The organism is Pseudacidovorax intermedius (assembly GCF_003350475.1).
GTDB classification, from domain to species: domain Bacteria; phylum Pseudomonadota; class Gammaproteobacteria; order Burkholderiales; family Burkholderiaceae_C; genus Xenophilus; species Xenophilus intermedius.
This window is the reverse complement of record NZ_QQAV01000010.1, coordinates 111,494-164,668: the sequence shown is the minus strand read 5'-3', so window position 1 is coordinate 164,668 and position 53,175 is coordinate 111,494. Positions and strand designations below refer to the sequence as shown.

At 67.9% G+C, this 53,175-nt stretch carries 65 protein-coding genes (2 of these 65 only partly in view); 46 read left to right on the top strand and 19 right to left on the bottom strand.

Annotated features, from left to right (window positions below; translation table 11 throughout):
- The 7 genes from kdpB to DFR41_RS21790 all read left to right on the top strand — a co-directional run.
- On the top strand, positions 1-375 hold the end of the coding sequence (gene kdpB / locus DFR41_RS21820) for a potassium-transporting ATPase subunit KdpB (RefSeq protein ID WP_114804267.1). It extends 1,797 nt beyond the left edge of the window; only the last 375 of its 2,172 coding nucleotides appear in the window; its start codon lies off the left edge, out of view; it ends in the stop codon at positions 373-375.
- A gap of 19 nt (positions 376-394) precedes the next feature.
- Positions 395-979, top strand: a complete 585-nt coding sequence (kdpC, locus tag DFR41_RS21815; protein ID WP_114804283.1) for a potassium-transporting ATPase subunit KdpC — start codon at positions 395-397, stop codon at positions 977-979.
- A gap of 183 nt (positions 980-1,162) precedes the next feature.
- A complete protein-coding gene (locus tag DFR41_RS21810; protein WP_114804266.1) occupies positions 1,163-2,014 on the top strand; it encodes a TorF family putative porin in 852 nt (283 codons plus the stop codon).
- A gap of 34 nt (positions 2,015-2,048) precedes the next feature.
- Positions 2,049-4,817, top strand: a complete 2,769-nt coding sequence (locus tag DFR41_RS21805; protein WP_114804265.1) for a DUF4118 domain-containing protein — start codon at positions 2,049-2,051, stop codon at positions 4,815-4,817.
- 10 nt (positions 4,818-4,827) lie between these two features.
- Positions 4,828-5,565 carry a two-component system response regulator KdpE gene (gene kdpE, locus DFR41_RS21800; RefSeq protein WP_114804264.1) on the top strand — a complete coding sequence of 246 codons (738 nt, stop codon included), beginning with the start codon at positions 4,828-4,830 and terminating at the stop codon, positions 5,563-5,565.
- Between the two features lie 178 nt (positions 5,566-5,743).
- On the top strand, positions 5,744-7,153 hold the full coding sequence (nhaA, locus tag DFR41_RS21795) for a Na+/H+ antiporter NhaA (protein ID WP_114804263.1): 1,410 nt from the start codon (positions 5,744-5,746) through the stop codon (positions 7,151-7,153).
- Positions 7,150-7,767: a DNA-3-methyladenine glycosylase I gene (locus DFR41_RS21790; RefSeq protein ID WP_114804262.1), complete on the top strand. Its 618-nt coding sequence runs from the start codon at positions 7,150-7,152 to the stop codon at positions 7,765-7,767. Before nhaA ends, DFR41_RS21790 begins: the two co-directional genes overlap by 4 nt.
- 75 nt (positions 7,768-7,842) lie before the next feature.
- On the opposite strand, the gene DFR41_RS21785 is transcribed toward DFR41_RS21790, so the two are convergent.
- Positions 7,843-9,192, bottom strand: a complete 1,350-nt coding sequence (locus tag DFR41_RS21785; RefSeq protein ID WP_114804261.1) for a sigma-54 interaction domain-containing protein — start codon at positions 9,190-9,192, stop codon at positions 7,843-7,845.
- A gap of 206 nt (positions 9,193-9,398) precedes the next feature.
- Here DFR41_RS21785 and DFR41_RS21780 point away from each other — a divergent pair, with 206 nt between their 5' ends.
- The 5 genes from DFR41_RS21780 (at position 9,399) to DFR41_RS21760 (ending at position 14,285) form a co-directional block, all read left to right on the top strand.
- Entirely contained in the window at positions 9,399-10,295 is an 897-nt protein-coding gene (locus DFR41_RS21780) for an MBL fold metallo-hydrolase (RefSeq protein WP_114804260.1), read from the top strand.
- Between the two features lie 37 nt (positions 10,296-10,332).
- A complete protein-coding gene (locus tag DFR41_RS21775) occupies positions 10,333-12,000 on the top strand; it encodes a bifunctional protein tyrosine phosphatase family protein/NAD(P)/FAD-dependent oxidoreductase (RefSeq protein ID WP_114804259.1) in 1,668 nt (555 codons plus the stop codon).
- A 10-nt stretch (positions 12,001-12,010) separates the two neighbouring features.
- Entirely contained in the window at positions 12,011-12,832 is an 822-nt protein-coding gene (locus DFR41_RS21770) for a sulfite exporter TauE/SafE family protein (RefSeq protein WP_114804258.1), read from the top strand.
- A 174-nt stretch (positions 12,833-13,006) separates the two neighbouring features.
- Complete coding sequence (locus DFR41_RS21765) at positions 13,007-13,465, top strand: DUF4124 domain-containing protein (protein WP_147284413.1); 459 nt, start codon at positions 13,007-13,009, stop codon at positions 13,463-13,465.
- Positions 13,466-13,865: 400 nt separating this feature from the next.
- Positions 13,866-14,285, top strand: coding sequence for an SRPBCC family protein (locus tag DFR41_RS21760; protein ID WP_017758068.1), 420 nt, complete (start codon positions 13,866-13,868; stop codon positions 14,283-14,285).
- 331 nt (positions 14,286-14,616) lie between these two features.
- Here the strand turns inward: DFR41_RS21760 and DFR41_RS27505 are convergent, their stop codons facing one another.
- From DFR41_RS27505 to DFR41_RS21750, 3 genes are all read right to left on the bottom strand, one after another.
- A complete protein-coding gene (locus DFR41_RS27505) occupies positions 14,617-15,951 on the bottom strand; it encodes a hypothetical protein (RefSeq protein ID WP_147284412.1) in 1,335 nt (444 codons plus the stop codon).
- A 442-nt stretch (positions 15,952-16,393) separates the two neighbouring features.
- A complete protein-coding gene (locus DFR41_RS21755) occupies positions 16,394-17,473 on the bottom strand; it encodes a phage portal protein (RefSeq protein WP_114804256.1) in 1,080 nt (359 codons plus the stop codon).
- Complete coding sequence (locus DFR41_RS21750) at positions 17,470-19,350, bottom strand: terminase large subunit domain-containing protein (protein WP_114804255.1); 1,881 nt, start codon at positions 19,348-19,350, stop codon at positions 17,470-17,472. The genes DFR41_RS21755 and DFR41_RS21750 overlap by 4 nt, the downstream gene beginning before the upstream one ends.
- Before the next feature lie 147 nt (positions 19,351-19,497).
- Between DFR41_RS21750 and DFR41_RS21745 the strand changes: the two genes are divergently transcribed.
- The 10 genes from DFR41_RS21745 (at position 19,498) to DFR41_RS21700 (ending at position 25,829) form a co-directional block, all read left to right on the top strand.
- The gene (locus DFR41_RS21745; protein WP_114804254.1) at positions 19,498-20,328 is read left to right on the top strand and encodes a GPO family capsid scaffolding protein; all 831 of its coding nucleotides are present in this window, start codon (positions 19,498-19,500) and stop codon (positions 20,326-20,328) included.
- A gap of 43 nt (positions 20,329-20,371) precedes the next feature.
- On the top strand, positions 20,372-21,391 hold the full coding sequence (locus DFR41_RS21740; protein ID WP_114804253.1) for a phage major capsid protein, P2 family: 1,020 nt from the start codon (positions 20,372-20,374) through the stop codon (positions 21,389-21,391).
- 11 nt (positions 21,392-21,402) lie between these two features.
- On the top strand, positions 21,403-22,353 hold the full coding sequence (gene gpM, locus DFR41_RS21735; protein WP_114804252.1) for a phage terminase small subunit: 951 nt from the start codon (positions 21,403-21,405) through the stop codon (positions 22,351-22,353).
- Positions 22,354-22,450: 97 nt separating this feature from the next.
- Entirely contained in the window at positions 22,451-22,951 is a 501-nt protein-coding gene (locus tag DFR41_RS21730; RefSeq protein WP_114804251.1) for a head completion/stabilization protein, read from the top strand.
- 2 nt (positions 22,952-22,953) lie between these two features.
- Positions 22,954-23,169, top strand: coding sequence for a tail protein X (locus tag DFR41_RS21725; RefSeq protein WP_114804250.1), 216 nt, complete (start codon positions 22,954-22,956; stop codon positions 23,167-23,169).
- Positions 23,170-23,180: 11 nt separating this feature from the next.
- A complete protein-coding gene (locus DFR41_RS21720) occupies positions 23,181-23,660 on the top strand; it encodes a hypothetical protein (RefSeq protein WP_211322638.1) in 480 nt (159 codons plus the stop codon).
- The gene (locus DFR41_RS21715) at positions 23,657-24,316 is read left to right on the top strand and encodes a glycoside hydrolase family 19 protein (protein ID WP_114804249.1); all 660 of its coding nucleotides are present in this window, start codon (positions 23,657-23,659) and stop codon (positions 24,314-24,316) included. The genes DFR41_RS21720 and DFR41_RS21715 overlap by 4 nt, the downstream gene beginning before the upstream one ends.
- A gap of 6 nt (positions 24,317-24,322) precedes the next feature.
- Positions 24,323-24,868, top strand: a complete 546-nt coding sequence (locus tag DFR41_RS21710) for a lysis system i-spanin subunit Rz (protein ID WP_114804248.1) — start codon at positions 24,323-24,325, stop codon at positions 24,866-24,868.
- Positions 24,865-25,365, top strand: a complete 501-nt coding sequence (locus DFR41_RS21705) for a phage tail protein (RefSeq protein WP_114804247.1) — start codon at positions 24,865-24,867, stop codon at positions 25,363-25,365. The genes DFR41_RS21710 and DFR41_RS21705 overlap by 4 nt, the downstream gene beginning before the upstream one ends.
- Entirely contained in the window at positions 25,365-25,829 is a 465-nt protein-coding gene (locus tag DFR41_RS21700; RefSeq protein ID WP_114804246.1) for a phage virion morphogenesis protein, read from the top strand. The genes DFR41_RS21705 and DFR41_RS21700 overlap by 1 nt, the downstream gene beginning before the upstream one ends.
- A gap of 109 nt (positions 25,830-25,938) precedes the next feature.
- On the opposite strand, the gene DFR41_RS21695 is transcribed toward DFR41_RS21700, so the two are convergent.
- From DFR41_RS21695 to DFR41_RS21685, 3 genes are read right to left on the bottom strand one after another with little or no spacing between them, the layout of a single operon-like run.
- Entirely contained in the window at positions 25,939-26,340 is a 402-nt protein-coding gene (locus DFR41_RS21695; RefSeq protein ID WP_114804245.1) for a hypothetical protein, read from the bottom strand.
- 55 nt (positions 26,341-26,395) lie between these two features.
- The gene (locus DFR41_RS21690; RefSeq protein ID WP_114804244.1) at positions 26,396-26,635 is read right to left on the bottom strand and encodes a hypothetical protein; all 240 of its coding nucleotides are present in this window, start codon (positions 26,633-26,635) and stop codon (positions 26,396-26,398) included.
- Positions 26,625-26,819, bottom strand: coding sequence for a hypothetical protein (locus DFR41_RS21685; RefSeq protein ID WP_114804243.1), 195 nt, complete (start codon positions 26,817-26,819; stop codon positions 26,625-26,627). Before DFR41_RS21685 ends, DFR41_RS21690 begins: the two co-directional genes overlap by 11 nt.
- Before the next feature lie 74 nt (positions 26,820-26,893).
- Here DFR41_RS21685 and DFR41_RS21680 point away from each other — a divergent pair, with 74 nt between their 5' ends.
- From DFR41_RS21680 to DFR41_RS21670, 3 genes are all read left to right on the top strand, one after another.
- The gene (locus tag DFR41_RS21680; RefSeq protein ID WP_114804242.1) at positions 26,894-27,109 is read left to right on the top strand and encodes a hypothetical protein; all 216 of its coding nucleotides are present in this window, start codon (positions 26,894-26,896) and stop codon (positions 27,107-27,109) included.
- Positions 27,110-27,254: 145 nt separating this feature from the next.
- Entirely contained in the window at positions 27,255-27,698 is a 444-nt protein-coding gene (locus tag DFR41_RS21675) for a tetratricopeptide repeat protein (RefSeq protein ID WP_114804241.1), read from the top strand.
- Positions 27,699-27,805: 107 nt separating this feature from the next.
- A complete protein-coding gene (locus tag DFR41_RS21670) occupies positions 27,806-28,183 on the top strand; it encodes a hypothetical protein (RefSeq protein WP_147284411.1) in 378 nt (125 codons plus the stop codon).
- Positions 28,184-28,279: 96 nt separating this feature from the next.
- Here DFR41_RS21670 and DFR41_RS27500 read toward each other — a convergent pair whose 3' ends face one another.
- The 3 genes from DFR41_RS27500 to DFR41_RS21660 form a co-directional block, all read right to left on the bottom strand.
- The gene (locus tag DFR41_RS27500; protein WP_147284410.1) at positions 28,280-28,507 is read right to left on the bottom strand and encodes a hypothetical protein; all 228 of its coding nucleotides are present in this window, start codon (positions 28,505-28,507) and stop codon (positions 28,280-28,282) included.
- Between the two features lie 65 nt (positions 28,508-28,572).
- Entirely contained in the window at positions 28,573-28,965 is a 393-nt protein-coding gene (locus tag DFR41_RS21665; RefSeq protein ID WP_244917833.1) for a GNAT family N-acetyltransferase, read from the bottom strand.
- 111 nt (positions 28,966-29,076) lie between these two features.
- Complete coding sequence (locus DFR41_RS21660) at positions 29,077-29,307, bottom strand: DUF7661 family protein (RefSeq protein WP_114804239.1); 231 nt, start codon at positions 29,305-29,307, stop codon at positions 29,077-29,079.
- Positions 29,308-29,551: 244 nt separating this feature from the next.
- Here DFR41_RS21660 and DFR41_RS21655 point away from each other — a divergent pair, with 244 nt between their 5' ends.
- The 14 genes from DFR41_RS21655 to DFR41_RS27495 are packed head-to-tail and all read left to right on the top strand — an operon-like array spanning position 29,552 to position 41,271.
- Positions 29,552-30,307, top strand: a complete 756-nt coding sequence (locus DFR41_RS21655) for a phage baseplate assembly protein V (RefSeq protein WP_114804238.1) — start codon at positions 29,552-29,554, stop codon at positions 30,305-30,307.
- Positions 30,304-30,645, top strand: coding sequence for a GPW/gp25 family protein (locus DFR41_RS21650; RefSeq protein ID WP_425326718.1), 342 nt, complete (start codon positions 30,304-30,306; stop codon positions 30,643-30,645). Before DFR41_RS21655 ends, DFR41_RS21650 begins: the two co-directional genes overlap by 4 nt.
- Positions 30,642-31,544, top strand: coding sequence for a baseplate assembly protein (locus DFR41_RS21645; protein ID WP_114804237.1), 903 nt, complete (start codon positions 30,642-30,644; stop codon positions 31,542-31,544). The genes DFR41_RS21650 and DFR41_RS21645 overlap by 4 nt, the downstream gene beginning before the upstream one ends.
- Entirely contained in the window at positions 31,537-32,085 is a 549-nt protein-coding gene (locus DFR41_RS21640; protein ID WP_114804236.1) for a phage tail protein I, read from the top strand. The genes DFR41_RS21645 and DFR41_RS21640 overlap by 8 nt, the downstream gene beginning before the upstream one ends.
- 3 nt (positions 32,086-32,088) lie before the next feature.
- The gene (locus DFR41_RS21635) at positions 32,089-33,690 is read left to right on the top strand and encodes a gp53-like domain-containing protein (protein ID WP_114804235.1); all 1,602 of its coding nucleotides are present in this window, start codon (positions 32,089-32,091) and stop codon (positions 33,688-33,690) included.
- Positions 33,691-33,739: 49 nt separating this feature from the next.
- Positions 33,740-33,955, top strand: a complete 216-nt coding sequence (locus DFR41_RS21630) for a hypothetical protein (RefSeq protein ID WP_114804234.1) — start codon at positions 33,740-33,742, stop codon at positions 33,953-33,955.
- A 39-nt stretch (positions 33,956-33,994) separates the two neighbouring features.
- Entirely contained in the window at positions 33,995-35,191 is a 1,197-nt protein-coding gene (locus DFR41_RS21625; RefSeq protein WP_114804233.1) for a phage tail sheath subtilisin-like domain-containing protein, read from the top strand.
- A 29-nt stretch (positions 35,192-35,220) separates the two neighbouring features.
- On the top strand, positions 35,221-35,730 hold the full coding sequence (locus DFR41_RS21620) for a phage major tail tube protein (protein WP_114804232.1): 510 nt from the start codon (positions 35,221-35,223) through the stop codon (positions 35,728-35,730).
- 59 nt (positions 35,731-35,789) lie between these two features.
- Positions 35,790-36,107, top strand: coding sequence for a phage tail assembly protein (locus DFR41_RS21615; RefSeq protein WP_114804231.1), 318 nt, complete (start codon positions 35,790-35,792; stop codon positions 36,105-36,107).
- An 8-nt stretch (positions 36,108-36,115) separates the two neighbouring features.
- The gene (locus tag DFR41_RS21610; RefSeq protein ID WP_114804230.1) at positions 36,116-36,238 is read left to right on the top strand and encodes a GpE family phage tail protein; all 123 of its coding nucleotides are present in this window, start codon (positions 36,116-36,118) and stop codon (positions 36,236-36,238) included.
- 33 nt (positions 36,239-36,271) lie between these two features.
- A complete protein-coding gene (locus tag DFR41_RS21605; RefSeq protein WP_114804229.1) occupies positions 36,272-38,824 on the top strand; it encodes a phage tail tape measure protein in 2,553 nt (850 codons plus the stop codon).
- 21 nt (positions 38,825-38,845) lie between these two features.
- Positions 38,846-39,286 (top strand): phage tail protein, encoded by a 441-nt coding sequence (locus DFR41_RS21600; RefSeq protein WP_114804228.1) that lies wholly within the window; start codon positions 38,846-38,848, stop codon positions 39,284-39,286.
- Positions 39,286-40,485, top strand: coding sequence for a contractile injection system protein, VgrG/Pvc8 family (locus DFR41_RS21595; protein WP_114804227.1), 1,200 nt, complete (start codon positions 39,286-39,288; stop codon positions 40,483-40,485). The genes DFR41_RS21600 and DFR41_RS21595 overlap by 1 nt, the downstream gene beginning before the upstream one ends.
- 24 nt (positions 40,486-40,509) lie before the next feature.
- The gene (locus DFR41_RS27495; protein WP_147284409.1) at positions 40,510-41,271 is read left to right on the top strand and encodes a hypothetical protein; all 762 of its coding nucleotides are present in this window, start codon (positions 40,510-40,512) and stop codon (positions 41,269-41,271) included.
- 22 nt (positions 41,272-41,293) lie between these two features.
- Here DFR41_RS27495 and DFR41_RS21590 read toward each other — a convergent pair whose 3' ends face one another.
- From DFR41_RS21590 to DFR41_RS21560, 8 genes are all read right to left on the bottom strand, one after another.
- The gene (locus DFR41_RS21590; protein ID WP_114804226.1) at positions 41,294-42,211 is read right to left on the bottom strand and encodes a XamI family restriction endonuclease; all 918 of its coding nucleotides are present in this window, start codon (positions 42,209-42,211) and stop codon (positions 41,294-41,296) included.
- Positions 42,208-43,794 (bottom strand): Eco57I restriction-modification methylase domain-containing protein, encoded by a 1,587-nt coding sequence (locus tag DFR41_RS21585; RefSeq protein WP_114804225.1) that lies wholly within the window; start codon positions 43,792-43,794, stop codon positions 42,208-42,210. Before DFR41_RS21585 ends, DFR41_RS21590 begins: the two co-directional genes overlap by 4 nt.
- Entirely contained in the window at positions 43,791-43,979 is a 189-nt protein-coding gene (locus DFR41_RS21580) for a plasmid-related protein (protein ID WP_170159439.1), read from the bottom strand. Before DFR41_RS21580 ends, DFR41_RS21585 begins: the two co-directional genes overlap by 4 nt.
- Positions 43,980-44,067: 88 nt before the next feature.
- The gene (locus DFR41_RS27490; RefSeq protein WP_147284408.1) at positions 44,068-44,922 is read right to left on the bottom strand and encodes an HNH endonuclease; all 855 of its coding nucleotides are present in this window, start codon (positions 44,920-44,922) and stop codon (positions 44,068-44,070) included.
- A complete protein-coding gene (locus tag DFR41_RS21575; protein ID WP_211322637.1) occupies positions 44,919-46,397 on the bottom strand; it encodes an AAA family ATPase in 1,479 nt (492 codons plus the stop codon). The genes DFR41_RS27490 and DFR41_RS21575 overlap by 4 nt, the downstream gene beginning before the upstream one ends.
- Before the next feature lie 200 nt (positions 46,398-46,597).
- Positions 46,598-46,966 carry a helix-turn-helix domain-containing protein gene (locus DFR41_RS21570; protein WP_114804222.1) on the bottom strand — a complete coding sequence of 123 codons (369 nt, stop codon included), beginning with the start codon at positions 46,964-46,966 and terminating at the stop codon, positions 46,598-46,600.
- Positions 46,967-47,054: 88 nt separating this feature from the next.
- Complete coding sequence (locus DFR41_RS27785; protein ID WP_170159438.1) at positions 47,055-47,393, bottom strand: helix-turn-helix domain-containing protein; 339 nt, start codon at positions 47,391-47,393, stop codon at positions 47,055-47,057.
- Positions 47,394-47,687: 294 nt separating this feature from the next.
- The gene (locus DFR41_RS21560; RefSeq protein WP_114804221.1) at positions 47,688-47,945 is read right to left on the bottom strand and encodes a hypothetical protein; all 258 of its coding nucleotides are present in this window, start codon (positions 47,943-47,945) and stop codon (positions 47,688-47,690) included.
- 43 nt (positions 47,946-47,988) lie between these two features.
- Here DFR41_RS21560 and DFR41_RS21555 point away from each other — a divergent pair, with 43 nt between their 5' ends.
- Positions 47,989-48,207, top strand: a complete 219-nt coding sequence (locus tag DFR41_RS21555; protein ID WP_114804220.1) for a hypothetical protein — start codon at positions 47,989-47,991, stop codon at positions 48,205-48,207.
- 49 nt (positions 48,208-48,256) lie between these two features.
- Entirely contained in the window at positions 48,257-48,475 is a 219-nt protein-coding gene (locus tag DFR41_RS21550) for a hypothetical protein (protein ID WP_114804219.1), read from the top strand.
- A 158-nt stretch (positions 48,476-48,633) separates the two neighbouring features.
- Here DFR41_RS21550 and DFR41_RS21545 read toward each other — a convergent pair whose 3' ends face one another.
- Entirely contained in the window at positions 48,634-48,918 is a 285-nt protein-coding gene (locus DFR41_RS21545; RefSeq protein ID WP_114804218.1) for a hypothetical protein, read from the bottom strand.
- A gap of 191 nt (positions 48,919-49,109) precedes the next feature.
- Here DFR41_RS21545 and DFR41_RS28225 point away from each other — a divergent pair, with 191 nt between their 5' ends.
- From DFR41_RS28225 to DFR41_RS21520, 5 genes are all read left to right on the top strand, one after another.
- Positions 49,110-49,787, top strand: a complete 678-nt coding sequence (locus tag DFR41_RS28225; RefSeq protein WP_170159437.1) for an ogr/Delta-like zinc finger family protein — start codon at positions 49,110-49,112, stop codon at positions 49,785-49,787.
- Between the two features lie 103 nt (positions 49,788-49,890).
- Complete coding sequence (locus DFR41_RS21535) at positions 49,891-50,412, top strand: hypothetical protein (RefSeq protein ID WP_114804216.1); 522 nt, start codon at positions 49,891-49,893, stop codon at positions 50,410-50,412.
- Positions 50,413-50,466: 54 nt separating this feature from the next.
- A complete protein-coding gene (locus DFR41_RS21530) occupies positions 50,467-50,739 on the top strand; it encodes a hypothetical protein (protein ID WP_114804215.1) in 273 nt (90 codons plus the stop codon).
- A gap of 11 nt (positions 50,740-50,750) precedes the next feature.
- Positions 50,751-53,009: a replication endonuclease gene (locus DFR41_RS21525; RefSeq protein WP_244917827.1), complete on the top strand. Its 2,259-nt coding sequence runs from the start codon at positions 50,751-50,753 to the stop codon at positions 53,007-53,009.
- Positions 53,010-53,045: 36 nt separating this feature from the next.
- Positions 53,046-53,175 carry the beginning of a hypothetical protein gene (locus DFR41_RS21520; RefSeq protein ID WP_114804214.1) on the top strand. 227 nt of this gene lie beyond the right edge of the window, so 130 of the gene's 357 nt are visible here — the first part of the coding sequence; its start codon is at positions 53,046-53,048; its stop codon lies off the right edge, out of view.

Here is a 53,175-nt window from a genome sequence, read left to right as displayed (position 1 = left end):
CTGGAGGTGGTGGAGACCGGCAAGGCCCTGCTGATGACGCGCGGCGCGCTCACCACCTTCAGCATCGCCAACGACGTGGCGAAGTACTTCGCCATCATCCCCGCCATCTTCGTGAGCACCTATCCCCAGCTCGCGGCGCTGAACGTGATGCGGCTGGCCAGCCCCTCCTCGGCCATCCTGAGTGCGGTGATCTTCAACGCGCTGATCATCGTCTTCCTCATCCCGCTGGCGCTCAAGGGCGTGCGCTACCGGCCCATCGGCGCCGCGGCGCTGCTGCGCCGCAACCTGGCCCTCTACGGCCTGGGCGGCCTGCTGGTGCCTTTCATCGGCATCAAGCTCATCGACCTGCTGCTGGCCGCGGTCGGCCTGGTCTGAACCTCTGGAGATGTCCATCATGACGAAGCAGAACCTCCTGCGTCCCTGCCTGGTGCTGTTCACCGCCCTGAGCCTGATCACCGGCGTGGTCTATCCCGTCGCCGTGACCGGCGTGGCCGGCACGCTGTTCCCGAAGCAGGCGGCCGGCAGCCTGGTGGAGCGCGACGGCAAGGCCGTGGGTTCCACCCTCATCGGCCAGAACTTCAGCGACCCCGGCCACTTCTGGGGCCGGCCCTCGGCCACCGCGCCGCAGCCCTACAACGGCAGCGGCTCCTCGGGCTCCAACCTGGGGCCGCTGAACCCGGCGTTGACCGATGCCGTGAAGGCCCGCGTCGAGGCCCTGCGCGCCGCCGACCCTGGCAACACCGCGCCGGTGCCGGCCGACCTGGTGACGGCCTCGGCCAGCGGCCTTGATCCGCACATCAGCCCCGAGGCGGCCCGCTACCAGGCCGCACGGGTGGCGCGGGTGCGAGGCCTCGATGCCGCAAAGGTGGAATCGCTGATCGACGCGCAGGTGCAGCGGCCCGCCCTGCCCTTCCTGGGTGAGCCGGTTGTCAACGTGCTGGCCCTCAACCTGGCGCTGGATGGGCTGGCCCACCGCTGAAAGCGCCCCATGCTCGCCGACCTTCTTGCCGCCGCCACGGCCCTGGTGGCCGTGCTGCTGCCCACCGGCGTGGCCTGGCTGATCGTGCGCGGCTGCGAACGCCATGCACGCCGCCGCCGGCCGCGCTGAGACCGCACCACGCCTCCGCCTCAACCTTCCTCCGCATCGAAGATGCCTTCTTTCATGACCTTCCGCGCTTCCCTGTTCTGCGTCCTTGGCCTCGGCCTGATCGCCCTCAACGCCCATGCCCAATCCGAACCGACGGCAGCCGACGCAGCCCCGCAGCCCTCGCCGCTGACCGCCAACGTTTCGCTGACGAGCAACTACAAGTTCCGCGGCCAGGACCAGGACACCATCGGCAACAACGGCTTCTACAAGACCAACGCCGCCAAGCCTGCCATCCAGGGCGGCTTCGACTACGCCCACGAAAGCGGCTTCTACGTCGGCAACTGGAACTCCAGCGTCAACTGGCAGGCCGGCAACTCCATCGAGAGCGACATCTACGGCGGCTACAAGTTCAAGGCCGGCGTCTTCGACCTCGACTTCGGTGTCCTGAGCTACATCTACCCCGGCAACCGCAACGGCAACACCACCGAGCTGTACGGCGCCGCCACCTGGACCGACGAGACCATCGGCGCCTTCACCGTCAAGTACTCCAGCACCGTCTCGAAGGATTACTTCGGCTTCGCCAGCAACCGCACCACCGGCTGGAAGGGCCGCGGCACCGGCTACCTGAACATCGCGTACAGCAAGGAAATCTTCCCGAAGGTGACGCTGAAGGCCTCGGTGGGCTACACCGCCCTGTCCAGCGACATCCGTCGCTTCACGCCCTACAAGAGCTACGTGGACTACAACGTGGGCGCCACCTACGACTTCGGCGGCGGCCTGAGCCTGACCGGCGCCATCGTCGGCGCCAACAAGAAGGACGCCTACCAGGCCGCCACCGTCCAGGTGGTGCTGCCCACGGGCACGCTGACCTACAGCGAGTCGCCCAACAAGGCCCGCTTCATCGCCACGCTGACCAAGACCTTCTGACGACGGTGCGGCCCGCTGCTAACCTGCCGCCCCGATGACCGAGCGCGAACGCCCCGACCCCGACGCCCTGCTCGCCCAGATGCAGGCGCAGGAGGGGCGAGCCCGCCGGGGCCGGCTGCGTATCTACTTCGGCGCCAACGCCGGCGTGGGCAAGACCTGGTCGATGCTCAGCGCCGCCCAGCGCGAGCGCGCCGCGGGCCGCGACGTGGTGGTGGGCGTGGTCGAGACCCACGGCCGCGCCGAGACCGCCGCCCTGGTCCACGGCCTGGAACAGCTGCCACTGCGCGAGACCCCGCACCGTGGCCATGTGCTGCGCGAGTTCGACCTCGACGCCGCCCTGGCCCGCGGCCCGCAGCTGCTGCTGGTGGACGAGCTGGCCCACAGCAACGCGCCCGGCTCGCGGCACGGCAAGCGCTGGCAGGACGTGCAGGAACTGCTGGAGGCCGGCATCGAGGTCTGGACCGCGCTCAACGTGCAGCACCTGGAAAGCCTCAACGGCACCGTGGGCGCCATCACCGGCATCCGCGTGCACGAGACCGTGCCCGACGGGGTGCTGGACGAGGCCGACGAGGTGGTGCTGGTCGATGCCACGCCCGACGAACTGCTGGCCCGTCTGGCCGCCGGCAAGGTCTACGTGCCGCAGCAGGCGCGGCAGGCGCAGCAGAACTTCTTCCGCAAGGGCAACCTGATCGCGCTGCGCGAGATCGCCCTGCGCCGCACCGCCGAGCATGTCGAAGACGACGTGCGCGGCTGGCGGGTGGAGCAGTCGGGCGCCCGCGCCGACGGCCAGACGCCGCCGGCCTGGAACACCTCGGGCGCGCTGCTTGCGGCCATCGGCCCCGGCGAGGCTGCGGCCCACACGGTGCGCGTGGCGGCGCGCATGGCCGGGCAGCTCAACGTGCGCTGGCATGCGGCCTATGTGGAGACGGCGCGGCTCGCCCGCCTGCCCGCCGCCCCGCGCGACCAGGTGCTGGCCGCCCTGCACCTGGCCGAGGAACTGGGCGCCGAGACCGCCGTGCTCACCGACGAGGACGTGGCCGGCGCGCTGGCGGCGCAGGCGCGGCGCCTCAATTGCGCCACGCTGATCCTCGGCCCCGCAGCCGGCAGCGACGACGCGCCCACCTGGGACCGCTGGCTGGCCCGCATCCGCCGGCCGCTGGCCGAGCGCCTGGGCCGCCGCGCGCCCGACCTGGACCTGGTCTGCGTGGGCCGCACCGACAGCGCACGCCGCCTGGCCCGCTCGCCCGCCGGCCTGCGCACCGGCAACACCGAGGACGAACCCGCCCGCGCGGCGGCGCCCTGGAAAGGCCTGGCCTGCGCCGCCGCCGTCTGCGTGGGCGTGACGCTGCTGGCCACGCCGCTGTCGGGCGTGCTGGAGCTGTCGAACATCGTCATGCTCTACCTGCTGGGCGTGGTGGGCGTGGCCTGGCGCTTCGGCCGCACGCCGGCGGCCTTCGGCGCGCTGCTGAACGTGCTGGCCTTCGACTTCTTCTTCGTGCAGCCCACCTTCTCCTTCGCGGTGAGCGACGTGCAGTACGTGCTGACCTTCGCCGTGATGCTGGGCGTGGGCCTGCTGGTGGGCCAGCTCACGGCGGGGCTGCGCTTCCAGGCCGCCGTGTCGGCCAGCCGGGCGCTGCGCACGCAGTCGCTGTTCGAGCTCACGCGCGACCTGTCGGCCGCGCTGGAACGCACCCAGGTGGCGGACATCGGCGCCGCCGCCGTGCAGCGCCATTTCGGCGGCGAGGCGTTGGTGCTCACCGCCGACGCGCAGGACCGGCTGCAGCCGCCGGCCGCCGCGCCCGCGGGCTTCGACTTCAGCGTGGCCGACTGGGCCTGGCAGCATGGCCAGAGCGCAGGCCTGGGCACCGGCACGCTGTCGGCCCAGCCCTGGCACTACGTGGCCCTGAAGGCCCCGATGCGGGTTCGCGGCGTGCTGGCCCTGCGCCCCGCCGAACCGCGTTGGCTGCTGGTGCCCGAGCAGGCCCAGCAGCTGGAGACGCTGGCCCGCCAGATCGCCATCGCCGTCGAGCGGGTGCACTACGTAGAGGTGGCGCAGCAGGCCGTGGTGGACATCGAATCCGAACGCCTGCGCAACGCGCTGCTGGGCGCCCTTTCGCACGACGTGCGTACGCCGCTGACCGCGCTGATCGCGCTGACCGAATCGCTGCAGCGCCTGCCCGGCGCGGATGCGTCGCCCGCCATCGGCGAGGCCACGCAGGCCATCGTGGCGCAGGCGCGGGCACTGAGCGCGCTGGTCAACAACCTGCTGGACATGGCGCGGCTGGAAAGCGGGGCGGCCGGCGGCGCCGTGAGCCTGCGGCGCGACTGGCAATCGGTGGAGGAAGTGGTGGGCAGCGCCATCCGCGCCACGCGCTCCGTGCTGCCCACGGGCGCCGTTCGCACCGCCCTGCCCGCCGAGCTGCCGCTGGTCGAATTCGACGCCGTGCTGCTGGAGCGCGTGCTGGTCAACCTGCTGGAGAACGCCGCCCGCTACGGCGCGCCGCCGGTGGTGATCTCGGCCCGGGCGCTGCCGCAGACGCTGCAGCTGACGGTGCGCGACCATGGCCCCGGCCTGCCCGCATCGCTGCAGGGCCAGCCGGACCAATTGTTCGAGAAGTTCACCCGCGGCCATGCCGAGTCGGCCACGCCCGGGGTGGGCCTGGGCCTGGCCATCTGCAAGGCCATCGTGCAGGCCCATGGCGGGCAGATCCATGCGGCCGATGCGGTGCCGGACGCGGCGGGCGGCGGCGCAGAATTCACCGTCACGCTTCCCCGGCGCGAGCCGCCGGCCGCGCCTGCCTGAACCTTCCGCCATGCCTGTCGCCGCCCCGCCGCCCTCCGCTTCCAGCCCCACCGCCGTCGTCATCGAGGACGAGCCGCAGATCCGCCGCTTCGTGCGCGGCGCGCTGGAGGCCGAGGGCTGGCAGGTGCACGAGGCCGGCGAGCTGCGTGAGGGCCTGGCCATGGCCGGCACCCGCCAGCCCGACCTGCTGGTGCTGGACCTGGGCCTGCCCGACGGCGACGGTCTCGAGCTGATCCGCGACGTGCGGGGCTGGTCGGGCGTGCCGATCATCGTGCTCTCGGCCCGCAGCGACGAGGCCGACAAGATCGCCGCGCTGGACGCCGGCGCCGACGACTACCTCACCAAGCCCTTCGGCACCGGCGAGCTGCTGGCACGCGTGCGGGCCAACCTACGGCGGCCTCGCGCGGTCGGCGAAGTCCAGGCCGACCCGGTGTTCCGCTTCGGCGAGGGTGAAGGCGCCGTCGAAGTCGACCGCATGAACCGCCAGGTGCGGCGCGGCGGCGATCCCCTGCATCTCACGCCCACCGAGTACCGGCTCCTGTGCACGCTGATCGCCAATGCGGGCCGGGTGCTGACCCATCGCCAACTGCTGCGCGAGGTGTGGGGCCCTTCGCATGCCGAGCAGAGCCACTACCTGCGCGTCTACATGGGCCATCTGCGGCAGAAGCTGGAGCTGGACCCGGCCCAGCCGCGGCACCTGTTGACGGAGACTGGCGTGGGCTACCGGCTGGTGCTGCAGCCGGGCTGAACGGCACCGCAGCCAGCGCGGTCGTGGGACAGGCCGCACACGCGACACCGGCCGGTGCGCCCAGGGTCGCGCCGGCCCGCGGGCTATGATCGTGGGCTTGGGTGCGAGGCGCAGATGGGCGCCACGCAGGAGTCGCGAAGGTCGGGCCGCCTCGCGGATTGCTCCTGGAGATCCGTCCATGCATCGGACAGCCACGCCCCACGCCCTTCCGCGCGCGCAGCGCATCGCCCAACGCGCCTTCGCGGCCTTCGAACGCTTCCTCCACATCGAAGCCGTCAGTGGCATCGTGCTGCTGGCCGCCGCTGCCTTCGCCCTGCTGTGGGCCAACTCGGCATGGCGGGACAGCTACGACGCGCTGTGGCACCTGCCGGTGGGCCTGACCGTCGGCGCCTGGTCCGCGGCGCCCTCGCTGCACTTCTGGATCAACGACGGCCTGATGACGCTGTTCTTCCTGGTCGTCGGCATGGAGATCCGCCGCGAGATCCACGAAGGCGCGCTATCCAACCTGCGACAGGCGCTGCTGCCCATCGGTGCCGCGCTGGGCGGCGTGGCCGTTCCGGCGCTGCTGTACCTGGCGCTCAACCACGACCCCGTGCAGCAATCCGGCTGGGCCGTGCCCACGGCCACCGACATCGCCTTTGCGGTCGGCGTGCTCGCGCTGCTGGGGCGCGGCATCCCGGGCAACGTGCGCGTCTTCCTGCTGGCCCTGGCCATCATCGACGACGTGATCGCGGTGCTGATCATCGCCCTCTTCTACTCCGGCGGACTGGCGCCGGCCGGCTTTGCGGTGGCGGCCCTCGGCGTGCTGATGGTGCTGGGCCTGCAGCGCATCGGTGCCGGCTCGGCCTGGGCCTATGTGCTGCCGGGCGCCGTGCTGTGGGGCGGCATCCTGATGACCGGCGCGCACCCGACCCTGGCCGGCGTGGTGCTGGGCCTGATGACGCCGGTGCGCCCCGGCCGCCTGGGCCTGCCGGCCCAGGAGCTGATCGACGAGGCTGCCACGCACCTGCGCAGCGCGGCACAGGACGCACGCGTGGGCGCTGCACCTGCAGCCCTGCTGCATCCGCGGCGCCAACTGCTGTTGGCCCAGCGCGAGCTGGTGCCGCCGGTCTCGCGTGTGCAGATGGCGCTGCATCCCTGGGTCGCCTTCGGCGTGATGCCGATCTTCGCGCTGGCCAACGCCGGCGTGCACCTGGGCGGTGGCGGCGGCGATGCCGGCGCGGCGGCCTGGGTGATGGCGGGCGTGATGGTGGCGCTGGTGGCAGGCAAGCCGCTGGGCATCGTCGGCGCCAGCTGGCTGATGGTGCGCAGCGGGCTGTGCCGGCTGCCACCGGGCGTGGACTGGGGCGGCATCTGGCTGGTGGGCCTGCTGGCCGGCATCGGCTTCACCATGTCCATCTTCATCGCCATGCTGGCCTTCGCCGATCCAGACCTGCTGGCGGCCGCCAAGTTGGGCGTGCTGGGTGCTTCGGTGGTGGCGGCCGTGCTGGGGTTGGGCTGGGGCGCGGTGTATCGTCGCCGCGCAGCGCGGACGGACGCCGTGCCGCACGACCTTTCCCACCCCTCCCTGGCCGACGACCGCCCATGATGACCACCCTGCCCGGCCCCGACGGCCACGAACGCTGCCGCTGGTGCGCCGCCACGCCGCAGTACGGCGCCTACCACGACGACGAATGGGGCTATCCCGTGGCCGACGACCGGCGCCTCTTCGAAAAGCTGTGCCTGGAAGGCTTCCAGTCCGGCCTGAACTGGCTGACGATCCTGAACAAGCGCGAGAACTTCCGCGCCGCATTCCTCGGCTTCGACATCGCGCGCGTGGCCGCCTTCGGCGAGTCGGATGTCGAGCGGCTGCTGCAGGACGCGGGCATCGTGCGCCACCGCGGCAAGATCGAGGCGGCCATCCACAACGCCCGCTGCGCGCAGGAACTCATCGTCCGCGAAGGCTCGCTGGCCGCCTATGTGTGGCGGCACGAGGTGCCGGCCGACCGCGGCGACGGCATGACGGTGCGCGCCACCTCCCCCGCCTCCATCGCCATGTCCAAGGACCTCAAGAAGCGCGGCTGGAAGTTCGTCGGCCCGACCACGGTGTACGCCTTCATGCAGGCGATGGGCCTGGTCAACGACCATGCGGCGGGCTGCGCCTTCCGCGAGAAGGCGGTGCAGGCACGGGCGCGCTTCCAGCCACCCACGGGCCGCGGCTGAACGGCTGCGGCTGAGCGCCGGCCGCGACGTCGCGTCGCCCTGTCCCGCCCGCAGGCGCGTGGTTCGATGAGGCGCTCAGTCGGCGGGCAGCGCCCCGCCCAGCGCCTTGAGCCGCCGATAGAGCGTGCGTTCGCTCAGGCCCAGTTGCTGCGCCAGGGCCTTGCGGCTGAGGCCACGGTCGGCGGCCAGGCGCTGCAGTTCGGCGTCGCTCGGGCCGGAGGCCCGGGGCGCGGCGGGGACCGCGCCTGTCGCCGATGCTGCACCCGCCTGGGTGGCGGCGAGCAGCGCATCCGGCAGGTGGCCCTCGCGCACCTCGCCGCCATCGGCCAGCAGCTTGGCGCGCTCGATCACGTTGCGCAATTCGCGCACGTTGCCGGGCCAGGCGTAGCGCGCCAGCCGCGCCATGGCGGCCGCGTCGATGCGCCAGGCGTTCGGGGCCGACTCCTGCTGCAACAGGGTCTGCACCAGCACCGGCAGGTCCTCCACCCGCTCGCGCAGCGGCGGCAGGTGGATGGGAAAGGCGCTCAGACGGAAGTACAGGTCCTTGCGGAAGCGGCCGGCCTGCATCATGGCCTCCAGCGGCAGATGGGTCGCGGCCACCAGGCGCACGTCCGCCCGCTGCATCTGCACGGAGCCCACGCGGCGGAAGGTGCCGCTCTCCAGGAGGCGCAACAGCTTGACCTGCAGCGCCAGCGGCACGTCGCCGATCTCGTCGAGGAAGAGCGTGCCGCCCTCGGCCGTCTCGACGAGTCCGGCCTTGCGCGCATGGGCGCCCGTGAAGGCGCCCTTCTCGTAGCCGAAGAGTTCGCTTTCGAACAGCGTCTCGGTCAGGCCCGAGCAGTCCACGATGACGAACGGCCCCTGCGCGCGCGCGCTCGTCTCGTGCACGGCACGGGCGAACAGTTCCTTGCCCGTGCCCGATTCGCCCTGCAGCAGCACGGGCAGCCGCGAGGGCGCCACCCGCTGCACGGCCGAAAGGGCCTTGTTGAAGGCGACCGAATGGCCGATGAGCCGCGCACGGCTCGCCTGCGGCGAGGCATGGCGCAGCGTGGTCAGCCGCTCTACATAGGCGGCGATGGTGCCGTCGGCGGCCGGGATGGGCCGCAGTTCCACGTCCACATGCTCCGGGCCGCGCGGCGTGTGATGCACATGGAGCACGCGGTCGGGCGCGCGGGTGTCGCGGGCATGCTTCATCGGGCAGTGCTCGCCGGACTGGTCGCAGGGGGCGTCGTAGCCGTGCGAGACGCGGTAGCACTTCTGCCCGAGGAAGGGGCGCGCCTTGACGCCGAACTGCCGGCGATAGGCCGCGTTGCCCGCCAGGATGGTGTAGTCCGGGTCCATCACGATGGTGGGCACGGCGTCGTGCTCCAGGTAGTTGACCAGGCTGTCGATGGCGGGAGCGGCAATCGGGGACGACGGGGGCATGGGGCACTCCTTGCGCAAGACTGCCATTCTGGCAGTGCCAGGATGGCAGCTCAACTGCCATGACAGGCGCAGCCGCACCATCGCGCCGTGTCACCCCGTGAAAGAGTTCCTTTTATTTCAACCACTTGCACGTACTCCTCGGCAAGCGGCCGCCGCGGCATGGATATTGGATTGATCCAGGGCAAACCATCTGCCAAGGAGACGCCATGCCATCCGCTGCCACCCTGCATATCGAGCATTTCTTCGATCCAGACACCTGGACACTGAGCTATCTGGTGCTCGATCCCGCCACGCACCAATGTGCCCTGGTGGACAGCGTGCTCGGCTACGACCCCAAGTCGGGCCGCACCTCCCACGGGCCCGCCGACCGCCTCATCGCCCGGGTCCGCGAGCTGGGCGCCACGGTGGCCTGGATCCTGGAAACGCATGTGCATGCCGACCACCTCACCGCCGCGCCCTACCTGCAGCAGCAGTTGGGTGGGCGCATCGGCATCGGCAACCGCATCACGCGCGTGCAGCAGGTCTTCGGCGCGCTGTTCAACGCGGGCGAAGGCTTCGCCAGCGACGGGCGGCAGTTCGACCACCTGTTCGAGGACGGCGAGACCTTCCAAGTGGGCAAGCTGCAGGTGGAGGCCATGCACACGCCGGGCCACACGCCCGCCTGCATGACCTACGTCGTGCGCTCGGGCACGGACGAGGACGCCGACATCGCGGTCTTCGTGGGCGACACGCTGTTCATTCCCGACTACGGCACGGCCCGCTGCGACTTTCCGGGCGGGGACGCGCACACCCTGTTTCGCTCCATCCGCCGCGTGCTGGCCCTGCCGCCCCGCACGCGGCTGTACATGTGCCACGACTACCAGCCCGGCGGCCGCCCGCTGCAGTGGGTGAGCACGGTGGCCGAGCAGCGCGCGCACAACGTCCATGTGCACGACGGCATCGACGAGGACCACTTCGTCGCCATGCGCCGGGCGCGGGACGCGACGCTGGCCATGCCGGTGCTGATCCTGCCCTCGGTGCAGGTCAACATGCGCGCCGGCCACCTGCCCGAGCCGGAGGCCGATGGCCGGCGCTACCTGAAGATCCCGGTCGATGCCCTCTGAGCACCGCCGCCCGGAAGCCACATCAAGGAGACACGCCATGGACATCAGGACCCTGAATGCCGACATCGCCGTCGGCCCGCAGATCACGCCCGCCGACGTCGCCGCGCTGGCCGCCGCGGGCTACCGCGCGATCCTCTGCAACCGCCCGGACGGCGAAGGCGTCGACCAGCCCGGCTTTGCCGAGATCGCCCAGGCCGCGCAGGCCTGCGGCCTGCCGGTGCATCACCTGCCTGTCGAATCGGGCAAGGTGCGCGACGAGGACGCCCAGGCCTTCGGCGTGCTGCTGGCCAGCCTGCCCAAGCCGGTGTTCGCCTACTGCCGAACGGGCACGCGCTCGGCCACGCTGTGGGCGCTGTCGCAGGCCACAAGGCTACCGCTGCCCGAGATCCTGCAGCGCGCCCGGTCGGCCGGCTATGACCTGCAGGCCGTGGTCCGCCGCGTGGCCAACGGCGGCCAGATGCCCGGCGATGCAGTCGATGCCACGCACGACGTCGTCATCGTGGGTGGTGGCGCCGCCGGCGTGGCCGTGGCGGCCAGCCTGCTCGCGCGCCGCCGCGATCTGGACATCGCCATCATCGACCCGGCCGAGGTGCACTACTACCAGCCCGGCTGGACCATGGTGGGCGCTGGCGTATTCAAGCCCGAGGTGACTGCGCGCACCATGGCCTCGGTACTGCCACGCGGCGTGCGCTGGCTCAAGGGTGCCGTGGCCGCCTTCGAGCCCGAGCGCGACGCCGTCGTGCTCGACGGCTGCCGAGTCGTAGGCTACCGCCAGTTGGTGGTCTGCCCGGGGCTCAAACTGGACTGGCAGGCCATTCCCGGCCTGCCCGAGACGCTGGGCCGCCATGGCGTGACCTCCAACTACCGCTACGACTTGGCACCCTACACCTGGGAGCTGGTGCAGCGGCTGCGCGGCGGCAAGGCCGTCTTCACCCAGCCGCCCATGCCCATCAAGTGCGCGGGCGCGCCGCAGAAGGCGATGTACCTGTCGGCCGACCACTGGCGGCGGCAGGGCGTGCTGGACCAGATCGACATCGAGTTCTGCAACGCGGGCGCCGTGCTCTTCGGCGTGGCCGACTACGTGCCCGCGCTCATGGAATACATCGCGGCCTATGGCGTGCACCTCAACTTCGGCCACCAGCTGGTGGCGGTGGACGGGCCGGCCCGGCGGGCCACCTTCATCCACACGCACGCGGACGGTCGGAAGGAAGCCATCCTGAAGGACTTCGACCTGCTGCACGTGGTGCCGCCGCAGGCTGCCCCCGACTTCGTGCGCGTGAGCCCGCTGGCCGACGCGGCCGGCTGGGTGGACGTGGACCCGGCCACGCTGCGCCACAAGCGACATGCCAATGTCTTCGCGCTGGGCGACTGTGCCAACACCACCAACGCCAAAACGGCCGCCGCAGCGCGCAAGCAGGCGCCGGTGGTGGCGCACAACCTGCTGGCGGCGCTGGGCCACGCCAAGGGCGAGGCGCGCTACGACGGCTACGGCTCATGTCCGCTTACCGTGGAGCGCGGCAAGATCGTGCTGGCCGAATTCGTCTACGGCGGCAAGGTGGCGCCGACCTTTCCCAAGTGGCTGATCGACGGTAGGCGTCCATCGACGCTGGCCTGGTACCTGAAGGACCGGGTGCTGCCGCCCATGTACTGGTCCGGCATGCTCAAGGGCCGCGAATGGCTGGCCGAGCCGGCCTTGACCGAGTGAGGGTGGCGCCATGACCGCCCTGCTCATCAGCCTGTCGATGGGCGCCGCCGTGGGCCTGGTGCTGGCCCTCAGCGGCGCGGGGGGCGGCATCCTGGCGGTGCCGCTGCTGGTCTTCGGACTGCACCTGAGCATGGTGCAGGCGGCGCCGGTCGGCCTGATCGCGGTGGGGCTGGCCTCGGCCCTGGGCGCGGTGCTGGCGCTGCGCGAGGGCAAGGTGCGCTACCGCGCCGCGGTCATCATCGGCGTGACGGGCATGGCCTTCGCGCCACTGGGTGTGATGCTGGCGCACCGGCTGCCCAATGCGCCGCTGATGGTGGGCTTCTCGCTGGTGCTGGCCTGGGTGGCGGTGCGCAGCATCCGCCAATCGCTGGCTCCGGTACCGGCCGGGCCGTCCGCGCCATCGACGCTGCAGGTGTGCCGGCTTGACCCGGTGCGTGGGCAGTTGCGGCTGGTGTCGCCCTGCGTGCTGGCCCTGGGCGTCACGGGCGCGCTCTCGGGCCTGCTCAGCGGGCTGCTGGGTGTGGGTGGCGGCTTCGTCATCGTGCCGATGCTGGGCGCCTTCTCGAATGTGCCCATCCGCGGCATCGTCGCCACCTCGCTGGCCGTGATCGCGCTGGTGTCGGTGGGCGGCGTGGCCGGCGCCGCGTCACAGGGCGCCGTCGCCTGGGACGTGGCCCTGCCCTTTGCCGCCGGCGCCGTGCTGGCCTTGCTCGCCGGCCGCCGCCTGGGTGCAAGGCTGGCGGGCGCGCGGCTGCAGCAGGCCTTCGGTGCGACGGCCGGCGTGGTGGCGGTGCTGGTGCTGCTGCGCGGGCTGGGGGTGTTGGCGCTGTAGAGAGGCCAGGAATCGCACTGCGGCAGGCGGCAGGCTCTGGGGTAGCCGGTGGGTGACTCCTCAGCGGCGGCATGGACACCTATGGCGTTGCTGCTACCGGTCGTCGCTGCGACGCTCCGTCGAATGGATGAAGCCTTCGCGCCAGGCAGTCTCCGGCCGTGTGAGACTGGCACGATGAATCGCGCCTTGCTGCTTCTCGTACCCCTCACGGCGCTGGTCCTCACGGCGCCCCCCGTGCACGCCCAAAAGGCGGTCTACAAATGCGTCACTCAGGGCAAAGTCGAATACAGCCACGCGCCATGCGTGGGCGCCATCGAGATCGATGCCACCCCCACCCAGGGCGCCGACCGCTGGAGCGGTCAAAGCCGCAAGGGCCGGGACGTCCAGCGACTCGAATTCAACGAGCAGATCGGCCGAGCCGTGCGCCCGTTGACCGGCATGGACGATGCCCAATGGAAGACCGCCACCCACCGCCAAGCACTCAGCCCCACGGCTCGCCGGGAATGCGATCGACTGGACCCGATGCTGGCCGCGCAGAGAAGCCGGACGGACGCCGCCACTGCTGAGGAACGTGGCCGTGCCGATGTACGCCTATGGCAGTTGAGACGCAGGTTCGCCGACCTGGACTGCTGAGGGTCCCGCCTGTCCGCGGCGTCGGAGACTCCAGCGATGCAAACCCGATCGCCTGGTCAAGTCCGCGGTACTGAGCGTCCCAGAGCGCCCGGCCTGTGCAAGCCGCGCATGGGCTCGTGCACGAGCCAGGCGTCATCGTCTCAGCGCCGTGTGCGCCATACGCCCGCAACGCCGCGCCCCGCCCCCGCCCCCGCCCCCGCCGACGACGCAGGTCGCGAGTGGGCGCAGGACGAGAAAAGTGGCGAAGCGAGGTCAGCCAGGACGTGCCTGAAGTTGTTCCATCCCGGGCCTGAAAATCCGCATGGGCAAGCGCGTCGCCCCAGCGGGTGGAAATGTCCGGTTCCGGCGAATGCGCCATTCGGTGGCGCCTAAGATGGGGTTCTTCCCTGGAGAGCCCCAGATGGCCACCATCCACCGAGAGATCAATATCGAAGCCCCCGCCGAGCAGCTCTGGGACGCGATGCGCGATCCTGGCGCGCTGCACACGCGGCTGGTACCCGGCTTTGTCGTGGCCTGCGACATGGAGCCCGTCGGCGCGGATGGCCTGCAGGTGCGAAAGCTGCGCTTCGGCAATGACTTGGAAGCGCGCGAACTCATCGTGGACATCGATGACACGCGCCGCCGCATCGCATGGAGCGCCGTGGGCGGTCGGCTCAAGCACCACAACGCATCCGCAGAGGTGCAGCCGGACGGAGAAGGTCGCTGCCGCGTCCTCTGGACCGCCGACGTGCTCCCGCACTTCCTCGCGCCGGCCATTGCCACGATGATCGAAGCAGGCCTCGCCGCCATGAAGGCGCATGCGGAGCTACCCGGGACGTGAGCGCATCTCAGAAATGAAAAAAGCCGTTGAAGATCAACGGCTTTTTATGCGAAGGACTTGGCGGAAACGGAGGGATTCGAACCCCTTCGAGGGGGAATCTGGCGAGTCCGAGCGGGGCGCTCCCGAGTGAGAGCCTACGCGCCGGAACGCTGCAGATCGCGCATTTGGGACCAGATTTAGGGATGGATATTCGGTCACTGATGCGGTCTAGTGACCGGCCTCGACAGTCATAGCCCCCCTACCCCAGTGCGGCAGTTCGGTAGGTGCATATAGCCCGTAAGCAACTGTGACCCAGACTTCCGAGAATGAGAAAACTGTTGAGCAGCTTCCTTCACCAATGAACCCGCCAGCGCCCCCCGCCTGTGCAAGAGCTGCAGTGTGCAATGCTCTTCCAGTCATTTCGCCCTTCCAGCTTCAGCAAGCCCTTCTCTGCTTGATCACCCTTGAAGGCAGGACGCCAATTAGCTTCTCTGTGCGAGCAGGCCTTTGTTATCACCAATGCATCTACGCCACCGCCGCTTCCGATTTTTTTGTAGTAACGCGTCTCTCCGGCCGCTGGCGCCGGCCGAGCCTCCGGCCCGTCTTCGGCTTGCTCGACATCTGCACCATCGTCGGCCGCGTCGCCCTTGCGCTCCGCGTACATGGCGCCTGCGGCCATCTTCCAGCGCAGCGTTTGAATCGTGCCTTCCGCGGCCTCAAGCCGGGCAGTCAACCGTGAGTTTTCCTCAACAATCGAGTCAAGCTCTCGGTCACGCGCACCATCCGTAAGCGACCTCAGACGCTCTTTCTCCGCCTCGCTTCGGATTCGTCGAAAGACTGTCGGACTGGGCATTGTCAGCGCAGCTACTGACATCACCTCGCGTCGCATCAGCGCTAGGAAGCGATGTCGGCCTTTGCCATCCTTACCAAATGCCCCCAAACGTCCGGCCCGCCAGTTGATGCCCAGGAGGGAGCCATCGGCTCGTCCTCCAGGCCAGTACAGCCTCACTGCTCCCAGGTAGCACGAGTCGCGAGGACCTAGCTCATCTGTGAGTACCCAAGATGACTCAGCGCTCACCACTGCGACGTCAGCGAGGCCAATCAGTTCGTCCGCCAGCTTGTTCTGAAGCCCTCGCCACACTAGCTCATCCTCATCATTCGAGACAACGATGATGGGGAGTCGGCGGGTCTTAGACCGCAGGGCGTCGCAGAGCTGTCGCGCCGCATCGTCAGTCGTGGCATCGAATACTGTTGAGAGCGGCACCTCTTGACCGGCAAATCTCCAATCGGAAAAGTTGGCAATCAGGGTCCGAATGATCAGTGGACAGCGCGGATACACGGCAATCGGCGCGACCCGCGATTGGCCTGGTGCAGCGCCCAAAGAAGCGTAGACCGATACAGCATCGCCCGAGGATGCAAACTGAAGACTCGTCGTGAACATATCGCCGGTGTGAGCGGTCTCGATCAACTCCACCTCGTGGAGGACGTCCGATCCACTTCTGATCACGGCTCTGGCGAACTGCCCAGTTTTATCTCCAGTTTTTGATACGAATTCGCCCTCTGCCAACTGGGGGTTGACAGCGCCCTTTCCTGCCAACCAATCGTCTACCAACAGCGCTACCTGATCCACTCTTCTGCTGGAATCAATGCCGTTCGCCTCGAACGAGTAAGCCGCCAACGCTTGCAAAGTCGTCTCCTCAAGAGTGTTAATCAATGTTAACTAGATTGAGCCCGGGGGCTCTCGGCCAAACCTACCGACGACGCAGGGGCAACTCGGACCACCTTGAACCAGACCAGAGTCGCTGCGCCTTGCGATTTCGTGATTTCCCATAACCGTATGAAACGCTGAGTTCGCTGCCGTGTGGCTCGGCAGGAGGTGCCACCACACAGTCGTAAAAATTCACAGGACAAGAGCGCAGGCGCGGTGGGGGCTCGTCTGCGCGCCGAGGGGCAGGGGCGACTGCTTCGGGGGATTGGCGGGCGGCGGGGTGGCGTCCGGAGGGCGCTGCGGCGTGCGTATGGCCTGCAGGGCGGGTGCGCCGCATCACGGCAGGGGGCAGCGAGGTAGGGACGAAAAAAAGCGCCCTGGGGGCGCGTGGTGCTCTGGCCGTGGCGCGGTCGGTGCGGGGCTACGCGGCAGCGGGCAGCTCGTAGGGCGCGAAGCGCACCACCTCCTGGCCGAGCCAGTCGTTGACGGCCATGAGACGCTGCTGGAGGGGGGCGATCTCGTTCTGGAAGAAGATCTGCGCGGCCTCGCCGGCGTTGCCGAAGCCGCCGGTGTTGTTGGGGATGATGCCGAGCAGGCCAGGCGGCACGCGGTGGGCGGCCAGCACGTCGTCTCGGCTGGCGTTCTTGATGGACAGGAAGTCGTCCTTGGCGGCAACCTCGCTGACCGGGATGAGCTTCAGGCCCTCGGGCTTGCCGCCTGGGGCATACAGGCAGAGGTTCCGAAAGTTGCCTGGGCCCTTGGACTTCTTCAATGCCTCCTTGAGGGCGTCGGCGTCGGTGCTGCTCAGCTGGGTGTCCGTGAGGTAAAGGATGAAGCCCGCATGGCTGCCGTTCTCGTAGTAGCGGCGGCGGAAGACGGTGGCCGCCTCGTTTAGCCAAGTGGCGTGCAGCGCGCTCAGGTACTCGGGCAGACCGTACACCTCCTGGGCCAAGTCATCCTCCTGCAGCTGGAACACCGAGCCGCGCGCAAACTCGTGCTCCTGCTGATAGCTGGGCACGAAGAAGAACTGCCCTTCTTCCTTCCCGCGCCGCGTGTACAGCGCCAGGCTGCGGCGCAGCTCCAGCACGCTGCCCATCATCGAGCGGGGCGCTTCGAGGTAGGCGTTGCCGAAGATCAGGAAATCCAGAACCCACGCCGCGAAGGTGCTGCGCGACAGCAGCGGATGCGGCTGGAACAGCGACACCAGCAGGTTGCGCTTGAGGTAGATCGAGCTGCTGTGATGCGGCGCCGCGCGAAACGCCCGGGCCATGCCGTCGAGCGGCAGCGGGGGCTCGTACCACCGGCCATTGAACATGGCCTCCACGTAGTCCATGAGCCGCAGCCGCGAGACAGGTTCAGGGTCGCCGAAGGTGAACGCCACCGGCGCGGCTGGCGAAGCGGGCTCGGCCGGCGCCCCGCTCTCAGCGGCTGCCGAGAGGACGCGCGCGGCGCTGCTGCTGGTGATGCTGGCACTGCCATGGCGTGCACGTCGTTTGCTCATTCGAAGATCTCCATGAAGGAACGGCCGCCGACGACATCGCCGGCCAAGGTTTCGTAGTCCAGCGCGTGCATCGTTGCCCAGGCCAGGTCGGCGTGGCCGGCCTCCTGCGAGCGGCCGGCGTCGTAGGTCACGCTGCGACCGCTGGCCGTCAACGTCTTGCGGATGGCCATGAAGGCCGCCGCCAGGTCCGTCATGCCCACGTCGAACTGCAGGCGCCCCTTGCTGATGACCTGCTTGGCCTTGAGCACCAGGCGCGCCTTGACCTCGGGGCTGTACTTGTAGGCCCGCGCGTTGGGGAAGAACTTCGCCACGATCTGGTGGACGCCCTCCCCCATGCCCGTGGCATCGATGCCGATGTGCACCACGTTGTATTGCTGGGTCACGCGCCGGATGGCCTCGGCCTGGGCCTCGAAGTCGGCGCCTTTGAACTGCTCGCGATGCAGCACGCGGAAGGGATCGCCCGGAGCGCGGGGCAACGCAAGCACCACCAGCGCCGCGGCGTCGCCGGTGTCCGATGGGTCATAGCCCACCACCACGGGCTCGTGCCCGAAGGGCCGCAGGGCCAGCGGCTTGAAGTCCGCCGCCCACTCCTCCCACGAATCCACCATGCACGCCTGCATCTCCGCCAGGCTGAACAGCGATGCGCTGTCGTCGATGAACTCGCACATGAACAGATTGGCGAACTCCTCGGCCGTGTACTCCTGCCGCAGCTCTTCGATGTCGAACAGGTCGAAGCCTGCCGCCGCCGCATCGGCCACCGTCACGATGTGCCGCCACTTCCGATCCGCGCACAGCACGCCACCGCTCAGGGCCTTGTGGCTGGTGTCGATGCGCACGTGGTCCTTCTTCGCCTTGCCCTTGTTGCGGTCCTCGCCCGTCCAGAACGGGTAGGCCTCGTGCGACATCGCCGACGGCGTGGAGAAGTAGGTCTTCCGCCAATGCTTGTGCGCCGCCATCGCGCTGGCCAGCTTGTTGATGACCTTGAAGCGCGGCACCCAGAAGAACTCATCGAAGTAAAAGTCCCCGTGGTAGCTTTGCGCGGTCATCGCGTTGGTGCCCAGGAAGATCAACTCCGCGCCGTTCCAAAGCTTGATGTTCTCCCCCCGCAGCTCCACGCCCACCTGCTTCGCGAAGTCCACGATGTAGCTGCGGAACTGATGCGCCTGCGCCTTCGAGGCGCTCAAGAAAAGCTTGTTGCGCCCCTCCTTCGCCGCACTCAGCAGCGCCTCGTGCGCAAAGTAGAAGGTCGCCCCAATCTGCCGCGACTTGAGCAGCATGCGCAGCCGCTGCCGCTGGTTCTCGTACCACGTCTGATGGAACGGATAGTTCTGCTCCAGCAGCAGCGCCTCCAGCTGCTCCAACTGCTCGGCCGTGAACTCGTTGCGCCCCCGCTTGCGCGGCGCCGCGTTCATCGCGCGGGTGCGCTCGGCGATGGCCGGATTCAGGTCGCCTTCCTTGCCCGTGTGCTGATAGCGCTCCACGCGCGCCGTGCGCTCCAACTGGCGGCCCAGCAGGTCGATCTCCTTGAAGTCGCCGCCGGTCTTCTGGTCCTTCAACACCAGCTGCACCAGCCGCATCTCCAGCGCGCCATTCACGCGCTCCAGCGGCGCAGCCTCGTCCCAGCGCTCGGCGTCCTTCCACCCATAAACGGTCGATGGCGGCAGCTGCAGAAACTCCGCGATCTGCTTGCATCGCCAACCCTGAAAGTAGAGGAAGCGCGCATGCGTGCGGCGTCCTTGCGGATTGCTGCCGCCCGTGGCAATCTGATCGGACAGCGCGGCGGCCACCGACCCGGCCGCGACCGCAGCCCCTGCGGCTTTCTCAATGCTGGAGCCCTTCGCGCGACGCGCGGTGCTCTCTCCCTGTGGTGTGTGCATGGCACCTAGCGTGCCTACCGCAACCCCGCATCTCCAGCCCTTCGATCTCTACCCGGCACACGGCGCAACGCCGTGCGTTGAACGTGCGCGGCACGGCGTCCAACATGGGACCACCCATCCAAAACGCCACCACACACCGCACCGCACATGGCCGCCAAATCCAAGTTCTTCCGCGTCGCCGTCGAAGGCGCCACCTCCGATGGCCGCACCATCGAACGCTCCTGGCTGGAGCAGATCGCCGCCAGCTACAGCCCCGCCACCTACGGCGCGCGCGTCAACCTGGAGCACTACAAGGGCATCCTCCCCGACAGCCCCTTCCGCGCCTATGGCGACGTGCTGGCCGTCAAGACCGAAGAGGTCGACATCGGCGGCGCCAAGAAGCTGGCCCTCTTCGCGCAGATCGACCCTACGCCCGAGCTGGTGGCCCTCAGCAAGAAGCGCCAGAAGATCTACACCAGCATCGAGGTGGCACCCAAGTTCGCCGACACCGGCAAGGCCTACCTCGTCGGCCTGGCCGTCACCGACAACCCCGCGAGCCTGGGCACCGAAGCCCTCGCCTTCGCCGCCCAGCACCCCAACGCCAGCCCCTTCACCCAGCGCAAGGCCCACCCCGAGAACCTCATCAGCGAGGCCCTGGAGTTCACCCTGGAGCTGGAAGGCGCCGACGACGACAGCGGCGCCCTGGCCAAGTTCAAGGCCAACATCACCGCCGCCATCGAGCGATTCACCGGCAAGGCCAAGACCGACGACGAGCGCTTCGGCCTGGTGGCCGAAGGCTTCAAGAAGATCGGCGACGCCTTCACCGAGCACGCCGACCACACCGCCGCCGGCATCAAGGCCAACACCAGCGCCATCGAGTCCCTGCAGGCCGAGGTCAAGACCCTGCGCGAGAAGTTCGCCGTGCTCGACAAGACCCCCGCCAACCCCGGCCGTCCCACCGCCACCGGCGGCGCCGGCCAGGTGCAAACCGAGTTCTGAGCCTGCCCGGCGCACACCCGCAACCCTCACCGCACGCACGCACATGCACCAGCTCACCCGTCCCCTGTTCTCCGCCTATCTGGCCCGCCTGGCCCAGCTCAACGGCGTCCACGCCGACGACGTCACCAAGACCTTCACCGTCGCCCCCTCGGTCCAGCAGAAGCTCGAAACCAAGATGCAGGAGTCCAGCGACTTCCTCGGCCGCATCAACATGGTGGGCGTCACCGAGCAGCAGGGCGCGAAGCTCGGCCTCGGTCTGTCCGGCCCCGCCGCCAGCCGCACCGACACCAGCCAGGCCGACCGCCAGACCCGCGACATCACCACGCTCGACCAGCGCGGCTACATCTGCACCAAGACCGACAGCGACACGCACATCGGTTACGCCAAGCTCGACGCCTGGGCCAAGTTCCCCGACTTCCAGACCCGCGTGGCCAACGCCATCCTGCAGCGGCAGGCGCTCGACATCATGTGCATCGGCTTCAACGGCACCAGCATTGCCGCCAACACCAACCTGGCACAGAACCCCCTGCTGCAGGACGTCAACAAGGGCTGGCTGCAGCACCTGCGCGAAGACGCGCCCGAGAACGTCATGGCCAGCGGTTCGACCCCCGGCAAGGTCAAGATCGGCAGCGCCGCCGGCACCGACTACAAGAACCTCGACGCCGCCGTCTACGACGCCATCACGCTGCTCGATCCGTGGTTCCAGCAAGACCCCGGCCTCGTGGCCATCCTGGGCCGCAAGCTGCTGCACGACAAGTACTTCCCGCTCGTCAACACCAACAACGCGCCCACCGAGACGCTGGCCGCCGATGTCGTCATCAGCCAGAAGCGCGTGGGCGGCCTGCAGGCCGCGAGCGTGCCCTACTTCCCCGACAACGCCATCCTCATCACCACCTTCGACAACCTGTCGCGCTACTACCAGACCGGTGGCCGGCGCCGCATGGTCATCGAGAACCCCAAGCGCGACCGGATCGAGAACTTCGAAAGCTCGAACGACGCCTACGTGATCGAGGACAACGGCCGCGCCGCCCTCATCGAGAAGATCGAGATCGCCAACGCCTGACGCGGCCCGCCATGCTCAGCCCCGCCCAACGCCACCGCGCCCGCGTGCTGCAGGAAAAAGCCCAGCAGCAGGCCGCCGCCGCAGACCCGCACGGCGAACTCACCGGCGACGCCTACCAGCTCATGCTGGCCAAGCTCGCCGCCGACCGCCGCCACCTCAAGGGCCTGCAGTCCATCACCCGCAAATGCGAGGTCAAGGCCCAGCTGCTGCCCGCCTACTTCGACTGGATCGCCGAGGCCCTGCGCAGCGGCACCGGCGCGCAGGACCGCGTGCTCAGCACCTGCATGGTGTGGGCCATCGACGCCGGCGCCTACACCCTCGCGCTCGACATCGCCGCCTATGTGCTCGCGCATGGCCTCACCCTGCCCGACCAGTTCGAGCGCACGCCCGCCGTGGCCGTCATCGACGAGCTTTCCACCGCCTACCTCACCGGCAAATGGGCCCCGCTCGAAGTCGGCCAGACCGACGACGGCAAGCCCGCCCTCGTCGGCACGCCCTACAGCAGCGCGAGCCCCGCCGAGCAGCTGGCCACCACCGCCCGCCTGCTCATGCGCGCCCTGGAGCTGACCACCGGCCACGACGCGCCCGACCAGGCCCGCGCCAAGCTGCACAAGGCCATTGCCTATGCCGCCCTGGGCAAGGTGCAGACCGCCGAAGACCCCGACCTTGCCGCGCTCAGCCCCGAGCGTCTGGCCGTCGCGCAGGAGCACCTGCAACGCGCCCTGCAGCTCGCCAGCGACAGCGGCGTCAAGAAGGACATCGAGCGCGTCACCCGCCGCGCCGCTGCCCTGCAGGCCCAGACAGAAGCCGAGGCCAAGGGCCAGGCCAGCGCGCAACTGCAGCCCGACAGCGCCGCCAAGCCCGCGGCCCCCGCTGCCAGCAGCACCTCCACCGAACACCCCGCCGACCCGCCCAGGCCCCGCACCCCCAAGCGCGGCCCGGCCAAGTCGCGCGGCCACTGAGCACCCCCACGTGCCGGGCGGCCCGCAGCGCTGCGCCAAAGGCTGAGCCTTCACGGCAACGCGCTGCGGCCACCGCCCACCTATTCCCCCCACCGCCATGTCCCTGATCGCCGCCGCCCCGCCCCTCGTGCGCACCACGCCCCCGCAAGACCCGGCCCCGCTCGGCACCCTGCAGGCCGGCGATGCCTTCTGGCCCGTCATCGACTTGGCCGAGCTGCGCGACACCCAGCGCCTGGACGGCACCGTCAACGCCGCCCGCCTGCAGCACGCCGCCACCGAGGCCCTGGCCCACACCATGGCCGAACTCATCGCCTGGGCCGCCGTCCAGCAGCTGGAAGGCCACGCCACCCTGGCCGACGTGCCCGCCCCCAGCATCAACAGCACCAGCGTGCAGGTGCTGCGCTTTCGCCGTGCCGTCTACAGCCTCGCGCACGCCAACCTGCTGGAGCGGTATGCGGACTACGACAGCACCGGCCGCGCCCGCAAGGACGACGAAGACGCCACCCGCAACCTGCAGGCCGAGCAGCACCGCCGCGACGCCCGCTGGGCCATCCGCGACATCCTGGGCCTCAGCCGCACCGCCGTGGAGCTGATCTAGCCATGCCTCAGACCGTCACCGCACGCCAGGGCGACACCCTCGACCTGCTTTGCCTGCGGCACCTGGGCACCACCGCCGGCGTCACCGAGGCCGCCTATGCCTTGAATCCCGGCCTTGCCGCCCTCGGCCCCGTCCTGCCCCTGGGCCAGGCCGTCACCCTGCCCGATCCGCCCACAACCCCCGCCGCCACCACCAACACCATCCAGCTCTGGGATTGAAAGCCGCCCCCATGTCCGAACCCACCACCACCGCCGCCGGCAGCGTCGCCGGCTACAAGCTCGCCCTGCTCACCCTGCCCGTCGTCGCCTCGCTCATCGCCTTCTGGCTGGGCCTGCGCTACGTGCCCCTGCGTGCCGACGCGCCGCACAACGACCTCGTCAACCGCGTCACTGCCTGCCTGGTCAGCAGCTTCGTGGTCGGCACCGCCGCCCTCGTCGCGCTGGTGCACCACTACCCCGAGGCCTTCACCGCCGCCGAGGCCCTGGCCAGCCATGCGCTGCTGCCGCCCGTGGCCGGCTTCTTCCTCGTCAGCGGCTGCGTGTTCGTGGTGTGCTCCATCCCCGGCCCGTGGATCGTGGCCGCCGTCTTCACCTGGCTGGAGCGGCGCAAAGGCCGCGACATCGCCGAGCTGGCCAGCGACGCCGTGAGCGACGCCCGCGGCGCCCTCGCCGGCACCGCCACCAACGCGGCCAAGGGCACCGGCCAATGAGCGCGCGCGCCCTGCTCACGCTGCCGGCCCTCGTCGCCGCCGGCATCAACCCCACCGCCGCGCGCACCTTCATGGCCCCGCTGGCCGACGTGTGCGCCGCCTACGCCATCGACACCCCGCGCCGCCTCGCCGCCTTCATCGGCCAGTGCAGCCACGAGTCCGCCGGCTTCACGCGGCTGGAAGAAAACCTGTTCTACACCACGCCCGAGCGGCTCCTGCAGGTCTTCCGCACCCGCCTGCGCGGCCTGGACGATGCGCGCACCTACCTGCGCAACCCCAAGGCCCTGGCCAACCGCGTCTATGCCGGCGTCAACGGCAACGGCGACGAGGCCAGCGGCGACGGCTGGCGCTACCGTGCCCGCGGCCTCATCGGCAACACCGGCCACGACAACTACGCCCGCGTCCAGCAGCAGACCCGCCTGCCCGTCGTCGCCTCGCCCGACCTGCTCACCCAGCCCCTGGCCGCCACCCAGGCCGCCGCGGCCTACTGGGTCGACAACGGCCTGAACGCCCAGGCCGACGCCTGGGCCATCGACGCCATCACCCGGGCCATCAACGGCCGCGCCATGGCCGGCGCGCAGGACCGGCGCGAGCGCTGCGAGCGCGCCCTCGAAGCGCTGGCCAGCACCGCCGCCACCGCCGCCATGCCCGCCTGAACCGCCATGGCCACCGCCCTGCCCCTGCTGCTGCGCCTGGCCCTCGCCGCGCTCGTCGGCGCCGTGCTCTGGGCCACCCACGCCGCCGGCGTCCAGTCCGGCCGCAGCGCCGTGCTGGCCGACTGGAACGCCGACAAGGCCCGCACCGCCCAAGGCACCGCCACCGCCGCCGCCCAGGCCCTGCAGCACAGCGCCGCCCTCGGCGACACGCTGGCGCAGCTCATCACCGACCACCAGAAAGCCAAGGCCCATGACACCCAAGCCCTCGCGTCTCTTCTTGCTGGCGTGCGCGCTGGCACTGTCCGCCTGTCAGTCCCTACCCGCGAGCCCGCCGCCGGCACCGGCGCAGCTCTGCCCGGTGCTGCCCCCGCTCAACCTGGCCAGGCGCGCGCCGAACTTGCGCCAGAGGCTGCTGCAGACCTTGTCGCCATCGCCGGAGACGGCGACGACGCCACCCACGACCTCAACACCTGCCTCGACGCCTACGACGCCGCCCGCGCCCGAGTGAACGCCGCCGGCCACGCCCCGCCCAGCCAGCCCGCCCAGCCATGAAGAAGCCCGCCAGCCTGCGCCGCTACCTCGAAGAGGCCGTGCCCCACCTCCAGGCCAACCCCGACCGGCTGACCGTCTTCATCGAGTCCGGCCGCTTGGTCGCCGCCGGCGGCCCCTCGCTCTCGTTCCGCTACGAGTACACGCTCGTCCTCACCGTGCTCGACTACGCCGGAGACCTCGACACCCTGGCCGTGCCCCTGCTCGCCTGGCTGCGCACCTGCCAGCCCGACATTGCGCTGAATCCGTCGCTGCGCGAGAAGGCCCTGCGCTTCCATGCCGAGCTGCTCAACCACGACACCGCCGACGTGGAGATCCAGGTGGACCTGTCGGAGACGGTGGCCGTCAAGGAATCCACCGAGCCCGGCGGCCGGCGCCGGCTCGACGTGCGCCACGTGCCGGAGCCCTACCACCCCGCGCCCTACGCGACGGGCGATTACGCCCTGTACCTGGGCGAGCAGATCGGCGCCGAGTGGCACGTGGCCGAGGAAATCCGCTGATGGCCGCCGACCCGCTCGACGACCTGGCCGGCTGGGCCGGCCCCCTGCTGGCCCGCCTGACGCCGCAGCGGCGCCGCCAGCTCATGGCCGAGATCAGCACCACGCTGCGCCAGAGCCAGGCCGCGCGCATCGCCGCCCAGCGCAACCCGGACGGCAGCGCCTACGAGGCACGCAAGCCCCGCACCATCCGCCGGCGCAAGGGCGCCATCCGCCGCGGCATGTTCGAGCGGCTGCGCACCGCCCGTTTCCTCAAGAAGTCCGCCACCGCAGACCGCGCCACGGTCGCCATCGACCCGCGGGCCGCGCGCATCGCCCGCGTCCACCAGTACGGCCTGCGCGACAGCGTGGACTGGCGCCGGGCCGGCAGCCCGACCGTGCGCTACGCGCGGCGCGAGCTGCTGGGCCTGAGCGATGCAGACGTGCAGGCCATCGAGGCCCTGCTGGTCGGCGCCCTGGGCGCCTGACGCCGGCTACCCCTCAGCGCCGCCACGCCGGCGCGAGGCAGTAGGCCCAAACCCCCGCGGCTTCCAGCACCCGACTACATGACCGCCGCGGCGAACATGCCCTTGGGCGCTACACAGAGCCGCGCGGCAGCAGGCCTATCCGCTCCATGTATTCGCGTGAGGATCGCATGCGCCAGTCCTCCTTCGCCCCCGGCAAAGCGGCCGGGCCGGCCGCCGGCGTCTCATCGAAAAGAACCGGCAAACACCACCACGTCTGTGCGAAGCGCTCCCGCCGGATCGACTTCGGATCGACCGCAGATTCGCGCAGCTCGAAGCCAGCGATCAGGACCCCGCGGTCGATGATCTTGACCACCCTGGCCGACTGGAGCGGCGGGATCACAAAACCCTCGCGCGAATCTGGCCAGCCCAGAAATGCCGCCATGCGTTTGCGCGACGGCCGAGGGTCATAGTCGCGCTCCCGCAGGCAAAGCCGGCCCACGTTGACGTCCGCGACTACCCATTCCTTGTCCATCCGGACGCCACGGCTCCTAAGTCGGTGTACTGCCCACATACCGGCATCAGCACGATCAGCGCCGCCACGCCGGCGCGAGCCAGTAGGCCCAGGCGCCGCGCATCCAGGCCGCCGTGTACAGCAGGGCCAGCGCGAACATGCCCCACTGCCCGGCCCGCCACGTCGCAGCCAGAAAGAAGGGCTGACTGGCCAGCCCGAACAGGCAAGCCCACCGCGCCCGGTCGCGCCGCGCGTCCTGCGACAGCCAAGCCGCCAGGGCCCCACACACGGCAATCAGCAGCTGCTCAACCGCCATGCGGCGCCTCGATGGGCGCAAGCCAGCGCGAGGCCGCCAGGCTGGGGGCCAGCGCGCGCAGCTGGGTGTCATGCGCAATCTCGCGCGCCGTCGCCTCCAGCTCGATGGGGTCGACCGTGCGCCAGTGCAGCTGGAGGCGGTGCGCGCAGGCCGCGATCCAGGTTTCGTCGTCTTGGGTGTTCATGCGGCCAGTCTAGCCAAACACTGTACATTTGCACAGTATTCGGCAACCCTAGTTGACATCACCTAGACCCTCCCATGAGCCTCTTCGGACACCCCACCCTGCTGCGCGTGCCGGCCTGGTACAGCGACCGCGTGCAAGACGAGATCGTGCTGCCGCTCCCGCCCGAGGAGTACGACATCAAGCCCGGCGAGGGCATCAATGGGCGGTGGGTGGTGACCAGCTCCAGCGGGGCGGTGGTCTACAACGGGATTGGGCCGGTGGAGGTGGTGAGGTCGCCGGCGCCGTTCTGAAATCGCCCGTTCGGGGCAGTGGGAGCGCCCGCGGCTGGTGCTAGGCTCTCGCTGGCTTCTACCGGCCAGCAGCAGCCGTTCGCATCACCAACACAATCAGGCCAGAAGCTCACCTTCCCGCCCTCCCTTCAGTTCACCAATCGCCATGAACGACTTGCCGAGTGCCATCCACGCAGATATCAAGCAGATCTGCGCTGACGGGGACGCGCTTGCTGAGCAGCGGCTCTATAAAGAGGCAATCGCGACGTACAACAAGGCTTGGGTGTTATTGCCAGCACCGCAGGCCGATTGGGAGTCCAGTACCTGGATTCTCGCCGCCATAGGCGACGCATGCTTCCTCGGCGGCTTCTTCGTCTCAGGTTCAGAGGCAATGGAGTACGCGATGCGCTGTCCAAGTGGTTTCGGCAACCCCTTCCTTCATCTGCGCCTCGGCCAATGCGCACTTGAGCGAGGGCAAAACGAAGTGGCAGCAGAACATCTGGCAAGAGCGTACATGCTGGAGGGAAAGGAGATATTTGCTCTAGACGACCCCAAGTACTTCGCGTTTTTGAAAACGAAGCTTGCTCCGCCCGCTTCCGGCGTGTGGTGACGTACTACGCTGCGGGCACCCTGCGGCCGTCGGGCAGAATTCGGCCAGAAGCGGCCATCCTGGGTCTCAACAGCCAAAGAGAAGTCCGCGCATTTCCAATGAAGACCATGACAACACTGCCCCAGTTCGAGCGCGATGTTCAAGGCATGGCGGGTAACGTCACGCTCTATCGTCGTGGCATCAACGAGTTCTATTTGTCACATGGCTTCCCGCGCATCTACGAGGGACTCGAAGCCGTGCGCCCCAGACTTGAAGCCATTGGCATGTACGTGCGCTGCCGCGATACGTTGCAGCAGGCTGAGGCGCTCGTGCGCCAAGGCCCCGATCACGATGAGGAAGCCGAACAGTTGTTGCTCAACCTCGGGGGTGACTTAAGGGATGCTTCAGGTACTCACGAAAGCATGCGCAAGAAGCTCAGGGGCAACCCGAACGCCACAATCGACGACTTCAAGGCGGACCCGGATAGGGAGTCGGATCAGCAATAGGCGCTGGAGAGTGGTTTTGGGGCGTGGACTTTGGACGTCCGCTTTGGGCCCTTAGCAGCCAGCCAAGTCCCCCGAGAGCTGCCATTCGCGAACACGTCAGAGCCCGTCCATCCACCCCTGCGCATCCATGTGGGTAATGAAGTCATCGAGCAAGACTTGATCGACTTCCAGCAAGACCCGATAACCCCCCTTGTGGTGAGGTTCGACGTGGTCAACCAAGACCAAGCCTGGTGCACCTTCTAGCGAGGAGAGAAGTGCGGCCTTCTCAGCACTCGGCTCCGGAAATGAAAGGCTTTTGTGGAGGTAGCGTGGCGCGATTTTCATTGCTGAAGGTCCGGTAGTGGCCGACTGTAGCCGCTCGTGCCTAAAGCCTTCTCGGCTTGAAGCAGTCATGGCCGCTGTTTCGCCAGCCGGATATCCCCGTCACCAATCTCCACTTCGCTGCCCCACCCGAGGTGACGATAGAGCCGTGCAGCGCGGCTCCCTTTCGCAGTTTCGAGCCACGCGGCAGTGTGCCGCTCGAACAACGCGCGTTCACAGGTCTGGGTCAAGCGCGTGCCTATCCCGCAACCCTCATGTTCGGGCAGCACAAACAGGGCAAACAGGCACGCGTCATCCAAGTCGACCATGGCGAAACCAACGACGTCCTCATTGATGGTTGCAACCCAAGAGCAAGGCGCGCTACTGACAGCAAGGGCAATGGCTTCCGGCGTGACGCCTATCGCCGAAAGTTCGTCGGCTGTCATGGTGTTTTCTCCGACCGATGCCCTGACTTTGAACATCGCGCTCACGTCTGTGACGGAAGCAGGCCGAATTTCTGGAGACAAAGGGGTGCTGGTCGCGAACTTCTGCTTCTGGTCTAGGCCCGTCGAAAGAGAGCGAACCACGATGGGCTATCTATTCTGAGCGGAGGGAATCTCGAAGACATCGCCGTTGGTGGGTGTCGCAGACTCATGGTAGATGTCGTACAGGTACTGGGACAGCTCGGCGGGGGCCAAATCGGACGGAATCGCGAGGCCCGCGGGCCTCCGCTTGCCCTCGTTTCCCACCAAGTACGCAGTCCAGGCCTCCCCCACCCGCTCGACGGCAATAATTCGACCGAACACGTTGAAGCGGCAGAGCATGGATTCGTTCCCTTCAAGCTGGCAAACGTACAAGGTCAGCTTTTGGCCGAAAGCGGCCGTCGCCCGCCGACTGTAAGCCGGCCAAGCGAAAGGCAAAAGCGCCCAAACGTCTGGCCCCAAGCCTTCGCAAGCTGCGGCGACTTAGGGCGCCGCCAGCGTTGAAGCGCCTGGCCTCGATCCCTACCCGCCCCCACCCAACACAGCCCCACTCGCGCGCGCCCACCTCCCCCGGCAAATTGGTCGCATGGACATCGACCTGTTGCTGCCGGACGTGCTGCGCAAACTGGAGAACCTCGTGCGCACCGGCACCATCGCCGAAGTGCGCCACGAGCTGCCCGGCGCTCTGGTGCGCGTGCAGATTGGGAAGAACGTCACCGACTGGCGCCCGTACCACGAGCTGCGCGCCGGCAACACCCGCACCTGGAACCCGCCCACGGTCGGCGAGCAGGTCACGCTGCTGTCGCCCGGCGGTGACCTGGCCGGCGCCCTGGTGATCGGCGGCATCCACCAGAACGACCACCCCGCCCCCAGCACCGACCCCAACAAGACCGTCACCGTCTACCCCGACGGCGCCACGGTCAGCTACGACCACGCCGCCCACGCCCTGGCCATCACGCTGCCCGCCGGCGGCACGGCCGACATCACCGTCCCCGACCGCATCACCGTCCACTGCACCACGGCCGACGTCACGGCCAGCGACAGCGCCACGGTCCACTCCCAGCAGATCACCCTCGACGCGCCGCAGACCACCACCACGGGCCACCTCACAGTCATGGGCCTGACCACCATGCTGGGCGGCTTCAGCGCCTCCGGCGCCTCGGCGGTGCCAGGCGCGCAAAGCGTGGGCCGCATGAGCATCCCGCTGCTCTCCACACGCGAGATCGAGACCACCAGCACCGTGAGCGCCGACACCGACGTGCGCAGCGGCCCCATCAGCCTGCGCACCCACCCCCACGACAAGGTGCAGCAGGGCACCGACCTTTCGGGCCTGCCGCAATGATGTCCGCCAGCACCGGCCGCGCGCTGGCCTATGCCGACCACATCGGCCAATCCATCGCCGACATCCTCACCACGCCCATCGGCTCGCGCGTCATGCGCCGCAGCTATGGCAGCTTCATCCCCGAGCTGATCGACGCGCCCACCACGCCGGCCAACCGCCTGCGCCTCATCGCCGCCAGCGCCCAGGCCATCATGAAGTGGGAGCCGCGCACCACCGTGCGCCGCATCACCCTGGCCACGGCCAGCGACGGCACCACGCAACTCAACATCGAGCGCGTGGACCGCAGCCAGGCCGCCACCACGCTGCAGACGGTCAGCATCGGGGGCCTGGCGGCATGAGTACGTCCCAGCTCATCGACATGAGCAAGCTGCCGGCGCCCGCCGTGGTGCAGGTGCCCGACTTCGAGGCCGTGCTCGCCGACCTCAAGGCCGACCTCGTGGCCGCCTACCCGCCGGCCGCGCCGGTCATCGAGCTGGAGTCCGAGCCGCTCACCAAGTGGCTGGAGCGCACCGCCTACCAGATCGTGGTGGAGCGCAGCGCCCGCAACGACTCGGCCCACGCCGTCATGCTGGCCTACGCGCAGGGCAGCGACCTCGACCAGCTCGCCGCCTTCTACGACGTGCAGCGCCTGGTCATCACCCCGGCCGACCCCGCCGCCGTGCCGCCCGTCGAAGAGGTAATGGAGAGCGACGACGACTTCCGCGCGCGCATCCAGCTCGCGCCGCGCGGCTACAGCGTGGCCGGCCCCGTGGGCGCGTACATCTTCCAGGCCAAGAGCGCCGACGGCCAAGTGCTCGACGCCTACCCCGTCAGCCCCACACCCGGGCAGGTGGTGGTGAGCGTGCTGGCCCGCGATGGCGAGGGCGTGCCCACCCAGGCCCTGCTCGACAAGGTCTATGCCGCCCTCACCGCGCAAGACGTGCGCCCCCTCACCGACGAGGTGCTGGTGCAGCCCGCCGGCATCGTGCATTACCAGATCGCCGCCACCGTCTACATGCTGCCCGGCCCCGATGCGTCCAGCGTCATGGCCGAGATCCAGACCCGTGCCGAGCAGTACGCCGCCGCCATGCACCGCATCGGCCGACTGCCCACGCTGTCGGGCATCTATGCCGCCCTGCACATCGACGGCGTGGCCCGCGTGGTGCTGCACAGCCCCGCCGCCGACGTGGCCGTGAGCAACACCCAGGCGAGCCACTGCACCGCCATCGACCTGGCTTTCGGGGGCGTGATTGACTGACAGCCTCCTGCCCCCCAACGCCACCGCGCTGGACCGCGCGGTTGAGGCCGTGGCCGTGCGCGCCCTGCAGGCCATTCCGCAGCCGCACCGCAGCCTCTGGAACGCCGACACCTGCCCCCTGCCGCTGCTGCCCTGGCTGGCCTGGGGCATGGGCGTGGAAGGCTGGCGTACCGACTGGCCCGAGGCCGTCAAGCGCGCCGTGGTGCGCAACGCCATCGCCATCCAGCGCCGCCGCGGCACCTACCGCAGCGTGGCCGATGCCGTGGCCGCCTTCGGCGGAAACATCGCCATTCGCGAGTGGTGGCAGACCACCCCGCGCGGCGTGCCCCACACCTTCGAACTCGTTTTCACCCTCACCGACCAGACCGGCGCCGGCGTCAGTGCCGCCTTCGTGGAAGACGTCATCGCCGAGGTGGCCCGCGTCAAGCCGCTGCGCAGCCACTTCACCGCCATCCAGGGCCTGGCCGCCGCCCCTGCCGTCAAGGCGGTGGCCGTGGGCCGGCCCGTCATCTACGCGCGGCTCGCGCTGCAGGTCCAGTAAGTCATGGCCATCCTCTTCAAGCTCACCGACGCCGGCCGCGCCGCGCTCGTCAACGCCGGCCACACCGGCACCAATGCGCGCACGCTGGTCAGCGTGGGCCTCACTGCCCAGGCCTTTGCGCCGGCGGCCAACCTGGCCGCGCTGCCCGGCGAGTTCAAGCGCCTGGCCACCATCGCCGGCGACGTGGTGGCGGGCGACACCATCCACGTCACCATCCGCGACGACGGCCCCGACACCTACACCGTGCGCGGCTTCGGCCTGTGGCTGGACAACGGCACCCTGCTGGGCACCTACGGCCAGGCCGAGCCCATCGTGGAGAAGTCCGCCGCCGGCATCATGATGCTGGCCACCGATCTGCGCGTGCTCGACGGCAGCGCGGACATCAGCACGCTCCAATTCGGGCAGACCAGCTTCATCAACCCGCCGGCCACCACCGAGCGCCTGGGCGTCATCGAGATCGCCACCGACGCCGAGGCCGACGAGGGCACCGACGACGTGCGGGCCATCACCCCGCGCACGCTGGCCCTGGGCCTGGCCCGCAAGGCGCAGGCCGCGCGCAAGCTCATCGCCGGCACCGGCCTGACGGGCGGCGGTGACCTGACCGCCGACCGCACGCTGACCCTGGCCGACACCACCGTGGCGGCCGGCAACTACGGCAGCGCGACCGCGGCGCCCACCTTCACCGTCGATGCGCAGGGCCGCCTCACGGCCGCGGGCACCGTCACCATCACGCCCGCATGGGGGAGCATCACCGGCAAGCCCACCACCGTGGCCGGCTACGGCATCACCGACGCGGCCCTGGCTGCGCGCAAGCTCATCGCCGGCACCGGCCTGGCCGGCGGCGGCGACCTCAGCGCAGACCGCACGCTGACCCTGGCCGACACCGCCGTGGCCGCCGGCAACTACGGCAGCGCCACCACGGCGCCCACCTTCACCGTCGATGCGCAGGGGCGCCTCACCGCCGCCAACAGCGTGACCATCACGCCGGCGTGGGGCAGCATCACCGGCAAGCCCACCACCCTGGCCGGCTACGGCATCACCGATGCGGCCCCAGCCGCGCGCAAGCTCACCGCCGGCACCGGCCTGGCGGGTGGCGGCGACTTCACGGCAGACCGCACCCTGGCCCTGGCCAACACCGCCGTGGCCGCCGGCAACTACGGCAGTGCAACCGCCGCGCCCACCTTCACTGTCGACGCACAGGGACGCCTCACGGCCGCCGGCAGCGTCACCATCACGCCCGCCTGGGCCAGCGTGACGGCCAAGCCCACCACGCTCGACGGCTACGGCATCACCGACGCCATGCGCAGCAACGCCATGGATGAGCGGCAGTTAGCAGGCAGTGGATGGCAGCGCCTGCCCGGTGGGCTCATCGTCATTTGGGGAAGCGCCGTCTCGCAGGGTGGCTACACCCGCGCCTGGTTTCCTCGCACCTTCCCCACAGCGTGCTTTCAAGTCATCTGTTCGACCCAGAACAGCAGTAATCAGGGCTACGCCGTGGAGTCGCACAGCTTCGGCTCAGAAGGCTTCATGTTCGCGGTGCTGATCGGTGCCGACACCAACTACGCGTGGGGCATCAGTGTGAGTTACGTCGCCTTCGGCTACTAAGGCACAGCGCCGCCCCCCACTCCCCACCAGTCGACTCCCTCCTTTCGCCATGCCGCCCCTGCGCACCCTCACCGTCACGGCCGAATCGGCCGCCTTCATCCTCGACTGCCTGGCCGCTCGGCCCTACCGCGAGGTGGCCCCGCTCATCGAGGAGCTGAGCGCGCAGCTCCGCACGCAAGAGGCCACGGCCCACGCCCAGGCCGCCCCGGCCATCGTGCCCGCCGCCCCCGCCCTGGCGCACGCACCAGACGCCGCCCAGGCCTGACCCCATCCATCCGCTGTCACACCCCAAGCAAGGAACCCCATGGCATCCACCGAGTACCACCACGGCGTCCGCGTCATCGAGACCACGGGCACCGGCGCCGCCATCCGCGTCGTCTCCACCGCCGTCATCGGCCTGGTGGCCACGGCGCCCAACGCCGACGACGACGCCTTCCCCATCAACACCCCGGTGCTGCTCACCAACCCCGCGGGCAGCATCGGCAAGGCCGGCGCCGGCGGCACGCTGGCGGCTGCGCTGCGCGCCATCGGCAACCAATGCCGCGCCGTCGTCGTGGTGGTGCGCGTCACGCCGGGCGCCGACGCGGCGGCCACCACCACCAACGTCATCGGCACCGTGGGCGCCGATGGCCACCCCACCGGCATCCAGGCGCTGCTCTCGGCCGAGAGTGCGCTGGGCGTCAAGCCGCGCATCCTGGGCGCGCCGGGGCTGGACACCAAGGCCGTCACCAACGCCCTGGTGACGGCCGCGCAGGCCCTGCGCGGCTTCGTCTACGCCGCCGCGCGCGACCCCAACGGCAACCTCGCCAAGACCAAGGAGCAGGCCACCACCTACCGCGCGGAATTCGGCGCGCGCGAGCTCATGGTGCTGTGGCCCGAGTTCCTGGGCTGGAACACCGAGACCAACGACGTGACATCGCTCAGCGCCGTGGCCAACGCCCTGGGCGTGCGCGCCAAGATCGATCAGGACATCGGCTGGCACAAGACCCTGTCGAACTACGTCGTCAACGGCGTGGAAGGCATCAGCGTGCCGGTGTTCTTCGACCTGCAGAACCCGGCCAGCGATGCGGGCTACCTCAACGGGCTGGAGGTCACCACCATCATCCGCCGCAGCGGCTACCGCTTCTGGGGCAACCGCACCTGCGAGGCCAAGGGCGGCAAGTTCCCTTTCGAGAACTACACCCGCACCGCCCAGGTGCTGGCCGACACCATCGCCGAGGCGCACTTCGTCTTCATCGACAAGCCCATGCACCCCAGCCTCGTGCGCGACATGCTGGGCTACATCAACAGCCGATTCCGCGACCTGGTGACCAGCGGCTACCTCATCGGCGCGAGCGCCTGGTTCGACCCCGACCTCAACCAGAAGGAAGACCTCGCAGACGGCCGCCTGCAGATCAGCTACGACTACACGCCCGTGCCGCCGCTGGAAAACCTCATCTTCAACCAGTCGATCACCGACAGCTACCTCGCCCAGTTCGCCACCGCCATTCAGGCCAACTGAGCCCGCCGCCCACGTAGGAGCCCCTTTCCATGTCCATCCCTTCCAGCCTCAAGAACTTCAACCTCTTCGGCGACGGTGCATCCTGGGTCGGCCTGGTGCCCAGCGTCACCCTGCCCAAGCTCACCCGCAAGACCGAGGAATACCGCGCCGGCGGCATGCACGGCCCCATCGAAATCGACCTCGGCCACGAAAAGCTCGAACTCCAGTTCACCGCCGGCGGCCTCATGGTCGATGCGCTGCGCAGCTTTGGCGTGGTGGCCCACAACGCCAGCCAATGGCGCTTTGCCGGCGCCTACCAAGACGACTCGGACGGCAGCGTGCACGCGCTGGAGATCCTGACCCGCGGCCGCCTCAAGGAGATCGAGCTGGGCGACGCCAAGACCGGCGAGAAGACAGAGCACAAATACAGCTGCGCCCTCAGCTACTACAAGCTCACCGTCGACGGTGCCGAAGTCATGGAGATCGACGTGCCAGGCCTGATCTTCCGCGTCAACGGCACCGACGTGCTGACCGAAATCCGCCGCGCCATCGGCCTATGACGCGCCGCATCGCCACGCCCCCGCCCGCCCCTTCCGCACCCCCTCGCCCATCTACCACCATGACCACCCAAGCCACCCCCACCCCGGCCGACGCCAACACCATCACCCTCGACGAGCCCCTGCAGCGCGGCGACACCACCATTGCCACCATCACCCTGCGCAAGCCCCGCGCCGGCGAGCTGCGCGGCCTGAACCTGGCCGAGGTGCTGCAGCTCAACGCCAACGCCCTGCAGCAGTTGCTCCCGCGCATCACCACGCCCACGCTGACCCCGCACGACGTGGAGCAGCTCGACCCCGCCGACCTGGTGGAGCTGGGCGCGCGGGTGGCCACTTTTTTCGTGCGCAGGAGCATCCGGGCGGACTTCCCGCAGACGTAGAGGACCTCATGGCCGACATCGCGCTGGTGTTCGGCTGGGCGCCCTGCCACATGGACGGCATGGAGCTGCCCGAGCTGATGCGCTGGCGTGAGCGCGCCCGCGTCCGCCACGAGGCCAAGCCGCCCGAGTAGCCCCACCAACCACGACAACCCCGCACCCCCGCCATGGCAGGCCCTCTGAAACTCGAAATCATCCTGTCCATGGTGGACAAGGCCATGGCCCCGCTGCGCGGCGTGGACCGGCAAAGCAAGGCCCTGGCCGCCAGCCTCAAGCAGTCGCGCGAGGCGCTGCGCGGGCTGGAGCGACAGCAGCAGCAGGTAGAGGGCATCCAGAAGCAGCAGGCCGCGCTCGACAACCAGACCCGCAGCCTCAAGCAACTGGACGCGCAGCTCGGCGCCGTCATCGCGGCCGAGGGCGTGCACAGCAAGCAGGCCGCCAAGCTGTCGCAGCAGCTCACCACCCAGACCATCGCCTACAACCGCCAGCGCGAGCGCCTGGACGAGCTGCAGGCCACCGCACGCAAGGCCGGCCTGGGCAATCTGGGTGCGGCGCAACAGCGCCTCAAGGCCGACATCGAAGCAACGAATGCCAGCATGGCCGCGCAGCGCGCCCGGCTGCAGGCCCTGGCCGAGGTGCGCGACAAGCGCAGCCAGGCCCTGGGCCGCGCCGCCATGCTCGGCGCCACGGGCGCGGCGGCCGTCGTGGCCGGCCGTGCCGCCGCGGCGCCGGTACAGCGCACCCTGGGCGCCTACAGCGATCAGGAGAACGCCGCCACCCAGCTCAAGGCCAGCATGATGGTGGCCGATGGCAGTGCGCCCGAAGAGCTGCAGCGCATCACCGAGCTGGCCACGCGCCTGGGCGACCGCCTGCCCGGCACCACCGCCGACTTCCTGGAGATGATGACTATGCTCAAGCGCCAGGGCTTGAGCGCGCAGACCATCCTGGGCGGCACCGGCGAGGCCGCGGCCCTGCTGGGCGTGCAGCTGCGCATGCCGGTGACCGAGGCGGCCGAGTTCGCCGCCAAGATGCAGGACGCCACCCAGAGCACCGAGACCGAGATGCTGGGGCTGATGGACATGATCCAACGCACCTTCTACCTGGGCGTGGACTCCGGCAACATGCTGCAGGGCTTTTCGAAGATGTCGCCCGTGCTCGGCATCCTCAAGCAGAAGGGCGTGCAGGCCGCCAACACCCTGGCCCCGCTGCTGGTCATGATGGACCAGACCGGCATGCGCGGCGAATCCGCCGGCAACGCCATCCGCAAGATGTTCCAGGCCGGGCTGGACGAGAAGAAGGTGGGCAAGGCCAACAAGATGCTCGCCCAGGCGCATGCCGGCTTCGCGCTCAGCTTCACCGACAAGGCGGGCAACTTCGCGGGGCTGGACAACCTCTTCGCGCAGCTCGAAAAGCTCAAGACCATCGGCAGCGACACCCAACGCATTTCCATCATCAAAGAGGTGTTCGGCGACGACGCCGAGAACCTGCAGGTCATCAACACCATCATGGAGAAGGGTCGCGCCGGCTATGAAGAGGTGGCCGCCAAGATGGCCGCCCAGGCCGACCTGCGCAAGCGTGTGGACGTGCAGCTGGCCACCCTGTCGAACGTGCTCGAAGCCGCCCAGGGCAGTGCCACCAACGTGCTGGCGAGCATCGGCGAGACCATCGCCGGCGACGCCAAGGGCCTCATCCAGTGGCTGGGCGACACCTCGGCCGCCATCGGCAACTGGGTGAAGGAACACCCCGCCCTGACCGCCGCCATCGTGCGCACCGTGGCCGCCATCGCGGGGCTGCTGATGGTGTTCGGCGTGCTCAAGATCATGGCCGCCGCGGTGCTCGGCCCCTTCGCCATGGCGCGCGCCGTGTTCGGCCTGCTGGGCCTCAACATCGGCACCGCCAGCACCGCACTGCGCGGGCTGGCCCTGGTGATGCGCGGGCTCATATTCACGCCCATGGGCCTGGCACTGACCGCCCTGGCCGTGGCCGCTTACCTCCTGTACACCCGCTGGGACGATGTGCGCGCCGGCGCCATAGCGCTATGGCAAGACTTGTCGGCTGCCTTCGCCGCAGGCGTGGCCGCGGTGGGCGCCGCCTTTGACCGCCTCATGGGCTGGGCGCAGCGGACCTGGCAGGGCATCACCACCACCCTCGGCGGGCTGTGGAGCGACGTCACGGCCACCCTGGCCACCCTGCCCCAACGCTTCTTCGAGTTCGGCGCCAACATCATCCAGGGCCTGGCCAACGGCATCACCAACCGCATCAGCCTGGTGCGCGACGCCATCGGCCAGGCGGCAGACGGGGCCGTGGGCTGGTTCAAAGACAAGCTCGGCATCCGCTCCCCCAGCCGGGTATTCATCGAGGCCGGAGCCAACATCGCCCAGGGCGCCGCGCTGGGCATCGACCGCACCGCGCCGCAGGTGCGCGCCGCGGCGCTGGGGATGGCCGCGGCCAGCCTGGTGGCCCTGCCCGCCATGGCGCTGCCGGCCGTGGGCCAGCCCGCGGGTCTGGGCGCCCCGGCCCCCGCCCACGCCCCGCTGGCCAGCGCGCGCAACACCGGCCCCAGCCTGGTGGTGCAGGGCGACACGGTGCACCTCACCATCCAGGCCGGCGCCGGCGTGGACCCGGCCGCCATCGCCCAGCTCGTGCGGGCCGAGCTGGCCAGGCACGAGCAGGCCAAGGCCGCCCGCCTGCGCGGCGCGTATGTCGACTACGGCAACTGACCCACCCCGGAGCCCCCAGCCATGATGATGTGCATCGGCCAGTTCGTGTTTCAGCTCGACACCCTGGCCTATCAGCAGCTCAAGCGCCGCACGGCGTGGAAGCACCCTACGCAGGCCTTGGTGGGCGCGCGAGACGCGTCCCAGTACCTTGGCCCAGGGGAAGACACCATCACCCTCGACGGCAGCGTGGTGCCCGAGTTTGCGGGGAGCCACCTGCACCTCGATGACCTGCGCTACATGGCCAACACCGGCCGGGCCTATGCGTTGGTGGAAGGCACCGGCACCATCTACGGCGCCTTCGTCATCACCGAGATCGAAGAGACCAAGTCCCTGTTCTTCGAGGACGGATCGCCGCGCAAGGTGGAGTTTTCCATCGGCCTGCGCCGCGTGGACATGGACGACGATGGCCGCGCCGACGCCATGGGCGACCTGGTGACGCCCGAGCAGACCGCCCTGCAGTGATGAGCACCGCCGCCAACAGCACCAGCACCGCCGCCGCCGGCCGCGACGTGGACGCCATCGCCGCCACCCTGCCCGCCACCAACACCACGGGCCTGAGCCCCGCGCGCGGCGGCCCGCACCTGCGGCCGGTGTGGCGCGTCACCGTCAACGGGCAGGACATCAGCGCCCGCGTGGCACCGCGCCTGGTCAGCCTGACCATCACCGACAACCGCAGCCAGGACGCCGACGAGGTGGAGCTGGTCATCAGCGACCACGACGGCCGCGTGGCCCTGCCCAGCACCGGCGACACCCTGACCGTGGCCGTGGGCTGGGTGGCCGACACCACCGGCGCCCCCGGCCAGGCCGGCGCCGCGGCGGCCGGCGGCTTTCCGCTGGGGCTGGTGGACAAGGGCAGCTACACCATCCAGGCCGTCGAATACAGCGGCGCGCCCGACACCATCACCCTGCGCGCGCACGCCGCCAACCTGCTGGACGGGCTACGGCAGCTGCGCGAGATCAGCTACCACCAGACCACCCTGGGCCAGATCGTGGCCGCCATTGCGCTGCGCAACGGCCTCAAGCACAGCATCGACAAGGCCGTGGGCGCCCGCAAGGTGAAGCACGCCGATCAGGCGCAGGAGAGCGATGCGAGCTTTCTGCGCCGCCTGGCCAACACCTTCGACTGCATCGCCACTGTGAAGGCCGGCACCCTGCTGCTTTCGCAAAAGCGCCTGCCCCGCACACCCAGCGGCAAGGCCCTGCCGCCCGTGCTGCTGGTGCGCAGCACCGGCGACAGCCACCGCTACGCCCGCGCCGACCGCGACAGCTACAGCGGCGTGCGCTGCTGGTACAACAACCACAAGACGGGCAAGCGCACCGCCGTGGTGGCCGGCATCACCGGCCGGGCCAAAGACCTGCGCACCACCTACGCCAGCGAGTCCGACGCCCTGGCCGCCGCGCGGGCGGAGTGGGCACGCGTTCAACGCGGCATCTTCAGCTTCGAGATCACCCTGGCCTACGGCCGCGCCGACCTGGGCCCGCAGCGGCCGGTGGTGGTGCGTGGGTACAAGCCGCAGATCGACGCCACGCCGTGGCTCATCACGGGCGTGCGGCATACGCTGGCGGGTGGCGGGTACACGTCCACCCTGACGCTGGAGACGCTGCAGGCGGAGGGGGTGGAAGGTGGGGATGAGGCGGGGGACAACTTTGATCCAGAATAATTCTTCTGGTATGGTGGTGGCAATATGTCTGTCACTGAGATTTCGCCGTTGATCTTGGAAAGCCTAGGTTTCCAAGTTCAAAAAATCCCCACAGGTGTTCGTAAGAGTGCAGACTTTCTTGCAATCGCAGATGGTTGTCGTTTACTTATAGAAGAGAAAAGAAAAGAGGATGAAGAAAGCGTTCTTCGGGAGAAGGAAGAAATACTAGGGTCAGGAAAAATTTTTGAATCTGAAGCCTCGTTAGAAGAAAGAAACGAAAGGCTTGCCGAAGCAGTACGCGAGGGTCATCGTCAGCTAAGGGATGGCGATAATCCAGAACACGACTTCAAAATTCTCTGGATCAACTGTGACGGAGTCAACCCAAACGCTAAATATGCGCAAGTTCTTGCTACGCTCTATGGAAGCGTCAACCTCATGCAATACGGGACAACAAAGTTACATGATTGCATTGGGTACGACTACGCCGAGTTTTATAGGAGAACCGCCCTTGATGCCGCGGCATGTACCATCCGATTTGGGGATCATGTCATATTAAAGCTCTTGCTCAATCCCTACTCCACACGCGCAGAGAGTTTGAGTACAGCTCCATTCGTTAAAAGATTCCCGCGTGAAGGTATATATGACCCCATCCAAATGGAAAGAGACGGGCGAATTTTTATTTACAAAGAAGATATAAAAGCCAAATCCGGCGAAAAAATTAAATGGCTAGAGGATAAATATGGCTGCAAGCCACTCCATCCGGTGAGATTCAACAGATTAACCTTAATTTCGCGAACGCCTTTGTAGGGTAGTTCTGTGGGATATCAACCTAAGCAGTCGATTCGATAAAGGCGCCCAACTTCTCAAGATCATGGGACCAAAAGAGAGACAGCCCTCTCGCTTGAGCCTGTTCTAGGCTCAACACTTTAAACACCCCACCGAGCACGGCCGCTGGAACCACCTGCAACGCGCCAAACTGCTGAATCCAGTAAACCGCCTTTACGGCTGCATCGTTGTTCAACCGCTTGATACTGTTCGTCGCACTGTTGGACACCTTGCACTCGATCGGCATCAGGCGCTCGTCGTGCAACCGCAGCACCACGTCGGCCTTGCGCTCGCCGAGCATGCATTCAGCACAGAACTGCTTGACCTGGGGACCGCGCATCATCGTCTTGATCGCACCCGGCGGCACCTCTTCAAAGCCAAGACTACGCAGATAGTCCTTGACCCGGGTCTCCTGGGATTCCTTGCCGTCGTTCCTGCGCTCCGTGGCGATCCGCTGTGCTGCCAGCAAAACGGATGAGGCCAGCAGCGCTGCTTCCCGCTGCTGCTCGGAGGGCGCGCCCCCATCCTGCATCCACGGAAAGCGATGGGGATCAATCACTCGTTCGATGACGCCGAACACCTTTTGCAGGGCAACAGGATCTCTGCTCAGAACGCCCGGAGCAATGGAGTCCACATCCGCGATGACCCGAAGGTCATCATCAGAAATCGGCGGACCCGCCAAGTAGCGAAGCGCCTCCCCAAGGCCAAGTCCGTAGGCCTCGGAAAGACTCCCTTCGTTGATCTCGCCGGGGTTCAGGTCGCTCAACTTTTCGAAGAGCTGTTCGAACTTGCGGCGAGCCGCCTTGTAGTGCACATCCCATGAGTCGGAAACGGCGAGCCGCTCAACGCGAAACTGTGCAGCTGCAGCCTCGGCGTCTGCGGCCAATTCGGCGGTGGTCCACCGTGGGGGTAGCGCGCTCATGCCAGAAGCGTCTCCAAGCTCGGAATGCGAAGGCGCTCAACCTCTTTGGGTTCGAACTTCGTCAGTCCACCCGCGTAAGTCCTACCGTGCCCCGTGCTCACATTTTTGTTGAGCCAAGCCACCAATCGCCCCATGGCCGCCTCTGGGAGCGGAGCACGCGGATAGAGGCCATGAACCACGTTGATGTGGCGGGCATCGCAGGCGTTGAGGGTGAACTGGGGCGCTCGCCGCGCCATGTAGGTGCAAAGGATCGGAGCAGGCGCTTTCAGCCCCACCGACCACCACGCCTTCCGGTGCTGCGCGATATAGCCGCTGTGCGCGCCTTGCCGCCTGGCCCATTCCAAGAATGCAGTGATGCGCTTCCGGTCAGCCACACTGAACCCATCCAGATCGGCAGGAAGATCGATGACACGACGCAATGCGTCAGCCGATCCGAGGTGGGCACCGGCCTGAAGGAGGTCCTTGGCTTTGGTCACCGCCGGCATCTTCACGCTGTCGGGCAATCCAGCAGTGTGGTCTCCGGCGATCCAAATGCCATTCGCGCCTGTGACCTGGCCGCGGTGAACCCGGAACAACTCGCCAAGCTCGACTTCCCCCTCAGCGGAGGGAGCGGAAGGGCGGACGATGACCGACCAGCGTGGGGCAGAGAGCAACTGCCCACGCGGCACGTCAATGCCCTTCGTCAGGCCGTTGAGTTCGGCAACCTCCCCGACCGCACGAACGCGAACAGGCTGTTCGGTTTCGCCCATCCGAAAACACGTGATGGCTGCTGTTGTTGCCGTGCCAGGGAACGCTTCAACCTTGGGCTCCAGCACATGCAACGCCAGCCCGCCCAGTTCCGAAATGAGGAGTCGCCTTAGGGCCGATCCATAGTTGACGTCCATCCACTCGGCTGACGTGACGAACGCGCCGATGTCACCAGGCATGGCCAGTTGCCGCGTCTGTAAGAAGAAATGCAGGTGCAGCCCCGCCAATGCGCTCGCCTTGATGCCGAGCTTGGCGAAGGTGGAGGCATACCAGGCCTTCCACTCTTCGCCGATGCCATGGTGACGGACATACGGCGGGTTTCCGATGAAGGCAGTCACGCCCGCACAACGGGGCAGCTTCACGGCCCGATAGTCCTTGACCAGCACCGTCGCCCGGTCCGACCACCCACGAACCGCCAAGTTGGCGCGCAGCATCAGGGCGGCAAGCGGATCTGTCTCGACAGCCACAAGCTGGGCACTGGGAAACGCCTCGCCGGCACTGAGAATGAACCGACCGGAACCGGCCCCTGGGTCAACAATCCGCGCCGGCACTGCTTGGGCAGCCAGCCAAGTCATCATGGAGCGAATGATGGCTTGCGGCGTGTAGACCGCACCTGCAACACGGCGCGCGTCTGGGGTCCGAATTCTTGTGAACGCGTCGCCCAGCGGGTCGCCGCCGTTGCTGATTTGTTGCTGGGCATCTGCGAGCTGTCCTTCGGCTAAGGCCGCGGCTGCCGACGCCTTCGCGAGGGTGCGCTCGGCTGACGACAGGCTGGCTGTGCCCCCGATGAGCGCGACGCAAAGAGCCGCAAGCTCTTGCTCGGTTCGAACCATCATCTCTTCTCTCTCTGAGGACTGACGAACAGCTCAGCCTGGCCTGAGGCGTGCCTGCCCGTGAACGTGCGCATGAAGTCACGCAAGACGTCAGCAGCTGCGCGGTCCTGCGCGCGGCATGCTTGAACGAAAGCCTCACGCAGTTCCTTCTCCACGCGGATGCGCATTCCGCAGTCTTTCACTTGCATGGGCACATGCTACCACCAGGATACACAATGTGTATCCACGATAATCATGCGAGAATTTTGAGCCCTGCCATTAGACACGCCCACCGTGCTAGGAAACGCGTTCGATCCACTCGTTCAACTCTTGCCGCACACTTAGCGCATGGGCAAGCACGGCAGTCCAGTGGTTCTTTCCAAATATTCGCTCTTGGCTCCTTCCGATATGTGACAAGAATAGTCCTGCATCAACCCCACCCGCTGCAAGGTGAGAACTGCAGGCTTCGAGTAGGTTGGAAATCTCCGTGTTGCCATTTTCCAAGTAGCGGTCAAGCAAATGAAGTCGGTTGAAGTGGCGTTCAACGAGCGACCAGACCTCTTGCTCCACACCGTCGGGCCTGTTTAGGTAAAAATTCACTCCAACGCTTTTAATCTGCGGACTTGTAATTAGTTGCGCAAAAATGAATTGAGTGTCAGGGATGAGATCTGAATAAAAATTAATAAATAATCTTTCCCCCTCGTCTGTAATCCAATATCTATCTTTCTTTGTATTGCATGTGCTACAGCAAGGAACCAAGTTAATAGGATGGACCGACAATTCAGGAAAATCTATAGCCGGAAGGTAGTGATCAAACGTATTGGGGAGCGTTATTCCACACATCGGGCAAAGACTAAGCAGGCGCTCGGGCTGCGCGGCTTTGATATCCTCTTTAAGAGCGAGTAGAGCCTGAGTTGCAATCGCATAGCAAGAACGCAAGATATTGCCGTCGGCCACTGCATCTTCGTTGCTCTCGAAGCCATCCAAAGCGTCCAGCCCTAAAGCCAGCTCGTAGGCATCGTATCGCGAGACAATGAGAGGATGTAACTCAACCAGGCGAGCGCGCGTCGCATGGTGCTTGCTATCACGGATCGCAATATACCTGTCGATGTAGCTCAAAGGTTCCACGCCCAGCCTCACCAAAGATCTCATCGGCGAGCTCCATATTGGGCCAGAAGATATGCTTCTGCATTTATGCTCAATCCCGTGTCAAACTTTCCGAGCGCCTCTTCCAATGGATATTTTCGGGCAAGTTTCCTCAGCGTCCTTCTATAAACGCTGTCCACCTCAACAGTCTCGAAAACGTGTTTGGTGATTTCGGAGATGCTTTCCCCGAAGCTCTCAAGGCCAAGTGTCTCCGTTTCCGTTATGTTGCCCGTTCTACGGAAAACCAATACTCGCTTAGCCGGAACCTCTTGGACAACAAGAGGAGAGTGCGTTGCAATAATCGCAAAAGAATCGTATTTGTCCAAGAGAGAGGAAAGTACTAAAAATAGATTGGCTACTGCATTAGGATGTAGGTGCGTCTCGGGCTCGTCAAAAACGACGAGTGAGTAAGGCTCAAGCCACGCCAAAAGAGCGGTAATAAAATGAATAAATATCGCCTGTCCAGAGCTTAGAAGAGACAATAAATGCGTCTGAGTTTCCATACTTGAGTTTTCAAGCACAAAGAAATCATCGCTTAGATGATCTGGATTGTCGGATTCTATGACGTCTTGGATGTACCTGCGCCACTCTCCTTGGCGACCGATTTGTCTTATTCTTTCCCGATTCTCTATATATCGGCGCGTCAGATCGAATTGGTGAGAATTTTCTCCCCCTATACCACAATATACGTAACTACTTCGTTCATCCACTCGGGGTCTTTTAAAGTTATCAAAAGCACTATAAGACACTGCAAGTACGCGAGTGAAGAGAGGGCGGCCTTCAGTAAATCTTTTTTCGCGCTCTTGCCATACCGTACCGGAAGTGCGACGGGTGGAGGCAAGATCCGCAGCTAATGAAGCAATGTAGTTAGTTTTCCCGGACGCATTTCTTCCGATAATTGCGACTACTCGGCCAGGTAGCTCATCGTTTTCATCAAAGTCAAAACGGCCTATAGTTTGCATTTCTGCACCGTCTATTTTTCCTGCATATGTAAAGCTAACCTGCTCTTGTGGATCTTCCCCCCGCGCCCAAGCTGCGCCAAAACGTTTCGCACGCTGTGCACTGTTGTGACGCATTAACGCATTCCGATAGGCGGATGTCGGCTCGAATGGCTGGGAACGCCTCGGTAGCAAGGCGATGTCTCGAAGTGAATTTAGAGCTACGTCGGCTTCACTGTCAAAAAATTTGCGCATCTCCTCATAGTATGAGCGCTCCTGTCCCAGCGAAATGTAGTCATCCGATAGCTTGTCGAATCGCTCAGGCAACTCAGTTTGAGAGGCCACTTTGAAGGACTCTTTTCGCTCACTTATTTTTTGAAGAATCTTTATAGTGCCAATAGCTTTTCTTGCGATTCCATCGGTTACAAATACTTTAAAAGAGACCTTGTACCCGAAATCGTCCCAATTATCGTGGACCAAAAACACATATGGCTTAACCACTCGCGGAAAATTTTCACCCTCTCTGAAACACATAAATTTCATGATTCCAACCTCTCTTGAGAGCCCTAAGAAGGATTAATTTCCATTGCGTGGACTTGCTGGGACTCGCCCGAGCCAGGAGGACGCGCACTCAGGCACCTAACCACTGGCTCACCCCCGCCAATAGTGACCGCGAAAAAGTGCTCTTCCGTCCCCACCACGCCCATCCCCCAACGGCGACCCCGTAGAGCCACCACCCCACGCTAAGCGGCTTTGCGAGCCGCGTTCGATTGCGCGAGCGAAGAAAGTACCCTCCGGGCCGCAGCCCTCCCCTCTTCGTCCGCGTTCTCGTAGTTGTCCAGCAGCGCCTCCTGCTCGGCCGTCAGCGTGCGAGCACTGGCGTGCTCAGCGGGTGCTGCCGGCCGACCGCCAAGGACGGCGGCAACGTCCGCGCCCGTGGCCATCAAGTGCATCAGCACCGACGCGCCAGGCTCGGCCACGCCGCGCTCGTACCGGCTCAGCATCCCCCGGCTGACGCCCAGCAGTTCCGCAAAACTCTCTTGGGAATGCCCCAGCCTCTCCCGCTCGGCGCGCAAAATCGCACCGTTTCGAGCACTAAAAGACTCGCTCATGACTTGACGATGAGCACGAAAATGCTCAACATCCACTCCTGTCACACATCACACGACAAGAGAAAGAAGCGTACATGCTCACTCGCAGTCACCCCTCCCCCTTCCGTCCGATGGCGACGGTTCCACCCACGCGCTCGGCCAGCAGCCGCAGCGCGGCACGCGCGTCCTCGTCCGCGCCGGCGTAGGCGCGCAGCAGCGCGGCCTGATCGGCCGTCAGTGCAGCGCCGCTGTGCTGGCCAGTGATGAGGTAGCCCACGTCTACCCCCGTTGAAGCCAACGCCTCCAGATAGGCGGCGTCAGGCTTGCGCACGCCCTTCTCGTAGTTGAGCTGGGAGTCCTTGGTCACGCCACCAAGCGCGCCGAACTCCGCCTGGTTAAGCCCTCGGTCTTTGCGCACTTCCACCAGCCGCGAAGAAAAATCCGGCATTCATCCACCAAATCACGTTGACAGTCCGGTTTTTGACCACCAGAATGCCGCATCAATCAGACAACCGTACACATCGTATATGTGCGCCACCGACCCACCAAGGGGCATACCGTCCTATTGCTGGATGGACCCCAGGCCACTCGCCGCTGCGGCGGCAAGCGCTCGCCGCCTGGTGCGCGAAGCCGAGCAACTGGGAGCCGGAGTGGATCGCCGAAGCCGGCGCCCGCGATCTGTCCTGGGGCCGGCGCCGCCGCGGGCGCGCATCGGCTGGGGCCTGCGGCTGCCGCTACCGGATCAGCCGGCGGTGCCGGAGGCTGCAGGGGGCGCCGAGCGCTTCGGCGCGCTGCAGTTGGCGGGCGCTGCGTTCTCCCGCTCGATCCGCTCCGCCAGTTGCTCCATCACCCGATAGAGCTGGATGAACGAGCGATCAACCCGCTCGGCCAACCCCAGCCCCGAAACGGACTGCTTGCCGGCCGCCACATAGCCCCCATAGAGGGCGGCGGTCGCTTGAAAGACGGGCCAGTTCACCGCTGTGTTCGTGCTGTGCTTCATGTTTTTTCCATCCCTGCTGTCACAACAAACAAAGGCATCGTAAATGACCACCTCCGCGCCTGCCGCTGAAATCGCCACCGCCACCGAAAGCGGCCTGGACCGCCTCGTCTACTGCCGCATGAGCACGGCTGACCTCGAAGAAGCCAAGCGCTTGGCCGCGCAGGAGGACCGCAAGGTTTCCGCCTTCGTGCGCGCCATGTACCGCCGCGGTGTGGCCGGCTTCAAGGCCGATCAGGCCGCCCTGGCCCAGACCCGCGCCTGAGCGCACGCGCCCCCTCATTCGCCCCCACCGCCCCGCCCGAGGCCTGCCGATGTACCCCGATCCCAAACGCGTGCGCCATCACCGCATTTCCACCCGGCTCGACGACTACGAAGAGCAGCGTTGGCGCCGCATGTGCGACCAGCTGGGCATTCAGCCCGCTACGCTGCTGCGCGACCTGGCCATGGCCGAGTGCGTGCGGTGGAGCGTGCAGCCGGATCGCATGCAGCAGCAGGCCGCCAACGACCCCGTCATGAAGGACAGCGCGTGACTCCGTCCGCCCTTGCCCCCGCCCCCGCGCCTGCACCCGTCCCCACGCGCCGGCCGCTGCCGCTACCGCTGCCACTCGCGGCCGACGACGCCGCCACGGCCATCGAGCTGATCCGCGCCGCCGGCCAAGCCGCCCGCCGCTGCCCGGCGCAGGCCTGGCTACGCTGGCCGCGAGTAGATGGCCCGGTAGCCGTCGCGCATCTCGCCCATGTCTTTCAGCTCGTTGACCAGGCCGAACTGGCCGAGCACGTTGCCCACGGTCACGAGCTGGCCAAAGCCGTGCACGGTGATGCGCCGGTACACCACGCCCCGGTGGTTGCGCACGCCGGCCACCATGGCGGGCCAGCCCAGGTCGATCATGTGCTTGGCCTTGGGCTCCAGCGCGGCCACTATGGCCTTGTCGTCGGGCAGCGGTTCTGCCCCATCGATCAGCTCGTTCTCCATCGCCTGCTCTCCGGTTGCGAGGCGGCCCTGTTGCGGTATGTGGGCCGGTTTCTGTGTCGCGCCTCCCTGTGCCCGCCTTCTGCGGTGGCGTTGTGGCTTGCAGGCGCGGGTCGAGTATGTGCGCAGGGGCCCGCCCTTCCAATGCCCCAAAAGTCTCACTTTCGTCACCCGAAAGTGGCCGGAGCGGCGGCATGAGCGAAGGCGGTTACATGCGCCTGTCGATCCGCTGTCCGCACTGCCTGGGCAAGTCGGCGGCGGAAGACCATGAGGAGCTGTCGCGCACGGTGGGAGAGATTGCCTACCGCTGCCGCAACTACCGCTGCGGCCACGTGTTCGCGGCCCGGCTGGAGGTGGTGCGCACGCTGGAGCCGTCGCGCACGCCCTCGCCCCTGGTGGCCCTGCCGGTGAGCGCGCATGTACGCCGCGCGCCGGTGCAGGCGGCGCTGCTGGCCAGCGAGTGCGATGCGGACGATGAGGCCGACTACCTGGCCGAGCTGGCCCGCCCGCTGGCCGATTGGCCGGCCGCGCCGTCGATGGGCGGCGCGCTATGGGGCACGGCGGCCGATGCCGAGGCTGACGACGCGGCCGAGCGCAGCCGCTACCGCTACATCACCATCCGCTGCCCGCACTGCCAGGCGGGGGCCATTGCCGTGGCGTCGCGCGAACTGTCGCGCACGCTGCGGGAGGTGACGTACCGCTGCCGCAACCACCGCTGCCGCCACGCCTATGTGGCGCAGCTGGAGGTGGTGCGCACGCTGTCGCTGTCTTCCCTGCCCTGTGCCGAGGTGGTGCTGCCGCTGAGCCCGCATGTGCGGCTGGGCCAGCTGCAGGCGCTGCTGCAGGCCAGCGCGCAGGCGCCGCCGGGCTGACCGGGGCGCTTCGCCCCCTTCCCCTTCCTCCCCTTCCTTCTGTTCGCAACGCGCTCCTTCGGGGGCGCGGGGATTCGTTCGCTCTTTTTCTGCCGAGAACACCATGCGCACCGCCACCAGAACCCGTTCCACCCCCGCCACCAGCACGGCGCTGGCCCAGGTGCTCAAGCACGAGCACGAGCGCCATGCGGCGCGCCTGGCCGACATCCGCCGCATCAGCACCAAGCTGCCGGTGCTGGACGAGCTGCTCGACGCGCTGGCCGCGCAGCGCGTGCATGTGGACCTGGCCGAGCTGCGGCCCTACCGCCGCGTGCTGGATCTGCCTGAGACGGTGACGCTGCGCACCGGCCTGTTTGGCGACGGCCACGGCGCCACGGTGGCGGCCACGCTGCTGCGCCTGGGCTTCAAGGTGGTGTGGGCCAAGCAAGGCGAGGCGGTGGGCCGCTATGACAGCGAGGCGATCTTCAAACGCGGGCATGCGCACGTGCATGCCTACGTGCCGCCCGAGTGGCTGGCCGAGGCCTGCGAGCAGGGCCATGTGACGGCGGCGACCGAGGGGCACCACCCGGCCAACGACGTGGGCCGGCCCATGGGCACGGCCGCGGCCATGCGCACCGAGGCCTGAGGGGTGGGCGCGAGCAAGACGCGGCACGTTGACGCCCCTACGCGAAAGCACCTGATGAAGCTGCGCGACGAGTTCGTGGCCCTGGCCACGCGCGGCCGGTTCAACGACGCGGCCAGCCGCGAGTGGGCCGCGCTGCCGCTGGAGCTGCGGCTGGTGCTGCTGATGCTGGCCGGCGTGGGCGAGGTGCAGGTGTCGCCTGTGCTGCAGGGCCTGGCCGTGCGCGCCTGGACCGAAGTTCCGCCCGCCGAGCGCGAGGCGGTGCGCGCCGTGGTGCGCCAGGGCGTGCCCACGCTGGCCCGACTGCGGGCGCTGGCGGCGCGGGTGTAGGGGCGCGCACGGTGCAACGCTTTCGCGCCCAGGCCAAGTCGCCCATCGCCCGCGAGCTGCCCACCGGCGGCATTGGCGATTGGCGCGCCAACGCGCCGCGGCTGGCCCATGTGGACGAGCACATGGCCCGGGTGCTGGCCTGCGCGCCGGCGGGCTGGAAGGCGGCCATCGAACGACGCTTTGCCTATGCCCCGCCGCCGCTCATGCAGGCCGGCGAGCCGCTGGAGCAGGCCCTGCAGCAGCCGCCCGAGTGGGCGCAGGCGTGGGACTTGTTGCAGGCGGTGGCGGACTTCGAGGACGAGTTCGGCGGCGCGGGCCGCTGGAACCTGGCCGATGAAGAGATCCGCGATCTGGCCGCGCGCCTGGCCGAGGACGTGCGCCGCAAGCAGGAGCGCATGCGGCACTTTGGCGCCACGCTGCCCGAGCGGCTGGACGAGGTGCGCACCTTCGTCCGCCGCGTGGGCGTGTATGAGGACAAGCCCATCGACGGCGAGCCGGCCATTGCCCGCGCCGAGTGCCCCAAGTGGTGGCGGCGCCGGCTGCGCACGCATGTGGCCCGCGCGGTGGAGGCCGGCGCTGTGCGCCTGGGGCTGGTGCATGTGGGCCGCGGCGGCTACGTGAGCCAGGACGGCCTGGCGCGCCGACGCGCGCAGCTCTCGCGCAATGCCGAGGCGCTGCGCGGATCGCTGCTGCGCAACGAGGCGGGCCAGGTGTGGCGGCTGGACGAGCTGGTGGCCCTGGGCACGGCCAACCCGGTGATCCGCGGCGGCGAGCTGATGACGCGCATCCGCGGCGCCGAGGACTATGCGGACGCGCGGGCGCATGTGGGCCTGTTCGTCACGCTGACGCTGCCCAGCCGCTTTCATGCGATGCGGCAGGTGGGCGGGCGCAGCCGGCCGAACCCCAAGTTCTGCGGGGCCACGCCGCGCGAGGGGCAACTGTGGCTGCGCGACAAGTGGCAGAAGACGCGGTCGGCCCTGCAGCGCGCGGGCGTGCGCATGTACGGCCTGCGCGTGGCCGAGCCGCACCACGACGCCACGCCGCATTGGCACATGCTGGTGTGGGCCGAGGACGAGGCCGGCGCCCAGGCCATCGAGGCGGTGGTGCGCCACTACTGGCTGAGCGAGGACGGCGACGAGCGCGGCGCGCAGGCCAACCGCATCAACGTCAAGCGCATGGTGCGCGGCGGCGCGGCCGGCTACGTGGCCAAGTACATCGCCAAGAGCGTGGGCCACGTGGCGCTGGCCGAGCACCTGGACGTGGCCGATGGCCAGCAGCTGACCATGGACCTAGGCCCATGGGAGCCCAAGGACGCGCGCGAGCCCGCGGCCGAGCAGCACGGCGGCGCGGCGGGGCACCAGCGCGTGGATGCGTGGGCGGCCACCTGGGGCATCCGCCAGTTCCAGACCTTCGGCATGCCGAGCGTGACGGTGTGGCGCGAGCTGCGGCGGGTGACGGCCGATCAGCTGGAGTTGTTCCAGCGCGAGGGCGACCGCGACACGGTGCGCGCGCATCAGGCCTGCCACCGGCGCGGGGCGCTGCGGGCGGACTGGCGCCTGTTCATGGAAGCCATGGGCGGCCACGCGCTGCGGCGCACGGCCTGGCACCTGCGCTGCGCTTTCCGGCATGTGGAGCCGGGGCAGTGCAACCGCTACGGCGACGAGGTGAAGGTGGGCCGGCTGGTGGGTCTGGTGGCGCAGCGCGGGCGCATGTGCGGGCGCTGGCTGGTGAGCCGGCGCATGGGCTGGCTGCCGATCGCGCATGTGCCGGTGATGGAGCCCCGGCCCGAGGATGCGGAGAACGCCGAGGGCACCGCGCAAGACGAAGCCACGGCCGTGGTCGATGGCGATGCAGCCGGCCAGGGTGCGGCCGACGCTGCGGCCGAGGCCGCGCGCAAGCAGGACGAGCGCACGGTGATACGGCGTGGCCGGCCGGTGATTCCGCTCCCGGATCGGGCGGCTCTGCCGCCCGCTTGGACTTGTTTCAATAACTGTACGGCCCGCCTCACGGGCGACACGCTGAGGCAGCTTTTGAACGCTGGCGAGGCCTGGCAAGCGCCCCACGACAGCGATTGGATCGAGCCTCCGCCGCCGATCCGGCCCGCCACCACCCCCAACCGCCCCGCCCCGCTGCCTGGCACCACCTGGGTGCCGCCGTGCAGCGTGCGCGCCGTGCCCGAGGCACCCCTCTTTCCCGCCACCAACACCCTGGCCGGCGTCGCCGCGCGCCTGCGCGCCGAGCACCGCATGGCCGAGGCGCTGGAGGCCTGACGCATGCCCCCTTTCCCCACCCCTGGAGTTCACAGCATGACCACTCCCACCACCCCCAAGCCCTGCCGGCCCTTCGCGCCGCCGATGGCGCACAAGGTGCGCGTCGACAGCGTCTACACGCCATCGAGCGCGACCGACATCCGCAAGACCTTCGCGCGGCTCAAGC

What these genes read in the sequence shown, in the direction of transcription:
- DFR41_RS21570 (WP_114804222.1), bottom strand. Translation starts at nt 46,966, where the DNA reads ATGAGCGAGTCTTTTAGTGCTCGAAACGGTGCGATTTTGCGCGCCGAG.
- DFR41_RS27495 (WP_147284409.1), top strand. Translation starts at nt 40,510, where the DNA reads ATGTCTGTCACTGAGATTTCGCCGTTGATCTTGGAAAGCCTAGGTTTC.
- DFR41_RS21705 (WP_114804247.1), top strand. Translation starts at nt 24,865, where the DNA reads ATGAAGAAGCCCGCCAGCCTGCGCCGCTACCTCGAAGAGGCCGTGCCC.
- DFR41_RS21745 (WP_114804254.1), top strand. Translation starts at nt 19,498, where the DNA reads ATGGCCGCCAAATCCAAGTTCTTCCGCGTCGCCGTCGAAGGCGCCACC.
- DFR41_RS21750 (WP_114804255.1), bottom strand. Translation starts at nt 19,350, where the DNA reads ATGCACACACCACAGGGAGAGAGCACCGCGCGTCGCGCGAAGGGCTCC.
- DFR41_RS21710 (WP_114804248.1), top strand. Translation starts at nt 24,323, where the DNA reads ATGGCCACCGCCCTGCCCCTGCTGCTGCGCCTGGCCCTCGCCGCGCTC.
- DFR41_RS21620 (WP_114804232.1), top strand. Translation starts at nt 35,221, where the DNA reads ATGTCCATCCCTTCCAGCCTCAAGAACTTCAACCTCTTCGGCGACGGT.
- gpM (WP_114804252.1), top strand. Translation starts at nt 21,403, where the DNA reads ATGCTCAGCCCCGCCCAACGCCACCGCGCCCGCGTGCTGCAGGAAAAA.
- DFR41_RS21610 (WP_114804230.1), top strand. Translation starts at nt 36,116, where the DNA reads ATGGCCGACATCGCGCTGGTGTTCGGCTGGGCGCCCTGCCACATGGAC.
- DFR41_RS21715 (WP_114804249.1), top strand. Translation starts at nt 23,657, where the DNA reads ATGAGCGCGCGCGCCCTGCTCACGCTGCCGGCCCTCGTCGCCGCCGGC.
- DFR41_RS27500 (WP_147284410.1), bottom strand. Translation starts at nt 28,507, where the DNA reads ATGAAAATCGCGCCACGCTACCTCCACAAAAGCCTTTCATTTCCGGAG.
- DFR41_RS21665 (WP_244917833.1), bottom strand. Translation starts at nt 28,965, where the DNA reads ATGTTCAAAGTCAGGGCATCGGTCGGAGAAAACACCATGACAGCCGAC.
- DFR41_RS21755 (WP_114804256.1), bottom strand. Translation starts at nt 17,473, where the DNA reads ATGAGCAAACGACGTGCACGCCATGGCAGTGCCAGCATCACCAGCAGC.
- DFR41_RS21615 (WP_114804231.1), top strand. Translation starts at nt 35,790, where the DNA reads ATGACCACCCAAGCCACCCCCACCCCGGCCGACGCCAACACCATCACC.
- DFR41_RS21650 (WP_425326718.1), top strand. Translation starts at nt 30,304, where the DNA reads ATGATGTCCGCCAGCACCGGCCGCGCGCTGGCCTATGCCGACCACATC.
- DFR41_RS21770 (WP_114804258.1), top strand. Translation starts at nt 12,011, where the DNA reads ATGACCGCCCTGCTCATCAGCCTGTCGATGGGCGCCGCCGTGGGCCTG.
- DFR41_RS21655 (WP_114804238.1), top strand. Translation starts at nt 29,552, where the DNA reads ATGGACATCGACCTGTTGCTGCCGGACGTGCTGCGCAAACTGGAGAAC.
- DFR41_RS21600 (WP_114804228.1), top strand. Translation starts at nt 38,846, where the DNA reads ATGATGATGTGCATCGGCCAGTTCGTGTTTCAGCTCGACACCCTGGCC.
- DFR41_RS21760 (WP_017758068.1), top strand. Translation starts at nt 13,866, where the DNA reads ATGGCCACCATCCACCGAGAGATCAATATCGAAGCCCCCGCCGAGCAG.
- DFR41_RS21725 (WP_114804250.1), top strand. Translation starts at nt 22,954, where the DNA reads ATGCCTCAGACCGTCACCGCACGCCAGGGCGACACCCTCGACCTGCTT.
- DFR41_RS21775 (WP_114804259.1), top strand. Translation starts at nt 10,333, where the DNA reads ATGGACATCAGGACCCTGAATGCCGACATCGCCGTCGGCCCGCAGATC.
- DFR41_RS21785 (WP_114804261.1), bottom strand. Translation starts at nt 9,192, where the DNA reads ATGCCCCCGTCGTCCCCGATTGCCGCTCCCGCCATCGACAGCCTGGTC.
- DFR41_RS21560 (WP_114804221.1), bottom strand. Translation starts at nt 47,945, where the DNA reads ATGAAGCACAGCACGAACACAGCGGTGAACTGGCCCGTCTTTCAAGCG.
- DFR41_RS21700 (WP_114804246.1), top strand. Translation starts at nt 25,365, where the DNA reads ATGGCCGCCGACCCGCTCGACGACCTGGCCGGCTGGGCCGGCCCCCTG.
- DFR41_RS21685 (WP_114804243.1), bottom strand. Translation starts at nt 26,819, where the DNA reads ATGAACACCCAAGACGACGAAACCTGGATCGCGGCCTGCGCGCACCGC.
- DFR41_RS27490 (WP_147284408.1), bottom strand. Translation starts at nt 44,922, where the DNA reads ATGAGATCTTTGGTGAGGCTGGGCGTGGAACCTTTGAGCTACATCGAC.
- DFR41_RS27785 (WP_170159438.1), bottom strand. Translation starts at nt 47,393, where the DNA reads ATGCCGGATTTTTCTTCGCGGCTGGTGGAAGTGCGCAAAGACCGAGGG.
- DFR41_RS21765 (WP_147284413.1), top strand. Translation starts at nt 13,007, where the DNA reads ATGAATCGCGCCTTGCTGCTTCTCGTACCCCTCACGGCGCTGGTCCTC.
- DFR41_RS21535 (WP_114804216.1), top strand. Translation starts at nt 49,891, where the DNA reads ATGCGCACCGCCACCAGAACCCGTTCCACCCCCGCCACCAGCACGGCG.
- DFR41_RS21555 (WP_114804220.1), top strand. Translation starts at nt 47,989, where the DNA reads ATGACCACCTCCGCGCCTGCCGCTGAAATCGCCACCGCCACCGAAAGC.
- DFR41_RS21740 (WP_114804253.1), top strand. Translation starts at nt 20,372, where the DNA reads ATGCACCAGCTCACCCGTCCCCTGTTCTCCGCCTATCTGGCCCGCCTG.
- DFR41_RS21595 (WP_114804227.1), top strand. Translation starts at nt 39,286, where the DNA reads ATGAGCACCGCCGCCAACAGCACCAGCACCGCCGCCGCCGGCCGCGAC.
- DFR41_RS21805 (WP_114804265.1), top strand. Translation starts at nt 2,049, where the DNA reads ATGACCGAGCGCGAACGCCCCGACCCCGACGCCCTGCTCGCCCAGATG.
- DFR41_RS21720 (WP_211322638.1), top strand. Translation starts at nt 23,181, where the DNA reads ATGTCCGAACCCACCACCACCGCCGCCGGCAGCGTCGCCGGCTACAAG.
- DFR41_RS21730 (WP_114804251.1), top strand. Translation starts at nt 22,451, where the DNA reads ATGTCCCTGATCGCCGCCGCCCCGCCCCTCGTGCGCACCACGCCCCCG.
- DFR41_RS21680 (WP_114804242.1), top strand. Translation starts at nt 26,894, where the DNA reads ATGAGCCTCTTCGGACACCCCACCCTGCTGCGCGTGCCGGCCTGGTAC.
- DFR41_RS21690 (WP_114804244.1), bottom strand. Translation starts at nt 26,635, where the DNA reads ATGGCGGTTGAGCAGCTGCTGATTGCCGTGTGTGGGGCCCTGGCGGCT.
- DFR41_RS21645 (WP_114804237.1), top strand. Translation starts at nt 30,642, where the DNA reads ATGAGTACGTCCCAGCTCATCGACATGAGCAAGCTGCCGGCGCCCGCC.
- DFR41_RS21695 (WP_114804245.1), bottom strand. Translation starts at nt 26,340, where the DNA reads ATGGACAAGGAATGGGTAGTCGCGGACGTCAACGTGGGCCGGCTTTGC.
- DFR41_RS21630 (WP_114804234.1), top strand. Translation starts at nt 33,740, where the DNA reads ATGCCGCCCCTGCGCACCCTCACCGTCACGGCCGAATCGGCCGCCTTC.
- DFR41_RS21530 (WP_114804215.1), top strand. Translation starts at nt 50,467, where the DNA reads ATGAAGCTGCGCGACGAGTTCGTGGCCCTGGCCACGCGCGGCCGGTTC.
- kdpE (WP_114804264.1), top strand. Translation starts at nt 4,828, where the DNA reads ATGCCTGTCGCCGCCCCGCCGCCCTCCGCTTCCAGCCCCACCGCCGTC.
- DFR41_RS21590 (WP_114804226.1), bottom strand. Translation starts at nt 42,211, where the DNA reads ATGAGCGCGCTACCCCCACGGTGGACCACCGCCGAATTGGCCGCAGAC.
- DFR41_RS21585 (WP_114804225.1), bottom strand. Translation starts at nt 43,794, where the DNA reads ATGATGGTTCGAACCGAGCAAGAGCTTGCGGCTCTTTGCGTCGCGCTC.
- DFR41_RS21675 (WP_114804241.1), top strand. Translation starts at nt 27,255, where the DNA reads ATGAACGACTTGCCGAGTGCCATCCACGCAGATATCAAGCAGATCTGC.
- DFR41_RS28225 (WP_170159437.1), top strand. Translation starts at nt 49,110, where the DNA reads ATGAGCGAAGGCGGTTACATGCGCCTGTCGATCCGCTGTCCGCACTGC.
- DFR41_RS21780 (WP_114804260.1), top strand. Translation starts at nt 9,399, where the DNA reads ATGCCATCCGCTGCCACCCTGCATATCGAGCATTTCTTCGATCCAGAC.
- DFR41_RS21550 (WP_114804219.1), top strand. Translation starts at nt 48,257, where the DNA reads ATGTACCCCGATCCCAAACGCGTGCGCCATCACCGCATTTCCACCCGG.
- DFR41_RS21635 (WP_114804235.1), top strand. Translation starts at nt 32,089, where the DNA reads ATGGCCATCCTCTTCAAGCTCACCGACGCCGGCCGCGCCGCGCTCGTC.
- DFR41_RS21580 (WP_170159439.1), bottom strand. Translation starts at nt 43,979, where the DNA reads ATGCAAGTGAAAGACTGCGGAATGCGCATCCGCGTGGAGAAGGAACTG.
- nhaA (WP_114804263.1), top strand. Translation starts at nt 5,744, where the DNA reads ATGCATCGGACAGCCACGCCCCACGCCCTTCCGCGCGCGCAGCGCATC.
- kdpC (WP_114804283.1), top strand. Translation starts at nt 395, where the DNA reads ATGACGAAGCAGAACCTCCTGCGTCCCTGCCTGGTGCTGTTCACCGCC.
- DFR41_RS21810 (WP_114804266.1), top strand. Translation starts at nt 1,163, where the DNA reads ATGACCTTCCGCGCTTCCCTGTTCTGCGTCCTTGGCCTCGGCCTGATC.
- DFR41_RS21605 (WP_114804229.1), top strand. Translation starts at nt 36,272, where the DNA reads ATGGCAGGCCCTCTGAAACTCGAAATCATCCTGTCCATGGTGGACAAG.
- DFR41_RS21545 (WP_114804218.1), bottom strand. Translation starts at nt 48,918, where the DNA reads ATGGAGAACGAGCTGATCGATGGGGCAGAACCGCTGCCCGACGACAAG.
- DFR41_RS21625 (WP_114804233.1), top strand. Translation starts at nt 33,995, where the DNA reads ATGGCATCCACCGAGTACCACCACGGCGTCCGCGTCATCGAGACCACG.
- DFR41_RS21660 (WP_114804239.1), bottom strand. Translation starts at nt 29,307, where the DNA reads ATGCTCTGCCGCTTCAACGTGTTCGGTCGAATTATTGCCGTCGAGCGG.
- DFR41_RS21575 (WP_211322637.1), bottom strand. Translation starts at nt 46,397, where the DNA reads ATGAAATTTATGTGTTTCAGAGAGGGTGAAAATTTTCCGCGAGTGGTT.
- DFR41_RS21670 (WP_147284411.1), top strand. Translation starts at nt 27,806, where the DNA reads ATGACAACACTGCCCCAGTTCGAGCGCGATGTTCAAGGCATGGCGGGT.
- DFR41_RS21790 (WP_114804262.1), top strand. Translation starts at nt 7,150, where the DNA reads ATGATGACCACCCTGCCCGGCCCCGACGGCCACGAACGCTGCCGCTGG.